52 protein-coding genes (2 of these 52 running past the window's edge) are annotated in these 57,671 nt (G+C 66.0%); 19 read left to right on the forward strand and 33 right to left on the reverse strand.

What is annotated here, in order from left to right:
• A protein-coding gene (locus tag ABIA65_RS30820; RefSeq protein WP_354525940.1) for a hypothetical protein crosses the window boundary here: on the forward strand, nt 1-355 show its 3' portion. 23 nt of this gene lie to the left of the window's left edge; 355 of the gene's 378 nt are visible here — the last part of the coding sequence; its start codon lies off the left edge, out of view; its stop codon occupies nt 353-355.
• On the forward strand, nt 352-732 hold the full coding sequence (locus ABIA65_RS30825) for a DUF3817 domain-containing protein (RefSeq protein WP_354525941.1): 381 nt from the start codon (nt 352-354) through the stop codon (nt 730-732). The genes ABIA65_RS30820 and ABIA65_RS30825 overlap by 4 nt, the downstream gene beginning before the upstream one ends.
• 43 nt (nt 733-775) lie before the next feature.
• Here the strand turns inward: ABIA65_RS30825 and ABIA65_RS30830 are convergent, their stop codons facing one another.
• The 11 genes from ABIA65_RS30830 to clpS form a co-directional block, all read right to left on the reverse strand.
• On the reverse strand, nt 776-2,707 hold the full coding sequence (locus ABIA65_RS30830) for an MFS transporter (RefSeq protein ID WP_354525942.1): 1,932 nt from the start codon (nt 2,705-2,707) through the stop codon (nt 776-778).
• 54 nt (nt 2,708-2,761) lie between these two features.
• On the reverse strand, nt 2,762-3,361 hold the full coding sequence (rdgB, locus tag ABIA65_RS30835; RefSeq protein ID WP_354525943.1) for an RdgB/HAM1 family non-canonical purine NTP pyrophosphatase: 600 nt from the start codon (nt 3,359-3,361) through the stop codon (nt 2,762-2,764).
• A 5-nt stretch (nt 3,362-3,366) separates the two neighbouring features.
• Complete coding sequence (rph, locus tag ABIA65_RS30840; protein WP_241404127.1) at nt 3,367-4,149, reverse strand: ribonuclease PH; 783 nt, start codon at nt 4,147-4,149, stop codon at nt 3,367-3,369.
• Between the two features lie 42 nt (nt 4,150-4,191).
• Nucleotides 4,192-4,965, reverse strand: a complete 774-nt coding sequence (locus ABIA65_RS30845; RefSeq protein ID WP_354525944.1) for a cyclic nucleotide-degrading phosphodiesterase — start codon at nt 4,963-4,965, stop codon at nt 4,192-4,194.
• 193 nt (nt 4,966-5,158) lie between these two features.
• Nucleotides 5,159-5,824 (reverse strand): rhomboid family intramembrane serine protease, encoded by a 666-nt coding sequence (locus ABIA65_RS30850; RefSeq protein ID WP_241404125.1) that lies wholly within the window; start codon nt 5,822-5,824, stop codon nt 5,159-5,161.
• 31 nt (nt 5,825-5,855) lie between these two features.
• Nucleotides 5,856-6,827: a PLP-dependent cysteine synthase family protein gene (locus tag ABIA65_RS30855; RefSeq protein ID WP_354525945.1), complete on the reverse strand. Its 972-nt coding sequence runs from the start codon at nt 6,825-6,827 to the stop codon at nt 5,856-5,858.
• A gap of 3 nt (nt 6,828-6,830) precedes the next feature.
• The gene (locus tag ABIA65_RS30860) at nt 6,831-7,112 is read right to left on the reverse strand and encodes a MoaD/ThiS family protein (RefSeq protein WP_241404123.1); all 282 of its coding nucleotides are present in this window, start codon (nt 7,110-7,112) and stop codon (nt 6,831-6,833) included.
• 34 nt (nt 7,113-7,146) lie between these two features.
• Complete coding sequence (locus ABIA65_RS30865; protein WP_354525946.1) at nt 7,147-7,557, reverse strand: M67 family metallopeptidase; 411 nt, start codon at nt 7,555-7,557, stop codon at nt 7,147-7,149.
• A 3-nt stretch (nt 7,558-7,560) separates the two neighbouring features.
• Nucleotides 7,561-8,601, reverse strand: a complete 1,041-nt coding sequence (locus ABIA65_RS30870) for a P1 family peptidase (protein ID WP_241404122.1) — start codon at nt 8,599-8,601, stop codon at nt 7,561-7,563.
• 28 nt (nt 8,602-8,629) lie between these two features.
• On the reverse strand, nt 8,630-9,217 hold the full coding sequence (gene aosR / locus ABIA65_RS30875; protein WP_354525947.1) for an oxidative stress transcriptional regulator AosR: 588 nt from the start codon (nt 9,215-9,217) through the stop codon (nt 8,630-8,632).
• Between the two features lie 8 nt (nt 9,218-9,225).
• Nucleotides 9,226-9,540 (reverse strand): ATP-dependent Clp protease adapter ClpS, encoded by a 315-nt coding sequence (gene clpS, locus ABIA65_RS30880; RefSeq protein ID WP_241404120.1) that lies wholly within the window; start codon nt 9,538-9,540, stop codon nt 9,226-9,228.
• A gap of 44 nt (nt 9,541-9,584) precedes the next feature.
• Here clpS and ABIA65_RS30885 point away from each other — a divergent pair, with 44 nt between their 5' ends.
• From ABIA65_RS30885 to ABIA65_RS30895, 3 genes are all read left to right on the forward strand, one after another.
• Nucleotides 9,585-10,883, forward strand: a complete 1,299-nt coding sequence (locus ABIA65_RS30885; RefSeq protein WP_354525948.1) for a nicotinate phosphoribosyltransferase — start codon at nt 9,585-9,587, stop codon at nt 10,881-10,883.
• Nucleotides 10,880-12,874 carry an ATP-dependent DNA helicase gene (locus ABIA65_RS30890; RefSeq protein ID WP_354525949.1) on the forward strand — a complete coding sequence of 665 codons (1,995 nt, stop codon included), beginning with the start codon at nt 10,880-10,882 and terminating at the stop codon, nt 12,872-12,874. The genes ABIA65_RS30885 and ABIA65_RS30890 overlap by 4 nt, the downstream gene beginning before the upstream one ends.
• 109 nt (nt 12,875-12,983) lie before the next feature.
• On the forward strand, nt 12,984-14,420 hold the full coding sequence (locus ABIA65_RS30895; RefSeq protein ID WP_241404117.1) for a neutral zinc metallopeptidase: 1,437 nt from the start codon (nt 12,984-12,986) through the stop codon (nt 14,418-14,420).
• 64 nt (nt 14,421-14,484) lie between these two features.
• Here ABIA65_RS30895 and ABIA65_RS30900 read toward each other — a convergent pair whose 3' ends face one another.
• The 3 genes from ABIA65_RS30900 to glgP all read right to left on the reverse strand — a co-directional run bounded on the left by ABIA65_RS30900 (nt 14,485) and on the right by glgP (nt 18,757).
• On the reverse strand, nt 14,485-15,165 hold the full coding sequence (locus ABIA65_RS30900) for an MspA family porin (RefSeq protein ID WP_371747086.1): 681 nt from the start codon (nt 15,163-15,165) through the stop codon (nt 14,485-14,487).
• 125 nt (nt 15,166-15,290) lie between these two features.
• A complete protein-coding gene (locus ABIA65_RS30905; RefSeq protein ID WP_354525950.1) occupies nt 15,291-16,139 on the reverse strand; it encodes a Vgb family protein in 849 nt (282 codons plus the stop codon).
• Complete coding sequence (gene glgP / locus ABIA65_RS30910) at nt 16,136-18,757, reverse strand: alpha-glucan family phosphorylase (RefSeq protein ID WP_354525951.1); 2,622 nt, start codon at nt 18,755-18,757, stop codon at nt 16,136-16,138. The genes ABIA65_RS30905 and glgP overlap by 4 nt, the downstream gene beginning before the upstream one ends.
• Nucleotides 18,758-18,928: 171 nt before the next feature.
• On the opposite strand from glgP, the gene ABIA65_RS30915 reads away from it, so the two are divergent.
• Entirely contained in the window at nt 18,929-21,019 is a 2,091-nt protein-coding gene (locus tag ABIA65_RS30915; protein WP_241405552.1) for an alpha-1,4-glucan--maltose-1-phosphate maltosyltransferase, read from the forward strand.
• A 3-nt stretch (nt 21,020-21,022) separates the two neighbouring features.
• Nucleotides 21,023-23,236, forward strand: coding sequence for a 1,4-alpha-glucan branching protein GlgB (gene glgB / locus ABIA65_RS30920; protein WP_354525952.1), 2,214 nt, complete (start codon nt 21,023-21,025; stop codon nt 23,234-23,236).
• Between the two features lie 89 nt (nt 23,237-23,325).
• Here the strand turns inward: glgB and ABIA65_RS30925 are convergent, their stop codons facing one another.
• The 3 genes from ABIA65_RS30925 to ABIA65_RS30935 all read right to left on the reverse strand — a co-directional run bounded on the left by ABIA65_RS30925 (nt 23,326) and on the right by ABIA65_RS30935 (nt 25,880).
• Complete coding sequence (locus ABIA65_RS30925; RefSeq protein WP_241404112.1) at nt 23,326-24,222, reverse strand: tetratricopeptide repeat protein; 897 nt, start codon at nt 24,220-24,222, stop codon at nt 23,326-23,328.
• A gap of 12 nt (nt 24,223-24,234) precedes the next feature.
• Complete coding sequence (locus ABIA65_RS30930) at nt 24,235-24,624, reverse strand: DUF3817 domain-containing protein (protein ID WP_354525953.1); 390 nt, start codon at nt 24,622-24,624, stop codon at nt 24,235-24,237.
• A 74-nt stretch (nt 24,625-24,698) separates the two neighbouring features.
• On the reverse strand, nt 24,699-25,880 hold the full coding sequence (locus tag ABIA65_RS30935) for an acetyl-CoA C-acetyltransferase (RefSeq protein WP_241404110.1): 1,182 nt from the start codon (nt 25,878-25,880) through the stop codon (nt 24,699-24,701).
• 82 nt (nt 25,881-25,962) lie between these two features.
• Between ABIA65_RS30935 and mce the strand changes: the two genes are divergently transcribed.
• Complete coding sequence (gene mce, locus ABIA65_RS30940; RefSeq protein ID WP_354525954.1) at nt 25,963-26,439, forward strand: methylmalonyl-CoA epimerase; 477 nt, start codon at nt 25,963-25,965, stop codon at nt 26,437-26,439.
• Nucleotides 26,440-26,443: 4 nt separating this feature from the next.
• Here mce and ABIA65_RS30945 read toward each other — a convergent pair whose 3' ends face one another.
• Nucleotides 26,444-26,740, reverse strand: coding sequence for an Rv1322 family protein (locus ABIA65_RS30945; RefSeq protein WP_354525955.1), 297 nt, complete (start codon nt 26,738-26,740; stop codon nt 26,444-26,446).
• 17 nt (nt 26,741-26,757) lie between these two features.
• Nucleotides 26,758-27,426: an endonuclease NucS gene (gene nucS, locus ABIA65_RS30950; protein ID WP_241404107.1), complete on the reverse strand. Its 669-nt coding sequence runs from the start codon at nt 27,424-27,426 to the stop codon at nt 26,758-26,760.
• A 47-nt stretch (nt 27,427-27,473) separates the two neighbouring features.
• On the opposite strand from nucS, the gene ABIA65_RS30955 reads away from it, so the two are divergent.
• Nucleotides 27,474-29,078, forward strand: coding sequence for an adenylate/guanylate cyclase domain-containing protein (locus ABIA65_RS30955; protein ID WP_354525956.1), 1,605 nt, complete (start codon nt 27,474-27,476; stop codon nt 29,076-29,078).
• A gap of 91 nt (nt 29,079-29,169) precedes the next feature.
• Nucleotides 29,170-29,460 (forward strand): hypothetical protein, encoded by a 291-nt coding sequence (locus tag ABIA65_RS30960; protein WP_241404105.1) that lies wholly within the window; start codon nt 29,170-29,172, stop codon nt 29,458-29,460.
• A gap of 6 nt (nt 29,461-29,466) precedes the next feature.
• Here the strand turns inward: ABIA65_RS30960 and glsA are convergent, their stop codons facing one another.
• The 7 genes from glsA to ABIA65_RS30995 all read right to left on the reverse strand — a co-directional run bounded on the left by glsA (nt 29,467) and on the right by ABIA65_RS30995 (nt 39,661).
• Nucleotides 29,467-30,744, reverse strand: a complete 1,278-nt coding sequence (gene glsA / locus ABIA65_RS30965) for a glutaminase A (protein ID WP_354525957.1) — start codon at nt 30,742-30,744, stop codon at nt 29,467-29,469.
• 16 nt (nt 30,745-30,760) lie between these two features.
• Nucleotides 30,761-32,959, reverse strand: a complete 2,199-nt coding sequence (locus tag ABIA65_RS30970) for a hypothetical protein (protein WP_354525958.1) — start codon at nt 32,957-32,959, stop codon at nt 30,761-30,763.
• 88 nt (nt 32,960-33,047) lie between these two features.
• A complete protein-coding gene (locus ABIA65_RS30975) occupies nt 33,048-33,800 on the reverse strand; it encodes a hypothetical protein (RefSeq protein WP_502919642.1) in 753 nt (250 codons plus the stop codon).
• Nucleotides 33,797-34,297, reverse strand: a complete 501-nt coding sequence (locus tag ABIA65_RS30980) for a hypothetical protein (RefSeq protein WP_241404102.1) — start codon at nt 34,295-34,297, stop codon at nt 33,797-33,799. The genes ABIA65_RS30975 and ABIA65_RS30980 overlap by 4 nt, the downstream gene beginning before the upstream one ends.
• A gap of 86 nt (nt 34,298-34,383) precedes the next feature.
• Nucleotides 34,384-35,772 (reverse strand): APC family permease, encoded by a 1,389-nt coding sequence (locus tag ABIA65_RS30985; protein WP_241404101.1) that lies wholly within the window; start codon nt 35,770-35,772, stop codon nt 34,384-34,386.
• 144 nt (nt 35,773-35,916) lie between these two features.
• Complete coding sequence (locus ABIA65_RS30990; RefSeq protein WP_354525960.1) at nt 35,917-37,875, reverse strand: primary-amine oxidase; 1,959 nt, start codon at nt 37,873-37,875, stop codon at nt 35,917-35,919.
• A gap of 466 nt (nt 37,876-38,341) precedes the next feature.
• A complete protein-coding gene (locus tag ABIA65_RS30995) occupies nt 38,342-39,661 on the reverse strand; it encodes a M20/M25/M40 family metallo-hydrolase (protein WP_354525961.1) in 1,320 nt (439 codons plus the stop codon).
• 193 nt (nt 39,662-39,854) lie between these two features.
• Here ABIA65_RS30995 and ABIA65_RS31000 point away from each other — a divergent pair, with 193 nt between their 5' ends.
• The 5 genes from ABIA65_RS31000 to ABIA65_RS31020 all read left to right on the forward strand — a co-directional run bounded on the left by ABIA65_RS31000 (nt 39,855) and on the right by ABIA65_RS31020 (nt 44,903).
• A complete protein-coding gene (locus ABIA65_RS31000) occupies nt 39,855-41,309 on the forward strand; it encodes an aldehyde dehydrogenase family protein (RefSeq protein ID WP_354525962.1) in 1,455 nt (484 codons plus the stop codon).
• Entirely contained in the window at nt 41,306-42,577 is a 1,272-nt protein-coding gene (locus tag ABIA65_RS31005; RefSeq protein ID WP_354525963.1) for a M20 family metallo-hydrolase, read from the forward strand. Before ABIA65_RS31000 ends, ABIA65_RS31005 begins: the two co-directional genes overlap by 4 nt.
• Nucleotides 42,578-42,649: 72 nt before the next feature.
• On the forward strand, nt 42,650-43,636 hold the full coding sequence (locus ABIA65_RS31010; RefSeq protein ID WP_354525964.1) for a LacI family DNA-binding transcriptional regulator: 987 nt from the start codon (nt 42,650-42,652) through the stop codon (nt 43,634-43,636).
• Between the two features lie 44 nt (nt 43,637-43,680).
• Complete coding sequence (locus ABIA65_RS31015) at nt 43,681-44,286, forward strand: trimeric intracellular cation channel family protein (RefSeq protein WP_241404095.1); 606 nt, start codon at nt 43,681-43,683, stop codon at nt 44,284-44,286.
• Between the two features lie 242 nt (nt 44,287-44,528).
• On the forward strand, nt 44,529-44,903 hold the full coding sequence (locus ABIA65_RS31020; RefSeq protein WP_354526025.1) for a hypothetical protein: 375 nt from the start codon (nt 44,529-44,531) through the stop codon (nt 44,901-44,903).
• Nucleotides 44,904-45,201: 298 nt separating this feature from the next.
• Here ABIA65_RS31020 and ABIA65_RS31030 read toward each other — a convergent pair whose 3' ends face one another.
• The 3 genes from ABIA65_RS31030 to ABIA65_RS31040 all read right to left on the reverse strand — a co-directional run bounded on the left by ABIA65_RS31030 (nt 45,202) and on the right by ABIA65_RS31040 (nt 49,304).
• Nucleotides 45,202-46,329: a GGDEF domain-containing protein gene (locus tag ABIA65_RS31030; RefSeq protein WP_354525965.1), complete on the reverse strand. Its 1,128-nt coding sequence runs from the start codon at nt 46,327-46,329 to the stop codon at nt 45,202-45,204.
• A gap of 105 nt (nt 46,330-46,434) precedes the next feature.
• Nucleotides 46,435-46,920 (reverse strand): hypothetical protein, encoded by a 486-nt coding sequence (locus tag ABIA65_RS31035; protein WP_354525966.1) that lies wholly within the window; start codon nt 46,918-46,920, stop codon nt 46,435-46,437.
• A complete protein-coding gene (locus ABIA65_RS31040) occupies nt 46,917-49,304 on the reverse strand; it encodes an MMPL family transporter (RefSeq protein WP_354525967.1) in 2,388 nt (795 codons plus the stop codon). Before ABIA65_RS31040 ends, ABIA65_RS31035 begins: the two co-directional genes overlap by 4 nt.
• A gap of 128 nt (nt 49,305-49,432) precedes the next feature.
• Here ABIA65_RS31040 and ABIA65_RS31045 point away from each other — a divergent pair, with 128 nt between their 5' ends.
• A complete protein-coding gene (locus ABIA65_RS31045) occupies nt 49,433-50,005 on the forward strand; it encodes a TetR/AcrR family transcriptional regulator (protein ID WP_241404091.1) in 573 nt (190 codons plus the stop codon).
• A 338-nt stretch (nt 50,006-50,343) separates the two neighbouring features.
• On the opposite strand, the gene ABIA65_RS31050 is transcribed toward ABIA65_RS31045, so the two are convergent.
• A complete protein-coding gene (locus ABIA65_RS31050) occupies nt 50,344-50,973 on the reverse strand; it encodes a histidine phosphatase family protein (RefSeq protein ID WP_241404090.1) in 630 nt (209 codons plus the stop codon).
• Between the two features lie 76 nt (nt 50,974-51,049).
• Nucleotides 51,050-51,547 (reverse strand): HAD domain-containing protein, encoded by a 498-nt coding sequence (locus tag ABIA65_RS31055; protein WP_354525968.1) that lies wholly within the window; start codon nt 51,545-51,547, stop codon nt 51,050-51,052.
• Between the two features lie 848 nt (nt 51,548-52,395).
• Here ABIA65_RS31055 and ABIA65_RS31060 point away from each other — a divergent pair.
• Both ABIA65_RS31060 and ABIA65_RS31065 read left to right on the forward strand, forming a co-directional pair.
• A complete protein-coding gene (locus ABIA65_RS31060; RefSeq protein ID WP_241404088.1) occupies nt 52,396-52,815 on the forward strand; it encodes a histone-like nucleoid-structuring protein Lsr2 in 420 nt (139 codons plus the stop codon).
• Nucleotides 52,816-52,951: 136 nt separating this feature from the next.
• On the forward strand, nt 52,952-53,584 hold the full coding sequence (locus ABIA65_RS31065) for a Mur ligase domain-containing protein (protein ID WP_354525969.1): 633 nt from the start codon (nt 52,952-52,954) through the stop codon (nt 53,582-53,584).
• 105 nt (nt 53,585-53,689) lie between these two features.
• On the opposite strand, the gene ABIA65_RS31070 is transcribed toward ABIA65_RS31065, so the two are convergent.
• Both ABIA65_RS31070 and ABIA65_RS31075 read right to left on the reverse strand, forming a co-directional pair.
• Nucleotides 53,690-54,235: a MarR family winged helix-turn-helix transcriptional regulator gene (locus ABIA65_RS31070; protein WP_241404086.1), complete on the reverse strand. Its 546-nt coding sequence runs from the start codon at nt 54,233-54,235 to the stop codon at nt 53,690-53,692.
• A 39-nt stretch (nt 54,236-54,274) separates the two neighbouring features.
• Nucleotides 54,275-56,110, reverse strand: a complete 1,836-nt coding sequence (locus ABIA65_RS31075) for a purine-cytosine permease family protein (RefSeq protein WP_354525970.1) — start codon at nt 56,108-56,110, stop codon at nt 54,275-54,277.
• Between the two features lie 515 nt (nt 56,111-56,625).
• Between ABIA65_RS31075 and ABIA65_RS31080 the strand changes: the two genes are divergently transcribed.
• Nucleotides 56,626-57,671: the 5' portion of an amidohydrolase gene (locus tag ABIA65_RS31080; protein ID WP_354525971.1), read on the forward strand. 583 nt of this gene lie beyond the right edge of the window; only the first 1,046 of its 1,629 coding nucleotides appear in the window; it begins with the start codon at nt 56,626-56,628; the stop codon falls past the right edge of the window.

Raw genomic sequence — 57,671 nt, forward strand, 5'->3', positions numbered from 1 at the left:
ACCGGCGCTCATCGCGCTGGTGTTCCTTGGCGCCGCGGGCTGCCTGGCGCTGGCCTGGTGGCAGTGGACCCGATACGAGTCCAACTCGGGCAGCTTCGTGAATCTCGGCTACGCACTGCAGTGGCCCATGTTCGCCGGCTTCTGCTTCTACGCGTACTACAAGTTCGTCCGCTATGAGGAGGCCCCGCCTCCTGCGGCGAGCCATGGCGAGCTGACCGAGATCCCGGACGGGCTGCTGCCCGAGCGCCCCAGCGCCGCCACACCCCGCGACGACGACGATCCCACCCTGCGTGAGTACAACGCCTACCTTGCCGAACTCGCGAAGTCCGAAACCGATGACAGGACCACACCATGAGCAGCCCTGACCCCGAGGCTCCAGCCGATCGCCCCGAGGCCGCCGACCCGGCACCCGCGACGCCGCCTGCCGACGCGATCCGCAAGCCGTTGCTCGGCTACCGCATCCTGGCGTGGGCGACGGGAATCTGGCTCATCGCGCTCTGCTACGAGATGGTGATGAAGTACGGCTTCAACGACGACTCGTTGAGCTGGATCGCCGTCGTCCACGGCTGGGTGTACTTCGTGTACCTGCTGTTCGCCGCGAACCTCGCGGTCAAGGTGCGCTGGCCCATCGGTAAGACCATCGGTGTGCTGCTCGCGGGCACCATTCCGCTGCTCGGCATCATCGTCGAGCACTTTCAGACCAAGCAGATCAAGGCGCAGTTCGGCCTTTAACGCGTCGGCCTTTAACGCGTCGGCCTTTAACGTCGACGGGACGTCAGTCGCGCTGCACCAGGAGCGGCGCGGTCACATCCGCGGCGGCGTCGTCAACGACGATGCTCAGCGCCAGCCGGTCGACGTACTCGGATAGCGCCTCGACGTGTGCCGAGGACCAGGCGTGCTCCGACGAGTACGACTCCCGAACGTCGCGCTGTCGGTACAGCCGCTCGCACCCCCGCGGTGTCAGGTAGAACACCGGTGACCGGCCGCTCTCGACGCGACCCGTGCCCGACGCCAGCCCGTCCCGCAGAAGCGCGGCGACGCGGCGGCTAGCGGTCGGTATGTCCCCTCCGATGGCGACTGCCAGGTCGGCCAGTGACATCGAGCCCGCCGCGTCGATGTGGCTCATCACCTGATGCGAATCGCGATCCATGCCCACCGACTCGTCGGCGTAAGGGCCCTTCTCCGAATGTCTGCTCAACAGCGACAGTGAGGACTCCAGCCGATGCGGCGGAACGGGGTCGGCGACGGGTTCACCGAGACCGTCGTCATCGACGAAGTCGGCGGGGGCCCCTGGCGGTTGCACCACCGGGATCAACAGCGCCAGCACCGCGGCCAACGCCGCTATGCACGCCGCCACGACCAGTGCCGTCCGGAAGCCGGCCATGGTCGGGACCTGGGTGCCAGCATGCGACACCACCATGCCCGCGAGAATCGCGCCGATCACCGCGCTGGACACCGCCGTGCCAAGGGAGCGGGCGAGTGCATTGATGCCGTTGGCCGCCGCCGTCTCCGACACCGGCACCGCCGCGTTGATGAGGGCGGGCATGGACGCGTACGCGAACCCCACGCCCACGGACACCGCGATGTTGAGCAGCATGATCTGCCACGGTGCCGCCAGCAGCACCAGCCCGGCGGAGTACGACACGGCGATGATCACCGCTCCGGTCACCAGGGTGAAACGCGGCCCACGCACCGCGGCGATTCGCGCCGCGATCGGCGATGTCACCATCATGGCCAGGCCACCGGGCGCCAACCAGAGGCCCGTCGCCAGCATCGACTGGCCCAGTCCGTAACCCGTCTCGGTCGACATCTCCAGAATCTGGGGCGCCACCAGCGTGAGCCCGAACATGCCGAATGCCACCGCGACCGAGGCCACGTTGGTCGCCAGCACCGGCCGCTTCACAGTGGTCCGCAGGTCGACCATCGGCGAGGACACCCGAAGCTGCCACCACCCGAACACCGCGAAGATCACCAGCGACGAGATGAACATCGCCAACGTCACACCGCTTGTCCAGCCCCAACTCTGGCCCTTCGAGATACCAAGGAGCAGCGTCACCAGGCCGCCCCCCAGGAGCAGCGCACCCAGCGGATCGAGCCGGTCGTCCGTGCGTGACGGGACGTGCGGGACAAGGAATGTGAACATCACCAGGGCCGCGACGCCGAGCCCGGTCGCGAACCAGAACAGCATGTGCCAGTCGAAGCGCTCCGCGATCACGGCCGACAGCGGCAGCCCGAGCGCGCCGCCCACACCCAACGATGCGCTCATCAAACCCATTGCGCTGCCGACACGCTCGGCGGGAACGCATGATCGCAGCACGCTGATCCCGAGCGGGATGATCGGAATCCCGAAACCCTGAAGGCCACGGCCGACGATCATCGGCAACAGCGACGTCGTCGAGGCCGCGAGCACCGACCCGCCGATCAACATCAGCGCGCACGTGATCAGCATCGGCTTGGGCCCGTACATGTCGCCGAGTCGGCCGAACACCGGTGTGGCGACGGCCGCGGTCAGCAGCGTCACGGTGATCACCCAGGACGCATCGGAGGGGCTGGTGTTCAACAGCCTCGGCAGCTCGGGGATCAACGGGATGATCAGCGTCTGCATCATGGACACGCTGATGCCCGCCGCCGACAGCACGGCGATGAGCACGCTCGGATGCCGCGGGGTCAGCGAGGATGAGGCCCCAGCGGCGGCACGACGTAACACCGCGCGAACACTACGCGTTTAGTAGCGCTACATAAAACTACTGATTCCCGGTGCTCAGACCAGCGCACGCAGGGCCGGAAGCAACAGAGCCAGCGCCCGTCCGCGATGCGACGCGGCGTCCTTCTCCTCGCGGGTCAGTTCGGCCGCCGACCGTGACTCCCCGATGGGCACGAACACCGGGTCGTAACCGAATCCGCCGGCCCCGCGTGGTTCGTGGGCCACCACGCCCGGCCACTCGCCGCGCACCACTGTCTCGCCCAATGGGGACACCAGCGCGCACGCCGACACGAAGGCCGCGCCGCGCCGCTCGTCGGGCACGTCCCGCAGCTGGCCCAGCAGGAGCGCGGTGTTGGCCGCGTCGTCACCGTGGGCACCCGACCACCGTGCGGACAGCACACCCGGCATGCCGTTCAGCGCGTCGACCGTGATCCCCGAGTCATCGGCGACCGAGGCCAAGCCGGTGGCGCGAAAGGCATCCCTGGCCTTGGTCAGGGCGTTCTCCTCGAACGTCGCACCCGTCTCCGGGGCCTCATCGAAGGGCGCCACGTCGTCCAGTGACAGCAGCGTCAGACCCGACACCCCGGCGGTGTCGAGCACACGATGCAGCTCGGCCAGCTTCTTGGGGTTGCGGGAGGCGACCAGGACGCGAGACAACCCGGTCAGCTTCCGAACGCCTTCTTCGGCGGACCGGACGGCTCGGGAAGCACACCGGGATAGGGCAACTCCAGCGCCGCGTTCTGGATCGCGAACAACTGCTCGCACGAGGCCATCGCAAGGTCGAGCATCTTGTCCAGCGTCGAACGCGGGAACGTCGCACCCTCACCCGTGCCCTGGATCTCGACCAGCGTGCCGGTGTCGGTCGCCACGACGTTCATGTCGACCTCGGCGCGCGAGTCCTCGGTGTAGGGCAGATCCACACGCACCCGGCCGTCGACCACGCCGACGGACACCGCGGCGATCGCACACGACAACGGGCGGGGGTCGGACAGCTTGTCCGCCGCGGCCAGATACGTCACCGCGTCGGCCAGCGCCACGTAGGCGCCGGTGATGGCCGCCGTCCGGGTACCGCCGTCGGCCTGCAGCACGTCGCAGTCCAACGCGATGGTGTTCTCCCCCAGCGCACCCAGGTCGATGCACGCGCGCAGCGACCGGCCGACGAGCCGGCTGATCTCCTGTGTGCGCCCGCCGACCTTGCCCTTCACCGACTCACGTTGCGAGCGGTCGTGGGTGGCCGCGGGCAGCATCGCGTACTCGGCCGTCAGCCAGCCCTGGCCCGACCCCTTGCGCCACCGGGGCACGCCCTCGGTGACGCTGGCCGTGCACATGACCCGGGTCTGGCCGAACTCGACCAGCACCGAACCGGCCGGATGTGAGGTGAAGCCTCGGGTGATGGTTACCGGTCGCAGCTCGTCATCGAGGCGGCCATCTTCTCGTCTGGACACGGGCCAACCCTATCGGCCCTGGGCAACTCTGGCGCGCGTGGTTCAGTGCGGCGTGACGTCGAACGTCTCGTCGCACACCACGGCGTGCACGGGACCGTCGAACTCGGCCTTGGCCTCGCTGATCACGTCCTCACGCGAGGTCCACGGCGGGATGTGGGTCAGCAGCAGCTCGCGCACACCGGCTCTCGCGGCGGCACGCCCCGCCTCGGTTCCCGACAGGTGAAGTTTCGGCGGACGGTCCGGCGCGTGGGTCCACGACGCCTCGCACAGGAAGACGTCGGCGCCGCGGGCCAGATCGACGAGCGCGTCGCAGTACCCGGTGTCACCGCTGTAGACGAAAACCGCCCCGGACGGGTCGGTGAACCGCATTCCGTAGGACTCGGTGGGATGGCACACCAGACGCGGCTCGACGGTGAGCGTGCCGATCTCAACCGGCTCGGCGTCGACCCAGTTGCGGACGTCGAAGATGTCGGTGAAGTCATCGATCTCGCGGCCCTCGGGAGAGGACGCGGCGCCAAGCCGGGCCCAGGTGGCCTGCGGGCCGTACATCAGGGCACGCCCCTTCGGCGGGGTCGGGTGATAGCGACGCCAGACGAACAGACCGGGAAGGTCCAGGCAGTGGTCGGCGTGAAGGTGCGACAGCAGAACACCAACGGTGCCGGGATCGGCATGACGTTGCAGTGCGCCCAGCACACCACCACCGAAGTCGATCACCAGCGGTGGCGTATCGGGTGCGGTCACCAAATATCCGGATGCTGGCGAATCAGGCCCCGTCACACTGCCGGAGCAACCCAGTACGGTGATTCGCACATTCACTAGCTTGCCATGCCCAATGGGCGTGTGACGAAAACATCAGCGCTTTGGGCGTCGCGTTTCATCAATTCGTCGCGATGTGCTGCCTCACCTGGTCAGACGCCGATTGAGACGCAGACCGCCCGTAGCCCAAAGTGTGGCGCAGGCCTCAATCAGCAAAGCGTGGCGCCCGGCCGCGACAAGACCGCCGATCGGCTCAGACGCCGAGCGCGGGCGCGGCGGGACCCTTGCGTCGCTCGCGCGCCTTGCGTTCCGGGCCGGCCAGCAGATAGGCGGCGATGACACCGGCGACCGCACCGCAGAAATGGCCCTGCCAGGACACCCCGAAAGTGCCGGGGAGCACGCCCAGCAGCACGCTGCCGTACACGATCAGCACGACGATGCCGACGACGATCTCCCACACCTTGCGGGTGAAGAAGCCGAACACGATGAGGAACGTCAGCCAGCCGAAGATGAGGCCCGAGGCGCCGATGTGGTTGGTCTCCACGCCCGGGGGCGCGCCCGCGTTTCCGATGAGCCACGTCCCGAAACCGCCGAGGATCCAGATCATCGCCGTCGCGTAGATGAAGCGTGACAACCCGGCCAGCGTCATGAGGAAACCCAGAACGAGCGCGGGACCGGTGTTAGCGATCAGGTGCTGCCAGTTCGAGTGCAGCAGCGGCGCGAACACGATGCCCCACAGCCCGTCGGTCTCCAGCGGCCGGATCCCGTTGGAGTCCAAGCGGTGTCCGGTGATGTTGTCCCAGATCTCGATGATGTAGAGCAGCGCGACGAAGCTGAGCACCGTGGCCCCGCCGATCATCCACGCCGGCCTCTTGCTGGGGCCTGGTGTGGTGGCGGGCGGATACCCCGGCATCGTCATGCCCGGTGCGCCCCTTGTCCGCGATCGACCGTCATGCCCATAGCTGCCCTTCCAATGCGTCCTCGGCATCGTCCAGGCTACCGGCGTAGGCGCCGGTCGACAGATACTTCCAACCCGCATCACACACCGTGAACGCGATGTCGGCACGCTCGCCTGCCTTGACCGCCTTGGCCGCCATACCGAGCGCGGCGTGCAGGATCGCCCCGGTCGAGATGCCGGCGAAGATGCCCTCCAACTGCACGATCTCGCGCGTGCGCCTGATGGCGTCGAACGCGCCCACGGAGAACCGAGTGGTCAGCACGTCCGGGTCGTAGAGCTCGGGCACGAAGCCCTCATCGATGTTGCGCAGCGCGTAGACACCCTCGCCGTAACGTGGTTCGGCGGCGACGATCTGGACCCCGGGGACGTTCTCGCGCAGGAATCGCCCGACGCCCATGAGCGTGCCCGTGGTGCCCAACCCGCCGACGAAGTGCGTGATCTCCGGCAGGTCGGCCAGGACCTCGGGTCCCGTGCCCTCGTAGTGCGCGGCGGCGTTCGCCGGGTTGCCGTACTGGTAGAGCATCACCCACTCGGGGTGCTCCTGCGCCAGTTCCTTGGCGGTCGCGACGGCGGTGTTCGACCCGCCCTCGGCGGGGCTGTAGATGATCTTGGCGCCATACAGCTCCAACAGCTGACGGCGTTCGATCGACGTGTTCTCGGGCATCACGCAGATCAGGTTGTAGCCCTTCAACAGCGCCGCCATCGCGAGGGAGATGCCGGTGTTGCCGCTAGTGGGTTCCAGGATCGTGGAACCCGGGTGGATCAGCCCGTCGCGCTCGGCCTGCTCGATCATGCGCAGCGCCGGGCGGTCCTTGATGGAGCCGGTGGGGTTGCGGTCCTCGAGCTTGGCCCACAGCCGCACGTGCGGGGTGCCGTCCTCACCCGCATGCCACCGGGGCGACAACCGCTGCAACCCGACGAGCGGCGTGTTGCCGAGCGCGGACAACAGCGAGTCGTATCTCACGCGTCAGCCACCTGCTACGGCGGGCAGGATCGTGACCGAGTCACCGTCGGAGATCACGGTGTCCAGCCCGCCCGAGAAGCGGACGTCCTCGTCGTTGACGTAGATGTTGACGAAGCGGTGCAGCTTGCCTGCGTTACCGGCGTCGATGAGGCGCTCGGAGATGCCCGAGTAGTTGGCCTCGAGGTCGCTGATCACGGCCTGCAACGTGTCACCGGACGCGCTGACGCGCTTCTCGCCTCCGGTGTGAGTGCGCAGGATGGTGGGGATGGAGACGGTGATGGTCATGGGGCTCGGCCTTTCGGGGGCTGTTTCTCGGGGTCTACTGCTCGACGACGTTGACGGGTTCCTCGGTGACGACGCCCTCGCGGATGCGGTAGCTCCGCAGCTCATGCTCGTCGGGGTCGCGGGTGGAGATCAAGACGTAGTGGGCGTCGGGCTCGGACGCCAGCGCGATGTCGGTGCGGCTCGGATACGCCTCGGTGCCGGTGTGCGAGTGATAGATGACCACGGGCACCTCGTCGGCGTCGTCCATCGCTCGCCACACCTTGAGCTGCTCTCCCGAGTCGAATCGGTAGAAGGTCGGCGACCGCTCGGCGTTCTCCATCGCGATGAAGCGCTCAGGCCTGTCGGAGCCCTCGGGGCCCGCGATGATGCCGCACGCCTCGTCGGGGTGGTCGGCGCGGGCGTGGGCGACCATGGCGTCAACCAGGTCCCTACGAATCACCAGCACGGGTCAGGCTCCATTTCGGTTCGCGAACGCTCCGGGCAACATGTCGCGGTAGGTGGGTATTCCGGCCACCGATTCGGCAGCCAGGATTCCGGCCATCACCGCCTGGGCGAGACAGTCAGCCGCCGCCGCGCCGATGGTGGTGGTCAGCTTGGTCTCGGGCGACATCGCGGCAGGAATGTCGCTGGCGGGCTCGACCTCGATCGCGCCCGTCGCGAGCACGAAAACGGAGTCGCCGTCGAGCGGGGTGTGCGCCGGCCGGATGGTCCGGGCCAGTCCGTCCTGTGCGGCGACCGCGACCCGGCGGCAGGCGGCGGGGCTCAGTAGGGCGTCGGTGGCGACGACAGCGATCGTGGTGTTGAGCGGTGAGAGTTCGGCGTCGAGCGCCGCGAAGGCCGATATCTGCTCGGCGGGCGGCGGGGTCAGGTCCAGTTCGGTGATGTACTCGGCCATCCACGGCAGCCCGGTGCGCGGATCGGCGATATTGCCCGCCGAGTTCACCGCGACGACGGCGCCGACCGTGACACCGATGGCCTCGAGCCGGATGGACGCCGTGCCGATGCCGCCCTTGAGGACGCCCGCGCGTGCTCCGACGCCCGCGCCCACGGTGCCGACGGCCACGTCGGTCCCCGCGGCGTTGGCTGCGGCGAAGCCGAATTCGGCGGTCGGGCGGCACTGCCACCCGCCGACGGGCAGGTCGAAGATCACCGCGGCGGGAACGATGGGCACCAGCCCGCCGTCCATCACCACCCCGCGGTCGTGCTGTTCGAGCCACGTCATGACGCCGTCCGCCGCGGCGAGCCCGTAGGCGCTTCCGCCGGTCAGCACGACTGCGTCGACGTAGCGCACGCTGTTGGCCGGATCGAGCAGGTCGGTCTCGCGGGTGCCCGGGGCACCGCCGCGCACGTCAACCGCGCCGACCGTGCCCGGTGGGGTGAGCACGACAGTGGTACCGCACGCCCAGCCCGCGCCCAGCGTCGCGTCGTCATCCAGACGCTGATGGTGCCCGACGAGAATTCCCGCGACGTCGGTGATGGAACCGCTCATCGCTGTCCTCGGCTCTTCGCGCAAGCGCTCATCGCTGTCCTCGGCTCATGAGACCCAGCACCAGATACTCCTGCAGCACGGTCAGCCATTGGTACACATCCAGGTGCCCGGCCATCGGATGCTCGGGCGGCAGTCGGTCGGGACCGTCGGGTCCGATCTCGAGCATGGTGCCCAGCGCCAGCCGAAGGTCGTTGACCGCCGCGGCCCAGCTGTGTGCTGCATCCTCGGTCAGTTCGAACTTCCCACCAGCGGCGGGCAGGGTGTCCAGCAGACATTGGCACGCTTGCCGTTTGGCATCGATGATGGCTGGCTCGTGCAGGCTGCGCAGCGCACTGTTCAGGCTCTCCGCGGTGCCCGAACCAGCCGGATGATCTCGGGCGGCACGGTAGAAGTCCGGCAGCAACCGGCGCATCGTCTCGTCCTCGGGCGGCCGCGAGTTGCCGGTACGCATACCGGTCAGCTCCTCGAGTTCGTCTGTCGGCGAGTCAGATTCGCGGTCGTTGAGCATCTCCAGCATCGAGTTGGCCAGACTCTGCAACAGTGCCGACTCGTGTGCTGCCATCGCCGACCGGTACCGCACGCCGTCTACGGTGTCGACCCTCTTCCACTTACGCACCCGTCGCCTCAACGGTCCTGTTGCATCGAGGCCCACAGCCCCGCGGCGTGCAGCTTGGACACATCGACCTCCATGGACTCCCGACTGCCCGCGGAGACCACGGCCTTGCCGTCTTCGTGCACCTGCATCATGAGCTTCGTCGCGTGCGGCTCGCTGTAGCCGAAGAGCTTCTGGAACACGTAGGTCACGTACGACATCAGGTTCACCGGATCGTCCCAGACGATGGTCACCCACGGGCTGTCAGTGGCCACCTCGTCTTGCGGAACACTCTCACTCGCGTGTTCCTCGCGGGTCCCCGGCCGGGTCCTCGCTGGCGTAACCATGTCGCCAAGGATAGCGAGTCGCTGCAACGGCTACGGTTGGGCGTGTGACCTCGGCGTTGCTCACTGACAAATACGAACTGACGATGCTCGCGGCAGCGCTCCACAACGGCACCGCGCACCGTCGCACGACGTTCGAGGTATTCGGTCGGCGGCTGCCCGAGGGCCGACGCTACGGGGTCGTCGCGGGCACCGCTCGGCTGGTGGAAGCATTGCCGGAGTTCACCTTCGACGACGCCGCGCTGACGCTGCTCGCCGAGTTCCTCGATCCGGCCACCCTGGCCTACCTCGCCGACTACCGGTTTCGCGGTGACATCGACGGCTACCCCGAGGGTGAGCTGTACTTTCCCGGCTCGCCCGTCCTGTCGGTACACGGCAGTTTCGGCGAGTGCGTGATCCTCGAGACGCTGGCGCTGTCGATCCTCAACCACGACTCGGCCATCGCGTCGGCCGCGGCCCGTATGGTCAGCGCCGCCGATGGCAGGCCGCTGCTCGAGATGGGTTCGCGGCGCACGCACGAGGAGGCGGCCGTCGCCTGCGCGCGCGCCGCCTACCTCGCCGGATTCGCCGCATCGTCCAACCTCGCCGCACAACAGCGCTACGGCGTACCCGCTCGCGGGACCAGCGCGCACGCCTTCACACTGCTGTACTCCACCGCCGACGGGCCCGACGAGAGGGCGGCATTCGCCGCGCAGGTCGACGCGCTCGGCGTGAACACCACACTTCTCGTCGACACCTACGACATCACCACCGGCGTGGCCAATGCGATCGCCGTCGCGGGGCCGGAGCTGGGCGCGGTGCGCATCGACTCCGGCGAACTCGGCGTGCTGGCGCGCCAGGTCCGCGCGCAGCTCGACGACCTCGGTGCCACGACCACCCGAATCGTGGTGTCGGGCGACCTCGACGAGTTCGCGATCGCGGCTCTGCGTGCCGAACCCGTCGACACCTACGGGGTCGGCACCTCGGTGGTCACCGGATCGGGCGCTCCCACCGCGGGCATGGTCTACAAACTCGTCGAGGTGGACGGCCTGCCCGTCGCGAAACGCAGCAGCCGCAAGGAATCCCACGGTGGCCGCAAGCAGGCGCAGCGACTGTCCAAGCGGTCGGGCACCATCGTCGAGGAGGTCGTGCACCCGGACGGACAGGCGCCCGAAGCACCAACCGGCCTGGTGGCACGCGACGTTGCGGTGCCCCTTGTCCGCAACGGTGAGGTGGTCGCCGACCTCTCGATCGCCGCCGCCCGTGAGCGCGTGGCCTCCGGATTGCACAGCCTGCCGTGGGACGGTCTCAAGCTCTCCCGCGGCGAACCGGCCATCGCGACGCGGATGGTGACCCACTCGTCATGACCACCGAACCCGACACCACCCGCGTGACTGGCCTGCTCGCCGCCGCCGTGAGCGCCCTCGGCGGCTCCGAACGCAGCGGTCAGGTCGACATGGCCCAGGCCGTCGAGCGCTCCTTCAGCACCGGTGAGCACCTCGCCGTGCAGGCCGGCACAGGTACCGGCAAGTCGCTGGCCTATCTGGTGCCGGCCATCGCCCACGCCGTCGAGACCAACCGACCGGTCGTCGTCTCGACCGCGACCATTGCCCTGCAGCGCCAACTCGTCGACCGCGACCTGCCGCGACTGGCCGATGCACTGGCCCCCGAGCTGCCACGTCGACCCGACTTCGCGCTCCTGAAGGGGCGTGGAAACTATCTGTGCCTCAACAAGATTCATGGTGGTGCCGCCGACGAATCGGCCGAGGACAGGCCGCAGGAGGAACTGTTCGACGCCGTCGCGTCGACGCAATTGGGCCGTGACGTCAAACGCCTCACCGAATGGTCCTCGGACACCGAGACCGGCGACCGCGACGAGCTGATGCCCGGCGTGCTCGACCGGTCATGGGGCCAGGTCAGCGTGTCGGCCCGCGAGTGCATCGGCGCCACCCGCTGCGAGTACGGCTCGGACTGCTTCGCCGAGAAGTCCAAGGCGCTGGCCGGGGAGGCCGACGTGGTTGTCACCAATCACGCGCTGCTGGCCATCGACGCCATCTCCGACGTCAACGTCCTGCCCGAGCACGAGCTGCTCGTGGTCGACGAGGCGCACGAACTCGTGGATCGGGTGACGAGCGTGGCCACCGGCGAGCTGTCTGCGACGTCGCTCGGCGTCGCCCACCGCCGTTCCGCGCGGCTCGTCGAACCCGAACTGGCGCAACGGTTCGAGGCGGCCATCGCCACATTCACCTCCGCCATCTTCGACGAGGAACCGGGGCGCAAGGACAACCTCGGCGACGAGTTGACGACCTACCTGACGGTGCTGCGCGACTCCGCCGACAAGGTTCGCGCCGGCATCGACATGGCTCCGGCCGATCCCAAGGCCGCGTCCGCGCGCAACGAGGCGGTGACATCATTGAACGACGTGCGGGACACCGCGACCCGGGTGCTGGACTCCTACGGCCCGGCGATCCCCGACCGCACCGATGTGGTGTGGCTCGACCACGACGAGAACCGCGGCAACAAACGAGCGATCCTGAGGGTGGCCCCGCTGTCGGTGGCCAGCCTGCTGCGCAACCGATTGTTCGATCAGTCGACCGTGATCCTCACGTCGGCCACCCTGACCGTCGGCGGGACATTCGACGCTATGGCGCGGTCGTGGGGCCTGCAGTTCGGTGCCGACGATAACGCCAAGTGGCGCGGTATCGACGTCGGATCGCCCTTCGCACACGCGAAGTCGGGCATCCTCTACGTCGCCAAGCACCTTCCCCCGCCGGGACGTGACGGCACGGGATCGTCGGAGCAACTCGATGAGATCGCCGAGTTGGTCACCGCCGCGGGAGGCCGCACGCTGGGTCTGTTCTCCTCGATGCGCGCCGCCAAGGCCACCGCCGAGGTGATGCGCGACCGCCTCGACACGCCGGTTCTGTGTCAGGGCGAGGACACCACGTCGGCGCTGATTCGCCGCTTCGCCGAGGACGACGAGACGTCATTGTTCGGCACGCTGTCGTTGTGGCAGGGCGTGGATGTGCCCGGCGCGTCACTGTCCCTGGTGCTCATCGACCGGATTCCGTTCCCCCGCCCCGACGATCCGCTGATCACCGCGCGCCAACGCGCGATCGCCGCGCACGGCGGTAATGGGTTCATGGCGGTGGCCGCGAGTCACGCCGCGCTGCTGCTCGCCCAGGGCGCGGGCCGGCTGTTGCGCCACGTCGATGACCGCGGTGTCGTCGCCGTACTGGACTCCCGGATGGCCACCGCCCGCTACGCCGGGTACCTGCGGGCCTCGTTGCCGCCGTTCTGGTCGACCACCGACGGGGCACGGGTCCGGGCGGCCCTGGAGCGCTTGCGGAGCGCCTGACCGCCCTGGCCTCGAGGTTTCTGCTCCGCCTCCACGTTCGTTCACTAAGCTGCTCTGTCAGTAGTGCGCGCCGCCACGGCCGCCCCGCGAAACCTGAAAGGCGGCGTCCATGGGTCGTCGGCACCTGGGGTCACTGGCCGTCGCCGCGTGTGCCGCAGTTCTTGTCACCTCGTGCGCCTCGACCGTGTCGGGCAGCGCCGTGTCGGTGTTCAACGATCCGTTCAGCGTCGCGGGCATGCCCGCCACCGACGGGCCAACGGGTCTGCGTGATGATGCCGCCGAGCCGTCACGTGACGTGGTGGGAACCGACGGCGGCGATATCGACGAACTCGCGCGTCAGTCCATCAGCGATATCGAGGAGTTCTGGGCGACCGCCTACGGCGAGACGTTCGACGGCGAGTTCACGCCCGCCTCCGAACTCCACTCATGGGACGCCGAGGAGTTCGACGGCGTGTTCTGCGGTATGGACACCGTCGGGTTGGTCAATGCCGGGTTCTGTTTCGATGACGAGAGCATCGGCTGGGACCGCGGCGAGCTGCTGCCATCGCTGCGCCGGGCCAACGGCGACATGGCGGTCACGATGGTGCTGGCACACGAGTACGGCCACTCGATCCAGCATCAGGCCGGGCTCGTCGACGATGACACACCCACGTTGATGAGCGAGCAACAGGCCGACTGCCTGGCGGGCTCCTACATGCGCTGGGTTGCCGAGGACAACTCCCCCCGGTTCACGATGAACACCGGCGAGGGGCTGAACAACCTGTTGGCCGCGATGATCGCCTTCCGCGACCCGCTGCTCACCGAGAGCGACCCCGAAGTCGGTACGGACGAGCACGGTTCGGCGTTCGAGAGGGTGTCGGCGTTCCAGTTCGGCTTCACCGACGGGGCGAGTTCCTGCAAGGGCATCGACATGCAGGAGATCGATCAGCGTCGGGGCGACTTGCCCGTGTTGCTACCCGACGATGAGACCGGCGAACTGCCCGTCACCGAGGACTCGGTGCGCTCCATCATCGACGCGCTGGGCATCCTCTTCGAACCCGCCAATCCGCCAGAGCTGGCGTTTGAGGCGCAGGACTGCCAGGACGCCCGGATGCGCCCACCCGTCTCCTACTGCCCGGCCTCCAACACGATCATCGTCGACGTCGACAAACTGGCGGCGGTCGGAGCCGCAGCCGGCGAGGAGGACGGCGGCGGACTGGTCACCGGCGACAACACCGCCTACTCAATCCTGGTGTCCCGTTATATGCAGGCGCTGCAGCATGAGCACGGCGACGTCGCACTGAACACCGCCGAGGCCGCGCTGCGCACCGCCTGCCTCACGGGCGTCGCGACGGCGAAGATGACTCAGCCGATCACCACCCCCGACGGCGACACCATCGCCCTCACCGCGGGCGACGTCGACGAGGCGGTGTCGGGCATCCTGCTCAACGGCATGGTCGCCAGCGACGTCAACGGTGACTCCGTGCCGTCGGGCTTCTCGCGCATCGACGCGTTCCGGGTGGGTGTCCTCGGTGACACCGACCGCTGCTTCAAGCGCTTCGACTAGCCCCACCGTGATTTCGGCGCGTTTCGGAGCGGTGGGCGCTCCTTATCGCGCCGAAGTCGCACTGTCAGACGACCTTCGTCTCGCCGTAGTAGGCCAGAATCGCGTCGGACATCCTCGTGGAGCGGGTCAGGAACGCGTACGAGCGGATGAATGACTCACCGACGCAGCCGTCGATCTTGACGTGGAAGTTGCTGATCATCACCCACGGTTCGGAGCCCTCGAACTCCTTCTTCGTGACGGGGACGGTATTGATGATGCCGGGCTTCAGACCGACGGTCACACCGCCGCCGATGTTGGCACCCACCCCGGGCAGAATGCCCTCCGGCAGGGGCGAGGCGACGTCGGTCCCGAGGATGCCGATCGACGAGTTGAGCCCCGCAGTCCCGGCGAGGGTGACGCCGTTCGACGTGCTCATGTCGATACCGCACCCGATCTGGTAGCCGACCTCGATGGTTCCCCCGGGGTCGCCGTCGGAACTGGGCCCGTCCAGTGAGCCGTTGAACGTGCCACCGACGACGTACTCCCGCGATGACAGCGCGGTCGTCAGTGGGGCGCTGGCGACCTGGGTCTCGTCCTTGGCCGCCAGGGTCAGCGTCCACCCGTCGGGTGTCGTCAAGGTCCGTGGTGGCGGCGAGACCACCGCACCGTCCGGCGGGGGTGGGACGCCCTCAAGTGGGGCCTCGGCGACGACGGGTTCGATGGCAACCACTTCGGGATCGGCTACCGCCGATGGTGCGGTCGCCATCGCGACCAGCACGCATCCGACCAGCACGGTGAGACGTTCCCTCGGCACAGTTGGACCCCCTTGTTTCGTTCTTCGGAACCTACCGCGCCAGAGGGTCCGTCGACCGCGGGGTTGGAGAACTGAACTCAGTTGGTCGGCAGCCGCAGAACGTAACCCACTTCCAGCGCCACCCAGAGGGCGCCGTCGCGGCCCACCGCCATCCCGTGCGGTTCGCTCCCGCCGGGCAGGTCGATGGTGTAAACCTCGCCGTCGGCACTGACCCGGGCGATCTGGTCGGCACCCCAGAGACTCACCCACACCCCGCCGGTGGGATCGGCGACCACCGCGTGCGGCTTGCCCGGCAGATCCATCTCCTGAATCGCATCGTCCATCGGGATCCGGCCGATCTTGTCGGCCAGGATCGCGGTGAACCAGACCGTGTCGTCGTGAGTCGCGGTGATGCCCACCGGCCCCGCACCGCGCGTCGGCAGCGCGCGCACCGTCAACTCACCTGCGAGGTCCAGCCTGCCGATCGCGTTGGCCTGGTTCATGGTGAACCACAGGGCGCCGTCGGGCCCACTCGTGATCATCGACGGTCTGCCCCCGACCGGCCATTCCTCGACGACACCGTCGGCGGAGACTCGACCGACCGTCCCGGTCTCCATCGCGGTGAACCACAGCGCACCGTCGGGTCCGATCGTCAGCCCGAACGGCGAACTCCCGTTGGACAATTCGACAGCACTCAGCTCGCCGTCGGTGGTGATCCGGCCGATGCGGTCATCACCGGAGCGGGCGAACCACAGCGCGCCGTCTCCCCCGGCCGTGATGGTCGTCGGCTTGGCGTCACCCGCGACGGGAAACTCACGCAGGTCCCCGTCTGCCGTCACACGGGCGATCGCGCCGCGGCGCGCCAGCGTGACCCACATCGCGCCGTCGGGCCCCAGCGCCAGGGCATAGGGCCCGCCGTCGATCGCAACCTCGAGAATTCCACTCACGCCAGCGTGACCAGACCCAGCTCGGTGGGTGCGGCCAACAAACGGTGGTGCGGGAGCACGCGCACCGTGTAGCCGACCGGACCCGCAACGGGCAGAGGGGTTCTCGTCGAGAACACCTCGTTGCCGTCGTTGGCCGTCCCGGTGTGCGCCATCCGTACAGTCTCCGGATGCACCAACGCGTCGGTCGCGTCCACCCGCCCGACCACGGCCTGCACCACCACCTCGTCCGGTTGCAGCCCGGCGAGGTGCACGGTCGCGGTCAACGTCAGCTCCGAGCCGAGCAGCGGTGTGTCGGGCAGGCCGTAGCTGTCCACGTCGGTGATCTGGATCTTGGGCCACGCGTCCTCGGCGCGCTGCCGATAGGCCGCCAGACCACGGGCGGCACCGAAGGGCACGCCGTCGAAGGGCTCGATCGTGCGATGCAGCGACTGCGCGGCGGGTACGTAGTACTTCTCGGTGTAGTCGCGCACCATCCGCGACGCGAGGACCTTGGGCCCGAGCGTCTGAAGCGTATGCCGCACCATCTCGACCCAGCGGTTCGGGATACCCCGCTCGTCGCGGTCGTAGAACTTGGTCGTCACCGAATCGGCCAGCAGGTCATACAGCGCGGCGGCCTCGAGATCGTCGCGGCGGGTCTCGTCGGCGAGGCCATCGGCGGTCGGGATCTCCCAACCGTTCTCGCCGTCGTACCACTCATCCCACCAGCCGTCGCGGATGGACAGGTTCAAACCCCCGTTGAGCGCACTCTTCATGCCCGACGTGCCGCAGGCCTCCAACGGCCGCAGCGGATTGTTCAGCCACACGTCACAGCCCCAGTACAGCAACCGCGCCATCGACATGTCGTAGTCGGGCAGGAAGGCGATGCGGTGTCGCACCTCGGGCCGGTCGGCGAAACGCACCACCTGCTGGATCAGCGCCTTGCCGCCCTCGTCGGCGGGGTGTGACTTGCCTGCGACGATCAACTGCACCGGCCGCTCCTCGTCGAGGAGCAGTTGCTCGAGTCGCTCGGGATCGCGCAGCATCAGCGTCAACCGCTTGTACGTCGGCACCCGGCGGGCGAACCCAACGGTCAGCACGTTCGGATCGAACGCACTTGCAATCCAACCCAACTCGGCTTCCGATGCGCCCCGCTCCTGCCATGACCTGCGCACCCGCGCCCGCACGTCGGCGATCAGTCGCTCACGCAGCTGAGAGCGAATCGACCACAGGCGAGCGGGGTCGACCTGCTGCAACCGCTCCCAGGTCGCGGGCTCCGACAACGAGTCACCAGCGGCGAGTTCACCCCCGAGTTCCAGCCACTGCGGAGCCGCCCAGGTGGGGGCGTGCACACCATTGGTGATCGACCCGATCGGCACCTCGCCCTCGTCGAATCCGGGCCACAGCTCGTTGAACATGCCGCGGCTGACTTGGCCGTGCAGCAGGGACACACCGTTGGCTCGCTGCGCCAGACGCAGGCCCATGTGGGCCATGTTGAACTTCGACGCGTCGTCCTCGGCACCGAACGCCAGGATGCGGTCGATCGGAACACCGGGCAGCAGAAGTGAATTCGCACCCGACGGGCTACCGGCGGGGCTGCCGAAGTAATGCCGCACCATCTCGACCGGAAACCTGTCGATACCCGCGGGCACGGGGGTGTGCGTGGTGAACACGGTGCTCGAACGGACCACCGCGAGCGCGGTGTCGAAGTCCAGGCCGCCATCGGTGACGAGTTCCCGGATACGTTCGGCTCCCAGGAACCCGGCGTGCCCCTCGTTCATGTGGAAGACCTGCGGTTCCGGCAGGCCCTCGACCGCGGTGAACGCGCGGATGGCACGCACGCCGCCGATCCCGGCCAGGATCTCCTGTTTGATTCGGTGCTCCTGGTCACCTCCGTACAGGCGGTCGGTCACACTGCGCAGATCGTGCTCGGTCTCTGGAATGTCGGAATCCAAGAGCAGCAACGGGATTCGGCCCACCTGTGCGATCCACACCCGGGCGTTCAGCTCGCCGGCGTCCGGCATGGCCAGCCGCACCAGGACCGGCGCTCCCGACTCGTCGGTCAACAGGCGCAGCGGCAGACCCTGCGGATCCAGGGGCGGATAGGTCTCGTGCTGCCAGCCGTCGGCGGTCAGCGACTGCCGGAAGTAGCCAGATCGGTAGTAGAGGCCAACCGCGATGAGCGGAAGCCCCAGGTCAGACGCGGACTTCAGGTGATCGCCGGCCAGGATGCCCAGACCTCCCGAGTAGTTCGGCAGCACCTCGGCCACGCCGAACTCCATCGAGAAGTACGCGATCCCCGTCGGCCAGGGCGATCCGCCGTCCTCCGCCTCTGCCTCCGCGGCGCGCTCCTGGTACCACATCGGGCGGCTCAGATAGTCGTCGAGATCGGCCGCGAGATCATCCAGGCGCGTCAGGAACGAGTCCTCCACCGCCAACTCATCGAGCCGCTTGGGGCTCACCGCGCCGAGCAGCGCCACCGGGTCCCTGCCCACCTGCTTCCACAAGTCGGGCTCGATGGTGGCAAACAGATCCTGCGTCGGTATGTGCCACGACCATCGCAAGTTCACCGAAAGCCGCTCCAGTGCGGCGAGACGCTGCGGAAGGTGGGCGCGGACCGTGAATCTGCGAAGGGCTTTCACGCGATCTCACCTTACCGACGAATTCATGCGTGGCACCGGTGTCGATGACAGCATCGGAGCACCTTTGGTTCGGCCGGACACTACGGTGGGTATAGAGCGACGGGGCTGTAACGGAACAGACGACACCGCGCGGCCGAGCAGGCCGCGTACAACGTGAGGAGTTGGGTGGTGGTGGTCGGTCGTATCGGTATCGATGACGTCGCGCCTGTGGTCTCGGGTGGCCGTTTTCCGGCAAAGGCGGTGGTCGGCGAGATCCTGCCCGTGCGGGCGACGGTGTGGCGCGAGGGCCACGATGCCGTAGCGGCAACGCTGGTCGTCCGATACCACGGCACCGCCTACCCGCGGCTGGCCGAGACGCCCACGGGCCTGCGGCCTGCCGAACTCGAACCCGTCCCGATCGAGACGGTGGTGGGCGCTTCCCAGCGGGTCAAACCGCAACGGCTGCCGATGCTGCCCGGGTCCGTCCCCGATGTGTTCCATGGCCAGTTCACGCCCGACGCCGTCGGGCTGTGGACGTTCCGGGTGGACGGCTGGGGTGACCCGCTGAGTACATGGCGGCACAACGTCACCGCCAAGCTCGAGGCGGGGCAGGGCGAATCAGAGCTGGACAACGACCTGCTGGTGGGTGCGCAGCTCCTCGAGCGGGCCGCTATGGGCGTGCCACGTCAGGACCGCTTCCCGCTGATCGATGCCGCGGACCGGCTGCGCGCACCCGGCGATCCGTTCACCAGGGCGGGTGCCGCGCTCGCCGTCGAGGTCACCGATCTACTCAAGCGCTATCCGCTGCGCGAACTGGTCACGCGCGGAGACCAATTCGGTGTCTGGGTGGATCGACCGCTGGCGCGATTCAGCGCGTGGTACGAGATGTTTCCGCGCTCGACAGGCGGCTGGGACGCCGCAGGCAACGCGGTACACGGCACGTTCGCGACGGCGGCCAAGGCGCTGCCTCGAGTGGCGAACATGGGCTACGACATCGTCTACCTACCGCCGATCCATCCGATCGGCAAGGTGCACCGCAAGGGACGCAACAACAGCGTCACAGCGGCACCGAACGACGTCGGATCCCCGTGGGCCATCGGCAGCGACGAGGGCGGCCATGACGCGGTGCATCCGGAACTGGGCACGATCGACGACTTCGACGACTTCGTCGCCGCCGCCCACGCCGAGGGCCTCGAGGTCGCGCTGGATCTGGCGCTGCAGTGCGCTCCGGACCACCCCTGGGCCACGTCCCACCCCGAGTGGTTCACCGTGTTGCCCGACGGCACCATCGCCTACGCCGAGAACCCTCCGAAGAAGTACCAGGACATCTACCCGATCAACTTCGACAACGACCCGGCCGGAATCTACGCCGAGGTGCTGCGGGTGGTTCGGTACTGGATCAGTCACGGCGTCAAGGTGTTCCGCGTCGACAATCCGCACACCAAGCCACCCAACTTCTGGGCGTGGCTGATCGGCGAGGTGAAGAACACCGATCCCGACGTGCTGTTTCTGGCCGAGGCGTTCACCAGGCCGGCACGGCTTTTCGGCCTGGCCAAGCTCGGCTTCACACAGTCCTACACCTACTTCACGTGGCGTACCGCGAAGTGGGAGCTGACCGAGTTCGGCGAGCAGCTCGCCACACACGCCGACTACGCCCGGCAGAGCCTGTGGACCAACACGCCCGACATCCTGCACGAGAGCCTGCAGTACGGCGGCCCGGGCATGTTCGCCATTCGCGCGACGATGGCCGCCACGATGAGTTCGACGTGGGGCGTGTACTCCGGCTACGAACTGTTCGAGCACGCGGCGGTCCGCGAGGGCAGCGAGGAGTACCTGGACTCCGAGAAGTACCAGTTGCGTCCCCGCGACTTCGAGGGTGCTCTGGCCAGGGGCGAGTCGCTGGAGCCGTTCCTCACTCGGCTCAATGAGATTCGCAAGCTGCACCCGGCACTCAGCGAGGTGCGCACCATCAAGTTCCATCACCTGGACAACGACGCCCTCCTGGCCTATAGCAAGTTCGACCCCGCCACCGGGGACTGCGTGCTGGTGGTCGTGACGCTCAACGCGTTCGGCGCCGAGGAGTCGACGCTGTGGTTGGACATGGCAGCCCTGGGTATGCAGGATCACGACCGATTCTGGGTGCGGGATGAGATCACCGGGGCTGAGTACCAGTGGGGACAGTCCAACTACGTTCGCCTCGACCCGAACCAGGCGGTCGCGCACGTGCTGAACATGCCGTCGATCCCATACGAGAAACGGCTCAATCTCTTGCGGAGGGAGTGACATATGACCCGCACCAACTCGCTCAACGGCGTGCACCTCCGACCCGATTCCGCGGACCTGCGCAGACTGCTCGCCGGCGAGCACCACGATCCGCACTCGATTCTGGGTGCGCACGAGTACGGCCACCACACGGTGATCCGGGCGCTACGCCCATGGGCCCGCGACGTCGTCGCCGTGATCGGCGAGCAGCGCTACCCGCTCAACCACGTCGAGGGCGGCCTCTTCGCAGTCGCGGTGCCGTTCACGAACCTGATCGACTATCGACTCGAGATCAGCTACCCCGGCGCCACGGAGGACGACGCGCCCGTGGTGTACAGAACCGCGGACGCCTACCGGTTCCTGCCCACACTCGGCGAGGTCGATCTGCACCTGTTCGCCGAGGGTCGGCACGAGCGGTTGTGGGAGGTCCTCGGCGCACACCCCCGAAGCTTCACCACGGCCGATGGCGTCGTCGACGGTGTCTCGTTCGCCGTGTGGGCGCCGAACGCCAAGGGCGTCAGCCTGATCGGCGAGTTCAATCACTGGGACGGTAATGAGGCGCCGCTGCGCGTCCTGGGGTCGACCGGCGTGTGGGAGCTGTTCTGGCCGGGCTTCCCCACCGACGGTCTGTACAAGTTCCGCGTGCACGGCGCCGACGGTGTGACCACCGAGCGCGCCGATCCGATGGCGTTCGCCGCCGAGGTCCCACCCGCGCGGGCATCACGTGTCACCGAGAGCGAGTACACGTGGGGTGACGCCGAATGGATGTCGCAGCGCGCGTTGCGCAATCCGGTCTTCGAACCGATGAGCACATACGAGGTGCACCTGCTGTCGTGGCGACCCGGCCTGAGCTACCGCGAACTCGCCACTGAGCTCACCGAGTATCTGGTCGAGCAGGGCTTCACACACGTCGAGATGCTGCCGGTTGCCGAGCATCCGTTCGGCGGTTCGTGGGGTTATCAGGTGACGTCGTACTACGCGCCGACATCACGGCTGGGAACCCCTGACGACTTCCGGTACCTGGTCGACCAACTGCACCGCGCGGGGATCGGCGTGATCGTCGACTGGGTTCCCGCTCACTTCCCGAAGGACGCCTGGGCGCTCGGCCGGTTCGACGGCACACCGCTGTACGAGCACTCGGACCCGCATCGTGGCGAGCAACTCGACTGGGGCACATACGTCTTCGACTTCGGCCGGGCCGAGGTGCGAAACTTCCTGGTCGCCAACGCCCTGTACTGGCTGCAGGAGTACCACATCGACGGCCTGCGCGTGGACGCCGTCGCCTCGATGCTCTATCTGGACTACTCACGGCCTGCGGACGGTTGGACACCCAACGTTCACGGTGGGCGCGAGAACCTGGAGGCCGTCCAGTTCCTGCAGGAGATGAACGCGACGGTCCACAAGGCCACGCCGGGCATCGTGACAATCGCCGAGGAGTCGACGTCGTGGCCGGGCGTGACCCGTCCGACAAACCTTGGCGGACTTGGCTTCTCGATGAAGTGGAATATGGGCTGGATGAACGACACGCTCGAGTTCATCAAGCGTGACCCGATTCACCGCAGCTTTCACCATCACGAGATCACGTTCTCGATGCTCTACGCGTTCAGCGAGAACTTCGTCCTGCCGATCAGTCACGACGAGGTGGTGCACGGCAAGGGCACACTGTGGACCCGGATGCCGGGCAACGACCACGCCAAGGCAGCCGGGCTGCGCGGACTGCTGGCCTACCAGTGGGCGCACCCGGGCAAGCAGCTCCTGTTCATGGGCCAGGAGTTCGGCCAGCGCGCCGAGTGGTCCGATGAGCGGGGCGTCGACTGGCATCAGTTGAGCGAGAACAGTTTCTCCAACGGTCTGGCCCGCTTCGTCCGCGATATGAACGGTATCTACCGGGACCGCCGCGCCCTGTGGTCGCGCGACACCAGCCAGGAGGGCTACTCGTGGATCGACGCCAACGACTCCGCGAACAACGTGCTGAGCTTCCTGCGCTTCGGTGATGACGGCTCCGTCATGGCGTGCGTGTTCAACTTCTCGGGAACAGAGCACGCGTCCTATCGCTTGGGCCTGCCGCACTCGGGGTCGTGGCGCGAGGTGCTCAACACCGACGCGACGACGTATAACGGCGCCGGCATCGGCAATCTCGGTGCGGTCGAGGCCACCGACGAGCCGTGGCACGGCAGGCCGGCGTCCGCCGTGATGGTGCTGCCACCGCTGGCGGCGCTGTGGTTCGAGCCGGCCTGACTGCTCCAGTTTCCCTCGCGAGCAGACGCAAAACTGCCCCTTTTCGCCGGAAAAGGGACAGTTTTGCGTCTGCTCGCGGGACTGCGGGACTAGTAGAGCGCGTTGGCGAGATTGCGCCGACCGGCGATGACGTCGGGGTCGGCGGGATCGAACAGTTCGAACAACTCGATGAGCCGTGTGCGCACCCTGGTGCGGTCGTCGCCCGCGGTGCGCTTGACCAACCCGATGAGGCGATCGAACGCGGCCGCGGGATTCTGCGTCACGGTCTCGACGTCAGCCGCGGCGAACGCGGCATCGATATCGTCGGGGCTGGCATCGGCGAGCGCGACGGCCTCCGGCGGCTGCGCCGTCGCCCGCTGCAGAAAGACAATCTGGCGGATGGCACCGGTGGCCTCGTCGTGATTGGGCTTGGCGTCGAGGATCGCCTGATACGCGGCGAGTGCGGCGTCGAAGTCGCCCTCGTCGAGGTGCGCACGTGCCGCCTCCAGCTCGGGGTCGACCGCCTCGGCCTCCCCGGGCCCGCCCGCCAGCTTGCCCGCGGTGGCGTCCAACAGCGAGTCAACCCAGCGGCGTAGCTGCTCTGGCGGCTGTGCGCCCTGGAAGCTGGACAGCGGCTGCCCTGCCGCCAGCGCGACGACGGTGGGCACGCCCTGGGCGCCGAAGGCCTGCGCGACCTGTGGCGCGACGTCGACGTTGACGGTGGCCAATGCCCACTTACCGCCGTCGGCATCGGCCAGCGCCCCCAGCATCTCAGCGAGTTGCACGCTGGACGCACTGCGCGGAGTCCACAGCAGCACCACGACGGGCACCTGGTTGGACCTGGCGAGAACCTCGGTTTCGAAGTTCGCCTCGGTGACCTCTACGCCGGGAACGGTCGGATCCGCTCCGCCCGCGCCCGTCGGCGGGGCCGTGGGTGGGTTCTTCAGCGCCGAGAGATCAACCGCTCCGGCCAATGCGGGGCCGATGGAAGGACGGGGACGTGTCACACCCTCAGTTTGTCACGCCGCTTCGGTGGCCGTCTGAGCGGAGGCCACAGAATCCTTCGCTGCCAGGCCTTTGTCTCCCAGGCGGCCGGTGCGATCTGCCCAGATGACGAAGATCACACTGGCCAACGGCACGACGCTGCCCAGCGCAGCGAGGATCCAGGTGAGCGCGCCCCACTTGAATGCGATCCCAGCCAGCACGGCGACCACGACGAACGCCATGAAGATCCCGCCATGCAGCGGGCCGAAGATCTTCACGCCGATCTCGGTCTGGGGCGAACCCGCGTACTTGAAGTACATCCCGACCAGCAGGCCTACCCAGCTGAAGGCCTCGGCCAAGGCCACCAACCGGAACCAACCTGCGACCTTTGCGCCAGCGCGTGGGCCACTCAAAATGCTCGTCATGGCCGCCATTGTGCCCGAAACCGAGGCGGACTACTACGTAGCGTCGTTGATCACGCTGAGGGCACACTCAGCGCTCAGGGCCTCCGCAGGACCAGTGCGTCGCCCTGTCCGCCGGCACCGCACAGCGCCGCCACGGCGTAGCCGGAGCCCCGTCGTGCTAGTTCAAGCGCGGCGTGCAGCGTGATCCGAGCACCCGACATGCCGATCGGGTGCCCGACCGCGATGGCACCACCGTTGATGTTCACCTTCTCGGCATCGACGCCCAGCTCCTTGGTCGAGGCCAACGAGACCGCGGCGAATGCCTCGTTGATCTCGATGACGTCGAGCTGCTCGACGGTGATGCCCTCCTTGGCGATCGCCTTCTTGATGGCGTTGGCGGGTTGGCTCTGCAGGGTTGAGTCGGGGCCCGCGACGACGCCGTGCGCACCGATCTCGGCCAACCAGCTGAGTCCGAGCGCCTCTGCCTTCGCCTTGCTCATCACGACCACCGCGCATGCACCGTCAGAGATCTGCGATGCCGAGCCCGCGGTGATGGTGCCGCCCTTGCGGAACGCGGGCTTGAGTCCGCCCAGCGACTCGGCGGTGGTGTTGGCGCGGATGCCCTCATCCTCGTTGAACTCGATTGGGTCGCCCTTGCGCTGCGGGATGGACACGGGAACGACCTCATCTGCGAAGACGCCGTCCTTCCACGCTGCGGCGGCCTTCCGATGGGACCCGGCGGCGAACTCATCCTGCTGCTCGCGGGTGAACTGGTCGACATCGTTGCGCTGCTCAGTGAGCGCGCCCATCGGCTGGTCGGTGAACACATCGTGCAGGCCGTCGTAGGCCAGATGGTCCACCAGCGTGGCGTTGCCGTACTTGAGGCCCTCGCGGCTCTTGGGCAGCAGGTGCGGGGCCTGGCTCATCGACTCCTGGCCGCCGGCGATCACCACCTCGAACTCCCCGGCCCGGATCAGCTGGTCGGCGAGCGCAATGGCATCGATACCCGACAGGCACATCTTGTTGATGGTCAGCGCGGGCACGTCCCAGCCGATACCCGCGGCGACGGCGGCCTGACGAGCCGGCATCTGACCCGCGCCCGCGGTCAGCACCTGCCCCATGATCACGTAATCGACCGCCGAGGCATCGACGCCCGCCTTCTCCAGCGCGCCCTTGATGGCGACGGCGCCCAGATCAGTGCCCGAGAAGTCCTTGAGCGAACCCATGAACTTGCCCATGGGAGTACGGGCTCCAGCAACGATCACCGACGTCGTCATTTCTACCTCCAAGAGTTGGGATCCGCGCCATGTGGCCGATCACACATTCCTCAAACATTCAGGTAAAGGTTACCGTTACGAGATGACCACCGAGCATCTAGATGCCCGTCCGGCGCTCGCAAGTGCGCTGGTGACGGCGATCGATCACGTCGGGATTGCAGTCCCCGATCTCGATGTCGCCATCAAGTGGTACCACGACCATCTGGGCATGATCGTGCTGCACGAAGAGGTCAACGAGGAGCAGGGCATTCGCGAGGCGATGCTGTCGGTTCGCGGCGCGGCCAAGGGCAGCGCGCAGGTGCAGTTGATGGCACCCCTCGACGAGACGTCGACCATCGCCAAGTTCCTCGACAAGCGCGGCCCCGGCCTGCAGCAGTTCGCCTATCGCGTCAGTGACATCGAAGCCCTCAGCGACCGCCTGCGCGAGCAGGGCATCCGCCTTCTCTACGACGTCCCGCGCAAGGGCACATCGAACTCGCGGATCAACTTCATCCACCCCAAGGACGCCGGCGGCGTGCTGGTGGAACTCGTCGAGCCCGCGGCCGACGCAGAGCACTGATCCGCTAGGACCACCTTCGGGTGGGATTCCGGGTCATCCGGTTGGCCCAGCACGCGGTGTGCCAGTGCCGGCGATCGTCGACGGCCGACTCCCCCGCATCGGCGGGCCACGCCACCACATGCGCGATACCCGGCCTGATCTCGTGGTCACAACCCGGGCATCGGTAGATCTTGGTGGCCCGCGAGCTCGCGACGGGCTTCACCTCGTAGTCGTAGCCGTCGGGTCCCTGCTCGACGCGACGCCCGTCCAGCAACGGCGGTAGCGTCCGCGGTTTGCGAGGCGGAGGTCGACGCTTGGGCATGCCTGAAGTGTAGGCGCTCAGAACAGCCGGAACTCGTTACTGTCCAAACCCCGCATCTGGTCGTAATCCAATGTCACGCAACGGATTCCACGGTCAGTGGCGAGCGTGCGCGCCTGCGGCTTGATCTGCTGCGCGGCGAACACGCCAGCGACGGGCGCGATCACGCTGTCCCTGTTGAGCAGGTCGAGGTACCGGGTGAGTTGTTCCACACCGTCGATCTCGCCCCGTCGCTTGATCTCCACGGCCACCGACTTACCCAGCTCGTCACGACACAGCAGGTCCACCGGCCCGATGGCCGTCATGTACTCGCGACGCACCAGCGTGTAGCCCACACCGAGAAGCTCGACATGCTCGGCGAGCAGCTCCTGCAGATGAGCCTCGACACCGTCCTTGACCAGACCGGGGTCGACGCCCAACTCGTGGCTCGAGTCGTGCTCGACGTCCTCGACCGTGATGCGCAGCTGCTCACCCGCCTTGTTCTCCACCACCCACACCAGCGCACCGTCGTTCTGCTCGGTGACCCAGCACGGCGGGCTCATCCAGTTGAGCGGCTTGTAGGCACGGTCGTCGGCGTGCACGCTGACCGAACCGTCGGCCTTGAACAGAAGGAGCCTCCGAGCCGATGGAAGATGGGCTGTGAGGCGACCGACGTAGTCGACGGTGCACGAAGCAATGACGAGGCGCACCGAACCACCATAGTTTGTGCCGCGACCATCACTAGGCTGGCGCCACGATGACGGACAGAAAGAGCAGCGCGCAGCGTCTTGGCCGGGTGCTCGAGAAGGTCACCAACCAGAGCGGTCGCGGGCCGGCGACTCCCGAGTACGGGTCGTGGATCCTGGGTCGGGTCTCGGAGAGTCAGAGCCGTCGCCGCGTCCGCATCCAGATCATCCTCACGACGTTCGTCCTCGGCGCCAACCTCGTCGGGATCGGTGTCGCCCTCCTCGTCGTCACGGTCACCTTTCCGGTGCCGAGCGTCTTCGACTCACGGGTCCTGTGGATCACGTTCGCGGCCGCGCCTGCCTACATCGCGCTGGCGTTCGTGGGCGGGGTCGTCTGGGCGACCAACCGAGTCATCAATAACGTCCGGTGGGCGCTCGAGGAACGCGAACCGACACCCGAGGACCAACGCAATACCTTCTTCGCACCGTGGCGCCTCACCCGCGTCCTGCTGGCGCTGTGGGGTGGCGGCACCGTCGTGCTCACCGTTCTCTACGGGCTGCAGGACACCAACTACATCCCGAAGGTCCTACTGGGCATCAGCTTTCCCGGCATCGTCGTGTCAGCCAGCTGTTACCTGTTCACCGAGTTCGCGCTCCGCCCCGTCGCCGCGCAGGCCCTCGAGGTGGGCCCCCCGCCTCGCCGTTTCGCACCCGGCATCATGGGTCGGACGCTGACCGTGTGGGCGTTCGGCTCCGGCGTGCCCGTGCTGGGCATCCTGCTGGCCGCCATCATCACGCTGTCACTGCACAACGTGTCGCCGACACAGTTCACAGTCGCGGTGATGATCCTGGCGTTGTTCGCACTGGTCTTCGGCTTCATCCTGATGTGGATCCTGGCGTGGCTCACCGTGACACCGGTCCGCGTCGTGGCCGCGGCCCTGAACCGCGTCGAACAGGGCGACCTGGACACCAACCTGGTGGTCTTCGACGGCACCGAACTCGGCCAACTACAGCGGGGTTTCAACTCGATGGTGGGCGGTCTGCGCGAGCGCGAACGAGTGCGCGACCTGTTCGGCAGGCACGTCGGCCGTGAGGTGGCCGCGCTGGCCGAGAGGGAACGGCCGCAGCTGGGCGGCGAGGAACGGCACGCCGCGGTGATATTCGTCGACATCACCGACTCGACGAAGCTGGTCACCAGCAGGCCCGCCGTCGAGGTGGTCGAACTTCTCAACCGGTTCTTCGCCGTCGTCGTCGACGAGGTCGACCGTCACCACGGCCTGGTTAACAAATTCGAGGGTGACGCGGTACTTGCCGTGTTCGGTGTGCCGGTGTCGCTCGACAACGCCGAGGCCGAGGCACTTTCGGCCGCCAGGGCGATGGCGGAGCGGTTACGCGCCGAGGTGCCCGAGTGCCAGGCGGGCATCGGTGTGGCCGCCGGCCAGGTGGTGGCAGGCAACGTCGGAGCCAAGGAACGGTTCGAGTACACCGTGATCGGCGAGCCCGTCCACGAGGCGGCTCGGCTGTGCGAGCTGTCGAAGACCGTGCCGGGCCACCTGGTCGCCGCGGCGGAGATGGTCGGCAACGCGGGTGACGCCGAAAGCGCCCGTTGGCGATTGGGCGACACAGTGACACTGCGAGGTCACGATGAGGCCACAAGACTCGCCACGCCGATCTAGAAGCCCTCACCACATTTGCGCGGGCATTACCGTCGGGACATTCTCACAGCCAAGACTCAGGGGTTCTGAGTCTCACCGAGAGGGCTCCGACATGTCCGCAATACGACACCTTGCACCGGCATTTGCCGTCCTTGCCTTCGCGATGACCGTCACGCACACCGCCACGGCGGACCCCGACATCGACACCGAGTCGGCCTCCGCCGTTATCGAGGAACTCCAGGAGCAGGGTTACGTCGTGGATGTGAATGGCGTGCCCAGCGGTAACACGGCGCTGCTCACCACGTGCACCGTGACCTCGATCCAGAACCCCGGCACTGCCACTTCGAATCAGACTGGGACGACGACGGTCTCCGTGGACGTCGCCTGCCCGATCCAGCGCTGACCGCGCTCAGCGCTGCGGCCTGGCTTCGGCTGCGGCAACCGCGTCTTCGACGCTGAGATAGCGCATCGCCTCGAACTCCGAATCGGCCCGGATCACAATGCGGTCCGGATCGACGATGTAGCCGACCCTGCCGTAGGCCCGAAGCGCGGCGCTCATGCCCGACAGCAATCCGCGTGCGGCGTCGTCGATGTCGTCGACCCGGGAGACGTCGAGGATCGCGACGTCGAACTCGCCCTTCTCCCGCTCGACCGTGCGAATCACCTGTTCCGCGCCGCAGAACAGTAGATCGCCGTGCGTCTCGTAGACGCGGATGCCTGCGCGCGGCTGGTACACCGCGCGCAGCGTTGACCGCGAGTCGCGGGACACGGTGAGGAAGTGCAGACCGAGTTGCTCGGACAGGCTGCGGCACAGCCGGACTCCGCGAACACTGTTTCCCCTGGCATCCAGCAGCGGTGAGTAGACACCGATGCCCAGTTGCCCGGGCAGGACCGCGACGATCCCGCCGCCGACGCCGCTCTTGGCGGGCATGCCGACGGCGCTGACCCAGTCCCCCGTGGCGTCGTACATGCCACACGTGACCATCACCGACAGCGTCCGCTTCACCACCGATGCGTTGGTGACACGGCGCCCTGTCATGGGGTTGACGCCACCGCGGGCGAGTGTGGCAGCCATCCGGGCCAAATCGGTCGACGTGACGCGCAGTGAGCACTGCCGGAAGTAGACGTCGAGTACGTCGTCGGGATCATCGTCGAGAACACCGAAACTCGCCAGCATGTAGGCGATCGCGCGGTTTCGATTGCCGGTTGCCTTCTCCGACGCGTAGACCTCGGCATCGAGTTCCAGGCGCCTGCCCGCGAACCCGGAGTAGAAGTCACGGATCGCCTCGAAGCGCTCATCGGGCGTGGCGGCGGGCACCAGCGAGACCGCGGCGATCGCACCGGCATTGATCATCGGGTTCTTCGGCGTCTTGGTGGTCTGGTCGACACTGATCTCGTTGAAGGCCTCGCCCGAGGGCTCGACACCGATCTTCGCATCCACCGCGGCGGTGCCGATACGGTCGAGCGCCAGCGCGTAGGTGAAGGGCTTCGAGATGGACTGAATGGTGAATTCCAATTCGGCGTCGCCGGATTCGTAGACGAAGCCATCACCCGAGGACAGCGACAGCGCGAACCGGTTTGGATCCACGCGGGCCAGTTCCGGAATGTAATCGGCCAGCGCGCCGTCGGTCACGTCGGCGTGCTCGGCACGGATACGGTCCAGGTACTGCTGCACCAGTTGGGCCACGAGCCCGAGTCTAGGTTCAGGGCTGCGGATACGGTGCGAAGCGGTTCTCGAAGCCCGCCTTGCGCTCCGCCAGCTGCGCCGCACGCTGTGCCGGTGTGTAGTAGACGGTGCCGTCGGGCAGGGCGCCGTCGAGCTCGCTGAGCTTGACGACGCGACTCGTCACGGTCGGCAGATCGTCAGGCGCGCTGGGATCGAGATCCTGGAATCTCATGGAGATCGTGCCCTGATTGAGGCCACCGGTGGACACCCAGTTCGCGACGCCGGGATCGGATTTCGAGATCACGACGGTGTAGGTGGTCAGGTCGTCGTTGACGAGTGCCTGCGCGTTGTTGAGGCTGGTCTGTTGATTCCAGTAGTCCTTCGAGATCGTCCAGTCGTTGGTCACCGGAACGACGAAGTAACCGGCGTTGCCCGGATCGATCGTGACGACGAGCGCCTCGTCGTCGGCCAGCTGGAAGTAGCCCGCGCTCTGCAACTGTGTGGCAAGGAATTCCGCATTGCGAGTGGGGTTCTTCAACACATTCGGTGGGATGCGCTCACCGGTCACCGGGTCGGTCGTGGCCACCGCCATGTAGGTGGCCTCCCGCTGAATTCCCAGCGCCATGATCACCGCGGTGAAGATGCCCCGCAGCAGCGGCGGCTCAAAGGGCAGCGGCGGGATCAACGACACCAGCGTGGTCAGCAGCGGATTCTCCACCACGAACTTCCCCAACCCGGGGATCGCGAACCCGCCGAGCTGACTGAACAGACTGTTGGGCGGACCGCCGACCCGCTTGATCTCCAGACTCATGGGCACTTCAGTGCCCCAGTCGGCCAACGTGTTCCGCGTCGCGATGATCGTCGAGTCGGATGTGAGTTGGAGGTGATTCACCCTGCCATTGGCGGGATTCCTGTCGGCGGTGATGGTGAACGTGCCGTCAGGGTTGATCACCAACTCGTCCTTGGTCAGGACCGAGGCGGTGTTTCCGGTCAATCCGGTCAGCACGCTGAACGTCGTGTCGGCGGGGACCTCCCCCTCGAAGCGGCCCCGGATGACGTACGACGACGCCCCGTTGACACCCATGAAGCGGTACACCGTGTCCGGGTTGTCGTAGAGGATGCGCGAACCGGGCACCCGCTGGCCGTACCAGGTGTGCCCGGGCGCCACCTGCATGACGACCGTCGGCGCATTCGAGTTGAGGAGCTGCTGCTGAAACGCCGCGGCCATGGCGTACTCGTCGATCGCGGCCCCCAATTGACCGAGGTTGGCTCGGTCGGGTCCGCCGACTTCGGAGAACTGCTGATTGGCCGCCGCCTGGAATCCGGCCAGCAGCACCACCTTCATCAGTGCGACCGGCAGCGTGTTGACGGTCCGCCACGCGATCCGTTCAGCGTCGAGTTGCTGTTGGGTGCCCAGCGGGCTCGTGGCGGTGATCGACACGGCGGGCTCGACCGGCGCCGCCGAGGTCGTCGAGGTCGAGGTGCCTGTCGTTGCCGCGACGGTGCCCGTCCCTGCCGGATTGGATGCCGGATTGGCCATGTGCCCGATCTCGCGGCGCGCCCAGGCCAGCGTCGCCCACAGCGCCGGCGCGGGCTCTGGCGCTGGCGCAGCGGGTGCGGCTTTCGCAGCGACGGCCTCGGCGGCGCCCGCGGTCCCTGTGGTGACGTCCTCCTCGGCGGCGGCCAGGGTGTGGACGACTGTGTCTTGTGAGTCAGGGTCTTGCGCGTCAGGGTCGTGCGCGTCAGGCGCGTCATCGCGCTTCGCGGGCTCGGATGATGGGTCCGCCGCGGTCTGTGCCACGCGGTCGGCGGTGGCCGTGGCCGCTGACGTCCGAAGTGTCGGCTTGGTCCGCTTGTTGGGCCTATTGGGCCCGATCCCCTCTGCGTCCGCATCAGCCGCCGCCTCGGAGGCGCGGTCGCCGGCGGTCTTGGTCTCATCGGCCTTCTGGTCTGGCTTGGTGTCCTTGGTCTTGGTCGTCCCGGTGGTCCCGGTGGTTTTGGTGGTCCTGGTTGTCCCGGTGGACGCGGCGTTGTCATTCGACCCACTCGATGAGGACTGCCCCGCCGAGGACGAGGACGATGACGACGAATCGGAACCACCCTCGTCGGCGAGCGCGACGGCGGGGTTGTTGGCGATGGCCACACCGATTCCGAGGGCCACTGCCAGCGCGCCGACCCGGCCCACGAATCGGGCGGCACCGCGCGATACGTTGGTCGTCGAAAGAGTCTCTGACATAGCGCAGACGCACCTTACTGTGACGTAGCTAATATCCGATTTCTCGTTATACCAGCGCGGTCAGCAAAGCGTGCTCGATCCAGCTACGTCACGCGGTCGCAGGCGAGGTGTGCTGAGCGATCCACGTCTGTCCCTCCTTGGCGGCCCGCAGGAGCGCGCCGTACTCACCGAGGTAGTCCGCGACCGCACCCACCCCGGGCAGCATGCCGAGATAACGGAAGACGGCCCGCGGACGATTCCGCTTGACCAGTTCATCGCTGGCTGCGCGGGCGACCCCGACGAGGTGCCACAGCCTGCCGACCACGGTGGTGTCCCTCGGCCTCGACTCGTCGGACTCCCCCGCATCGGCCCCGGCCTTCAGTGCGGTCAGGTCCCGATCGCACATCACCGAGGCGAGCAGTCGAACCTGCTCATCACGGTCCTTCATGCCATGCTCACGGGCCACCGCACACAACACGATCGACTGGTTGGAGAAGCCCAGCAGATCCTGAATGGGCAACCGGTCGGCGATCACGCCGAACACGCCAGGGAAGGCGACCAGCAGCGTGTCGAGTGCTCCGACCCGCCGTACCCACCAGTCGACACGCGCGTCGAGATCCATCTCGGCCCAGGACTTCGTGCCAGGCACGTCGGCCGTGTTGAGCGCCCAGGCCAAAACGTCCAGTGCTTTGTCGACCGCGTCATCGGAGGCGCCGAGGCGGTGCGTCCGCTTCTTCAAGCCCAGAAGGTCGATACCCGCCAGCGCGTCGAGTATCGGGTTGATCAGCCCTACCGAGCGCCCGAGGGCGCTGGCCACCTCGGCATCGTCGAGCGTCGCGGTGGGCAGCGTGAGCAGACTTATGTAGCGATCATGTCCGTCTCGCCTGCCGTGCGCTGCTGATCCGCGGCGTCGAGCTGATGCACCACCGCCAGCACGGGTCCGTTGGGCCGCGGGAAGAGGTGCTGAGCCCGTCGATGCGTCTGGACGATCATCACCACCGTGGCGATCGTCGCCTCCACGACGGACACGACGGTGGCGACGACCATCAACGTCGACGGAGTTACCTGTGTCGCTGCGGCAACGGAATTGTGTCCGCACCCGGGTATCGACCAATGGGCTGCGATCATGCCGAGGTTCATCACGGCGACCGCACACCACGTCCGCAGCGAGGCCTCACGCCAGAGGTCCCGCGCGCACATCAGGCAGACGGCAGCCATCAGCGCCACGGGCAGTGCGGCAAGGGCGAAGGCCGACTGGCTGAGCATCATCAGATGCACGCCCGCCGAGCCAGCGGCCATGATGGCGCACGTCCTGCGGCCCGCTGTCGCGAACCGTGCCGAGGGGTGTTGCAGAGTCATCGAGCCGGCCTCCCTGTCGGCAACCGGGACGGCGCACACCGTGATTCCCAGGGTTTGGATCGCCTGGGAATCACGGTGTGAACGTGTCAGCGGGTCCGTGGAATCGCGGCGGCGTCAGACGCCGGTTCAGGGTCGCTGCTGACCACCGCATCGGTGTGGAGTTCCGGTGGCGGCCTGCGGAACCCGCGGGTGAGAACCAGGAGGTAGACCAATCCCAGTCCCACCCAGATGCCGCCCAGCACCTTGGCGGTGCTGTCCAGTGACAACAACAGGAAGATGTCCACGGCTGCGCCGATCATGGGACACACGACATAGATCAACGGATTGAGCTTCTCGTGAGCGCGGTTTCGTAGGAAGTACGCCAGGACCGACACATTGACCATGGTGAAGCCGAGGAACGCCCCGAAGTTGATGAATGAGGTTGACACCGTCAGTGTCAACCAGATCGCGCCGAGGCCGATGACACCACAGACGAGGATGCCGTTGATCGGTGTGAGGTAGCGCTCCGACAGCTTGGCGAAGAACCGTCGCGGGAAGACCCCGTCGCGTCCCATGGCGTACATCAGTCGTGCCGAACTCGCTTGAGCGGCAATGCCCGCCGTGAACTGCTGGCACACCAGGGCCGCCAGGAAGATGGCAGCGAAGAGGTTTCCGCCGATGGTCTTGGCGATATCCGACCCGATGGAATCGGAGAGTTCACTGCCCGGCTCGATGATCGACAACAGATAGAGAGTGAAGATGAAGATTGCGCCGCCGATCAGCGCGATGAGCACGATGCCTCGGGGAATGTTCCGCTCGGCGTTCTTCGTCTCCTCGCTCAGGGTGCTCACCGCGTCGAATCCCAGGAACAAGTACGCCGCCACCGCGGCGCCCGCGGCGATGGGCCCCAGTTGCTCGACCACGCCGATGAACGGTTGCAGGGTGAACATCGCCCCCGCGCCGCCTCCGCCCCAGATGTGGGCCATCGAGAACACCAGGTAGAAGCCCAGGACCAGGACTTCGAACAGCACGAACAGGAAGTTGGCCCGGTCAGCCACCTTGATCCCGAAGTAGTTGATGAGGGTGGTCAACGCGACGAACGCGATGACCCATACCGCCTTGGGAACGCCGGGGAACTGCGCTGACAGGTATTCCGCACCGACCAGCCAGATGACCAGCGGGATGAACAGGTAGTCCAGCAGGATCGACCATCCGACCATGAATCCGACGCGCGGTCCGATTGTCTTGCGTGCGTACGTGTATGCGCTGCCGGACGCTGGGTGGCGGCGCGCCATGGTGCCATAACTGATGGCGGTGAACAGGATCGCGACGGTGGCCAGAACCATGGCGCCCGCGGCGGCGCCCTGGCTCTTGGTCGCGATGACCCCGAAGATGCCGATGCCGATGAGAGGGCCCATGTAGGCCAGGCCGAAGAAGACCACCGATCGCAGCCCGAGGGTGGGCTCCATATGCGGCGTGGATGCCGGTTGATTCATTACTGCTCCTGATCGCAGCGAAGAGAATGGGGCGCCGAGACGTCGGCGTAGTCGGCGGCGCAGCGAGTCTGCCGCGGCGTTGGAGTGAGGTGCGCGTGGTGTCCGGCCGATCGACGGTGCGACCGGCCGGACGGGCCGAGCAGGCTAGTGGCAGCTGTCGGCACCTCCGGAATTACAGTGGCCGCCATCCTGTTTGGGGATGTTGAGCACGGGACTGCGGTCGAAGAAGCCGTGCGGCTTGAGCGCGAACTTCACGTAGTCGACGGGCATGACAGGCCAGTCCTCGGGCCGCGGGAAGTGTGTGATGGCGAATGCGTGCCACAGGACGACGTCGGCCTGCTCGAGATTGCGGTCGTTGGCCATCCACTGCGGGAGGCCTGCGCCGCCAGGATGCTGGTTGACGAGATCGCCTGCGGGATAACGCTCCTCGGGGTCATAGGCGGTGACCCACAGGTGCTTCGTGGCGTAGTTCGCGCGGGCACTGATGCTGGAGTTCTCGTCGGCGAGCATGGTGGGGCTGTCATGCGGGTAGAGCGCATAGGCCGGATGCTGGTCGAGGCGATTGGTCTTGTCCTTGTTGATGACGTGCCATGTCCGACTTCGTGTCGAATCGGCCAACCGACCGCCCTCGGACTCCGATGCGATCGGGGTGACGGTGTTGGTGAATGCGTTGCCCCACGGGTTGTCTGGGCCCATCGGGACGCGCTTGGCATCGATCTCGACCACGCTGTTGTTCACGCCGTCGACCATCATGTCCAAGCGTGCGCAGAACATGTGCTGGTGATACGGCGCCCCGACACCGGGGCCGACTTCACTGGCATACGGGTAGTCAGTTCCGGGATACGACGACGGGAACAGCACCCCGGTGAGCTTCGCCTCGCATTCGATGGTGCCGTCGAGGTACAGGTACCAGTAGAACCCGTAGTCGTAGTTGCCCACGGTCGTGAAGGAGCTGATCACCAACCGTCGAGAGCGCCGCACGTCGGACGTCTTGGTGTAGTGGTCGGTGTGCTTCCACAGCGTGCCGAAGTCCTCTTCGTGCATGCAGATCGCATTCGTGATGGTCTGCGGGTTGCCGGACTCATCGGCGAGGGCGGCATCGAAGTAGTGGATGTCCCCAAGACAGTCGCAGCCCAGCTTCAACGAGTTGGTGAATCGGCCGAACAGGTACTCGCCGGTGTCGAAGTAGTTCTGCCAGTATCGCGTTGGGGAGGGATCCGCGTAGGGAACCACCATCTCGGCGATCGACGCGCGGTAGAGAACCGGCCTGTCCACCCCACCGTCGGTGAAGGTCAGCTGACGCAGGATCAGACCCTCGCGCGCGTCGAACGACACCCGGAACTTCCAGTTCGCCCATTCCACGCTGGCGCCGTCCACGGTGAACGACGGTCCCTCGGGCTGGGTGATCTCGATCGGCTTCAGCGTGTTCAGCGTCGGGCCGCAGTACTCGGCCTGGTGAAAGTTGGTGGTCTCCTCGGGAACCGGCAGATGGCGATCATCGACGACCTCGATGACCTCCTGGGCGACCGTGTCGACGTAGGCGCAGACACCGTCGACGGGACGTGCCCAGATCATGTCGTCCGGGCTCTCCCGATAGAAGCCGAGACAGCGGATGACGCGGCGTCCGTGCTCATTGGCGTGCCCGTAGTGTCCCGCCGAGAGCCCGCACGGCATCACCTTGTCGGGATCGAGTCCGCGCGCACTCATCGCCGCGCGCCAGGTCTCATCGGCCTGCAGGATCGGCACGATCATGTCGTTCTCTTCGATCAGCATCGGCACGTGGCCGTCGGCGCCGTCGACGACCGCCTCCGCCACCACCGCCTGCGCGGTGAGGTCGACCCGTAGATCCTGCGCCAACCCCGACCGCAGGTCGAGGAGCATGACGCGCGCGATCCGCGGCGGGCATGGCGCGGTGCCGGCCTCGTAGGCCAGAACTTCGTGCTTCGGCGGCTCGATCAACCCCACGTAGACGAAGCGCGTGTACGCGCCCATGCGCTCAGGCGTGGACACGATGGTGCGCACCGCGTCGATCTCCTCAGCGGTCAGGCTGGCCAGTACATCAGCCGTGGGAGCCGTTGCCCGTCGTTCATCGAGTGCAGTCACTGGCGTGTTCCTCCAGGGGTCGAGATGGATTTGGGAGTGTGAGGCAGGTCATGCCAAACGTTTGGTAAACGATAAGTCGGAAAGGTCGATCACACAACCCCGCCGTTGCAAATGCTTTGCGATCGGGTCCTCCGCATGCGCGGGTGGAGTCACGACTTGGCAGTTCGATCGCCCGCGCGACGTCGGCGCACACAGGTCGACTTCCGGTGGCGGGCACGGCAGGTGCCGTGAACGTGCCCTCGCTGACGGCGACCGTGTGGCGCAAGACCCGCTGCCCACATCGGCTCTGACCACCGGTTTGCAGGCAAGTGACGACGATCCCGTCTTTATAGCTGGCCAACCCGCCGACGGCAACGCCGTGGCGGGCGACGTTGTGCCCGTTGACGTCGTGGAATGCTGAGTTCAAGCACTCAAGCACTCAAGTGGCACAGGCGATATCGCCTCCGTGCCAGCACCCGCGCGGGGCTCAGCAGTGCATCACGAAGTCGAGGAGCACCTCGACGCCGAACTCCAGCGCCGAGATCGGCACCCGTTCATCGATTCCGTGGAACAGGGCAGCGAAGTCCAAATCCGCGGGCAGCCGCAGCGGAGCGAATCCGAAGCAGCGAATCCCCAACCGCGCGAACGCCTTCGCATCCGTACCCCCGGACAACATGTACGGTACCGGCCTCGCGTCGGGGTCGGCGCGCAACAGGGCCGCGGTCATCGCCTCGACCAGCTCACCGTCGAACGTGGTCTCATACGTCGGCAAGTCGGTGACCCACTCCCGAGTGACGTCTGGACCAAGAAGCTCGTCCACCGCCGCCTCGAAGGCTGCCCGACGACCGGGCAGGATGCGACAGTCGATGATCGCCTGGGCGCTGGCGGGAACCACATTCGCCTTGTAACCCGCCTGCAGCATCGTCGGGTTCGCGGTGTCGCGCAGCGTCGCTCCGATGATCCGCGATATCGACCCCAGCTTTGCGATGGCACCTTCGAGATCGTCGCCCTCGAATCCGTACCCGGTCTCCTCACTGATCGCGGCGAGCAGCTGCGTCACGGGCTCGGTCAGTACGACGGGGAACTCGTGCTCGCCCAGCCGCGCCACCGCCTTGGCCACCGTCGTCACCGCATTGTGGTCGTGGGTGAACGAGCCGTGGCCCGGTTGACCACGCGAGGTCAGGCGCATCCACGACATGCTCTTCTCCGCGGTCTCAATCAAGTACAACCTGCGGTCACCACCGTCGCGCCGTGGGATCGTCAACGAGAATCCGCCCACCTCACCGATCGCCTCCGTCACCCCGTCGAAGAGGTCTGGGCGATGATCGACAAGCCACTGCGCACCGTACTTGCTGCCCGCCTCCTCGTCGGCAACGAATGCAAAGACCAAATCCCTTGGCGGCACGATGTTCTCGCGCTTCAGATACCGCGCAACCGCGATCACCATACCCACCATGTTCTTCATGTCGACCGCGCCGCGGCCCCACACGTAACCGTCCTCCACCACGCCCGAGAACGGATGCACGCTCCAATCAGCCGCCTCGGCGGGCACAACGTCGAGGTGACCGTGAATCAGCAACGCGCCGCGGGTTGGGTCCGAGCCGGCCAGGCGGGTCACGAGATTGCCTCGCCCGGGCGCACCACCCTCGACGTACTCGGTGCGGTACCCCACCTCTTCGAGCTTCTCCGCCACCCAGTGTGCGCAGTCCCGTTCACCGTTCGTGGTCTCGGGATCGCCGGTGTTGGACGTGTCGAACTGGATCAGGGTGCTCACCAGATCGACGACCTCGTCGACGGCACTGACCATCCTGCCCACCTCCAATCTTCGACGGACCGGATGCCGCCGCTCGCACGCTCGAGCGCGCACGACGCACCCGTCGTCGAAGTACGGGCTCGACTCGACGTCGAACACACGGTAGATCGATGCCAAACGATTGGCAAGTGGCCGAATGCTTGCTACGTTTGTCCGTGTCACACCGCGCCGGATTCGAGGAGAAACGATGACCGCCAGTACCGCCGCCCCGACCGACCTGGTGACCGACTCGTGGATCGACCGCGAGTGGAGATCGGGTGACCGAGTCTTCGACACGATCAACCCCTCGACGGCCCATCCGCTTGCCGCAGTGAGCGCGGCGAGCATCGGCGACGTCGACATCGCCGTCAGCGCCGCGCAGCGGGCATACGGCAGGTACGCCCGCGAGACTGCCCACACCCGGGCGGGATGGGCCCGCTCAGCGGCCGCGGCCATCCGGTCGAACGCCGAGCGTCTGGCCACGGTCCTGTCCAGTGAACACGGTAAGCCGATCACCGAGGCACGCGGCGAGATCGCCTTCGCCGCCGCCGGTTTCGACAGCGCCGCCGACGCGGTGCTGTCCGCCTCCGGTGACGTGCCTCATGTTCAGGATCCACACAAGCGGGTGCTCGTGCGTCGCACCGGGATCGGTGTCTGGGCCGTCATCACTCCGTGGAACTTCCCGGTCAACATCCCGGTCGAGTACATCGGCCCCGGTTTGGTCAGCGGCAACGCGGTCGTGTGGAAACCGGCGCCCACCACCGCCGCGGTCGCCGCCGAACTGCGTAAAGTGCTGCTGGAGGCGGACTTTCCGCAGGAACTGTTGCAGTTGATTCTGACCGATGAGGTGGCGACCGCCAACCACCTGGTCACGCACCCAGGAGTCGTCGCCGTCGGTTTCACCGGCGGGAGCACCACCGGACATGCGATCGCCAAGGCCGCATGGGACAAGCGCCTGCTGCTCGAGTTGGGCGGTAACTCCCCCATCGTCGTGCTACCCGACGCCGACCTGGAGCGCACCGCCGAGGCAATCGGCGCGTCCGCGTTCTTCAACGCCGGGCAGGTCTGCAGCGCCGCAGGCAAGATTCTGACCACCGCCGGATTCGCCGACGATCTCGCTGCGGCACTGACTGAACAGGCTGTCCGCAGGGTCAGCGGATCACCGCTCGACGACTCGACCACCCTGGGACCGGTCCATCTGGCAGCCAGCATCGACCGATTCGACACCCTCATCGAGAACGCCGTCACCAACGGCGCCACGGTGCTCACCGGCGGTGCGGCGATCACCGGTGACGGTTACTACTACCCCGCCACGGTCCTGACCAATGTCACCAAAGACTCCCGGATCTTCACCGAGGAGACGTTCGGGCCGGTGGCCTCGATCTCCGTCCTCGGCGACGAGGATCAGCTTCTCGCCGCCGCGAACTCCGGGGACTTGGGCCTGGTCGGGGCCGTGTTCACCACCAACGTCTCCAAGGCGTTCGCGATGGCCGAGCAGATCGACTGCGGTCTGGTCGTCGTCAACGACACCACCAACTACTGGGAGTACAGCGTCCCGTTCGGTGGCGCGGCAGGTCGGCTGTCGGGCCGCGGCCGTCTCGGCAGCCGGTACGCCCTCGACGAGTTCACCCAGGTGAAGGCCATAGCGGTGGACATCCGGTGACCGTTCACGCTCCAGCCACCCTCGTCGAGCCGACCCGGATCGACGAGGACTTGGCTCAACTGGCCTCGTTGATCGATGACACGACGCCCGGCTACACCCGCCAGGCGCTGACCGACATCGACATCGCCGGCCGTCAATGGGTACTGCGCCGCTTCCGGGACGCCGGTCTCGATTCGAGGATCGATGCCGCAGGCAACGTCATCGGCATTCTGCCCGGCACCAACCCGGCCGCCGGCACGCTGATGACCGGTTCCCACACCGACACTGTCGAGGGCGGTGGACGCTTCGACGGCAACGTCGGCGTCGTGGCCGCACTCGAAGCCGTGCGCACGCTGCGCGAGACAGGCACGACGCTCACGCACGACCTGATGGTCGTCGACTTCTTCGCTGAGGAGCCCAACCGCTTCGGGCTCAGCTGTCTGGGTTCTCGCGCACTCATGGGGCACCTGAGCGCGGCAGACCTGAACCGCCGCGACGAGCACGGCACCCGACTGGGCGACGCACTGCCAGGCGCCGGCCTCAACGCCGTCGACATGCTCAGTGCCGCTGTGGAAACCGGCACCATCCGGGCCTTCCTCGAACTGCACATAGAGCAGGGCCCCTACCTGGAGGCCCACGGCAGCCAGATCGGTCTCGTCACCTCCATCACCGGAATCACCCGATTTCGCGGTCTGTTCAGTGGACGGCGCGATCACGCAGGCACGACACCGATGAGCCATCGCCGCGACGCGGGCTGCGCCGCAGCCGGAACCGTGCTGGCCATTGAGGCGATCGCGTCGTCGCACCCCGACGGGCGGGGCACCACAGGCGCGGTCACCTTCTCCCCCACCGCCGTCAACGTCATCACCGAGACCGCCACCCTCACGGGCGAATTCCGCAGCCCAGACCTGGACTGGCTCGCCGACGCCGCCTCCCAGCTCGACGTCGCCGCGCAGGCCCAGGCGAGCCAACGCGGTGTGGAACTACAGCTCGACTGGGTCCCCAGCGAGAGCCCGGCGCTCATGGACACCTCGCTGTTGGACATCTGCGCGGGCGCCACCGAAGACCTCGGCCTGCATCAGTCCCGCCTCTACAGCGGAGCCGAACACGATGCGGCCATCATCGCCAAACACATCCCCACCGCCATGATCTTCATCCCCTCCCAAGACGGTCGCAGCCACTGCCCCGAGGAGTTCACCCACGCAGCGGAGATCGTCGACGGAGCCACCGTGCTCCTCAACGCTCTGATACGCATCGACAAGGCCGCCACCGCGGGACGGGCACGTTAGGATCCACCAGCAACAACGACTCGAACGCACATGACGACACCACCCCGAGGACGCACCCTGCCTCAACTGAGCATGAAACAGCTCGCCGAACTCGCCGGCCTCGACGTCTCCACCGTGTCGCGGGCGCTTCGGGGTGACAACAAACGAGTCGCCGCGGCCACCATCGCCCGCGTTCAGCAGCTCGCCGAGCAGACCGGCTTCGTCGCCGACCCCAACGGTGCGAACCTGCGCAGCGGCCGCACCCACCTGCTCGGTGTCGTGGTCTCCCGGCTCACCGACATCGTGATGGGCATGGTCGTCACGGCGATCGACGAGGCCGCCCGCAGCCGCGGCTACCTCTCCACCGTCGTCGCCACCCACGACAACACCGACACCCGCACGACGGCGATATCGACCCTGCTCGGGCGTCGAGTCGATGGGCTCATCCTCTGCGATTCCCAGATCGGCAACGAGATCCCGCACCAACTCGCCAACCACGCGATGCCGTTCGTGTTCGCCATGCGCGGCTGCGACGATGAGCTGTCCTTCGCCGCCGATGACGTGTACGGCGGCCATCTGGTCGCTGCGCACTTCCTGGAGAACGGCCACCGCGACATCGCCGTCATCCCCGGACCTCCGCAAGCCCGCACCGCCGTCGACCGCGTCCAGGGATTCACCACCACGGTCAGGGCCGAATCGGGCGCCCGGCTGCGGATCGCACCACACGGCGGCTTCCAGGTGGAGGACGGATTCGACGCCGTCACAGCACTACTGGCCGACCGCGCCGCACCGCCGACCGCCATCTTCTGCACGAACGACCACACGGCGATCGGCGCCTCACGGGCACTCGTCAACGCCGGACTCAAGATCGGCCGTGACACCGCCGTCGCCGGCTACAACGACCTGCCCCAGTCGGCCTACCTCGAGACACCGCTGACAAGCGTCCGGACCGACATCACCCGCATGGGCCACGCCGCGGCAGAACAACTCATCGAACTCATCGAGAAGCGCACCGCGACCTCCCTCATCATCAAGCCCAAGCTGATCGTCCGCGATTCCACCAGCACTCCGCGTCGATGAGGGAGCAAAGCGTCAGCGGCGTCCCGAAACAGTCCACGTAGTCCGTGGTCCTCGAGATCCTGCAGTGGGTGGGCCTGGTCGCCTTTGCGGCCTCGGGCGCGCTGGTGGGTGTGTCCAAGCGACTCGACCTCTTCGGGGTCTGCGCCGTCGCAGCCTTCACGGGCGTCGGCGGCGGTGTGCTGCGCGATGTCCTGCTTGGCATCACCCCACCGACCTCGCTGAGCAGCTGGCCGGTCTTCGGCGCCGTCCTCGGCACAGCTCTCGCCGTCTTCGCACTCCCGCCGCTGTTCGGCCGCTTACGCCGCGAGGTCCTCATCCTCGATGCACTGGGGATGGGTCTGTTCGCGAGCACCGGGACCGCCGTCGCCCTCGCACACGGAGCACTTCCCCTGGCGGCGTGCCTGGTTGGAGCTACCACCGCCATCGGCGGAGGGGTGTTGCGCGACATTCTCGTCAATGAGATCCCACTGCTGCTCCACGCCGATCTGTATGCCGTGCCGGCCCTGGTGGGATCGGCCATGGTCGCCACCGCGCATGCGGCGTCGATGAGCGGAGGCGTGGCGCTCATCGTCGGAACCGTGGCCGCGACCGGACTGCGGCTTCTCGCACTGTGGCGCGGGTGGAGCCTTCCGAAACCACGGCAAACGTAGGTTCTCAAATTCAGTGTCATATGCGACAGGGCTTGAGCTGCAGCGATCGGCGGTGTCTCTCCGGATGTCATACGGAATCTGTCTCAGATTCGTGTCATCTCCGCGGCCGCACCGAGAAGCGGCTCTCACCCGCTGCGAACCGCAGCGGAACCAACCCACTTCCAATCCTCACGTGACGCCATCCAGCCCTACCCCAGGATGCAGGTCACGATCATTGCGGCAACTGACTTGCCGGCTCAGAATTGGCACGCCTCACGCGATTGTTTATCGCGCCGAGGTTCGCGAATCTCGCGAAGCCGCAGCGCCCATCCCGGGCGGCGCGCACCATCACTGATGACAACGCCTCGCCGCGACTGACTGTGGCGGTGGAGGCCTTCCAGCTGAGGCCGGCCGGTGGGGGGATCTCGGTCGGCCTCAGCGCTGCAGTCCCTCAACTGGACGAGCTGGCGGCATCAGCCGCCGAGTACTCGGTGGCGGCTGTGACTGATTCGATGCGCCGGAACTGCCGGGTGAGCGAGAACGCAGCCGGCCGCGTCGCCAGTAGTGGTTTGAACCAGCGCGCGAAATTCGGCTGCCGCCGCTTCGGTTTCACGCAGCATCGGGGTCTCGACAAGTGACATGTGCGCCGAGCCGACAGCGACGCCGCGGTGAGCCAATTCGATCCGCAGCGCGTTGGCGAACTGCTCGACTGCTCGGTACCCGCATTGGCTGCAGGTTCTCAGCTCCGACGACATATGGCATACCCGGGGGGCCTGCGCGATTGCGAACTGTTTCACGACGACTCCGCCGCCGCTGTCTAACGAACCCGTTCAATTCCTAGACCCCGTGTGCAACCTCGACCGGTGTTGTCTCGTTTACAAAGAGACGAGGTTGATCAGATCCTGTCTCAGATGGTCGCGGTGCGGCGGTTCAGCGTCAGGGCAAGGTGTCATGATGGTGGCATTGGTTTCCGCCGTTTCTTTTCGCGCGGTACATGGCCATGTCGGCGGCGGCGATCAGGCTATTCGTGGCTTCGCCGAGGTCCTGGTGAGTTAGCCGGTCCAGCTTCATCCACGAGGTACCTACGCTGACGGTCGCGGGTACCGGCAGTTTCTCAATCGTGGTGCAGAGGTGCTCGTAGTGGATGATGTCGCCCGATGATGACAAGAGATCAGCGACGAGGAATTCTTCGCCGCCGCTGCGCGCGACGATCGCTGTCGGGGAAACGGTGGCTCGTAGTGCGTCAGCGACGGTGACGAGCGCGTGGTCGCCGGCGGCATGTCCGTGCGTGTCGTTGAGCAGCTTGAAGTTGTCGATGTCGAGGAGGGCTATGCATAGGTATCTCCCCGGGCTGGCCTGTGAGACTTGAGCTGATAGTTGTCTGCGGAATGCGCGACGATTCAGCAGTCCGGTCAGCGGGTCGAGATCGGCGACAGCCAGGTCTCTTTTCACTGTCCGCAGCAAGGTATGAATAGCGACCGCTACGGCGATGTTTGCTTGCAGTACCAAGAATAGATCGACCGTTGACAGCGCAATGCGGCCTTGGCTGGCCAGTTGCACAGTCGGGGTAAGCGCCACTGCGGTGATAACAAGAAAAACGCCGAGGACCACTCTGGTGGAATGAAAGAACGCCGCGTAGCCGGCGATGGCGGTGAAGGCAACACATCCCAGCAGCGCAGCCAATGGATCTGGGTAGGCCAAGCACGCCAGTGAGATCGATCCGGTGGTCACTGCAACGAACACGATCGATTGGGTACGCGACGGCCAGCGCCACAGCCATAGCACCGCGCTCGCGACACCTCCACCGGCGGCGAGCCACATCATCGTTTGCGCTGGCTGGGTCCGCGGGCCGCCGGCCTCGATGATCAGAATGATCACCGCCATCGCCATCGCCATCGCCATCGCCGCGACGGAAAAGCGCACCGCGCGCAGCGCACCACGCGCTCGGAGGAAGGCACTGACCCACTCGTAGTGCTGAAGCCTTTGCTGCCGGCACATCGCTCGCCACTCCATGATCTGATAACTGCCCCGAAAGTAAAGGCTCCAGCGAACCGCTAATGACACACATTGGCAATTTAGGGAGGCACGTCACACCAGGCTTAAGATTTGTCAGCTGTCGGATCGCGGGTGTTTCAGATGGCGTGGTGGCCTTGTCCCAGGACTTCACCGTTATAGATCACACATGAGTGTCGGCTTGTGATCGTCGGTGTTGAGGAGTTGGGTGAGCTGGGCGGCCAGATTCAATGTTGCTGCGTCAAGGCCTGCGCAGATGTTCTGGTCGAGGTCCTTTTCAGAAGGGTTGGTGAACGCGCTGTTCCACACCGCAGGGACGACTGCGTCGGAGAGGTGCACGCGGGCGCAGTGTTCCACGATCGGCGTGATGCGGCGACAGCCGTGCCGGCGCAGGACTGCGTTGATCTCATCGCGCGCCCGCGAGTAGGCGTAACGGGCGTAGAAGTCGGCGAGTGCCTCGTCGTCCCGAAAATCCCTGAAATTCCAGCCCTCCAGGTCGCTTAGCGCTGTGGCGAGTCGGGTGGCGCTCGCGTAGCCGGCGCCGATAGCTACGGTGGATATCCAGGCGACGAGCTTGCGTTGCTCACCGGGGCCCATGCCGGTGAGGCCGGCGGCGGACGGTCCTTGCCGATGGGGGCTCATGAAGCGTGCCCTCCCCCCAGCGGCGCGCTCGTACCGAGATCGGCGATGTCGGTATCGGATCGGCGGTGTCGGGATTCGGTGGTCGCGTCAGTGAGGCGGCGTTGCAGGTTGTTGCCGTCGATGTCGAGGTCGGGTAGCAGACGATCGAGCCAGGCAGGCAGCCACCAGGCCTTATCACCCAGGGCCGCCATGACGGCGGGCACGAGTGTCATGCGGACCAAGAAGGCGTCAACCAGGATGCCAAAGGCCAGAGTGAAGCCGACCTGAGCGATCATGGGTTCGGGATTGAAGATGAACCCGGCAAACACGCTGGTCATGATGATCGCGGCCGCGGCGACCACTTTGCCGGCCATGCCGAATCCGCGTATCACGGCGCGCTGTCCGTGCTCACCGTGGGTGTGGGCTTCTTTCATCGACGAGACGAGGAACACCTCGTAGTCCATGGCCAGGCCGTAGAGCACGCCGGTGGCGATGATTGGCAGCAGGCATAGCACCGGGGTAGTGGCATGCATCCCGAACAGCGGCTGCAGCCAGCCCCATTGAAACAGTGCAGTGGTCGCGCCGAAGGCCGCACCGATGCTGAGCAGGAATCCCAGGGTGGCTTTCAGCGGTATCAGGATCGAGCGGAACACCACCAGCAGGATCACCAGGGACAGTCCCACCACGACGGCCAGATACACCGGCAGCACGTCGGCAAGTTTGTCGGACACATCGATTCCGAGTGCGGTGAAGCCGGTGACACCGATGTCGGCGCTGGTATGCGCGGCGATCGTCGCGGCATCGTCGCGCAGCGCGGTGACGATATCGGCGGTCTCGGGCGAGGTGGGCCCGGTCTCGGGAATGACGGAGTACAGCACCGTTCTTCCGTCCGCGGCGGCCCCGGCGACGGTCACCGCGGCAACCCCGTCGATACGGTGCAGATCCTTGGCGATCGCCGCGGTCGCGGCAGGGGGCAGCGGTGCGTCGTCGCGATGGGTGGCCACTACGACCAGTGGGCCGTTGAATCCGGGGCCGAACGCCTCGGCCACCACGTCGAAGCTCTGCCGTTGGGCAGTGTCGGGGTGATAGCTCGCACCCGAGGGCAGGCCCAGATTCATGTTCAGTGCCGGGATTGCGAGTAGGCCCGCTATACCCACGGATGCGGCGATGGCCAGCAGTCGGTGCTTGACGATGATGCGCGACCAGGTGTCGGCGAACCGATGCGCCGATCCGCGGGCAGCCGATGTCGCCGCTGCTCGCTGGCGTGCCGTCGGTGTGCAGGTCCGTTCCCCGACGCATCCGAGCAGTGCGGGCAGCAGCGTCAGCGAGGCCAGGACGGCGATCGCGACGGTGGCCGCGGCTGCTAGTGCCATCGTCGTCAACAACGGGATGCCGACGACGGTCAGTGCCAAAAGCGCGATGATGACCGTCGCGCCGGCGAAAACGACTGCGCTGCCTGTGGTTCCGATCGCGCGTGAGGCCGCGTGGTGTGCGTCGAGCTGATGATCGAGGATGAAGCGGCGCTGCCGGTTCACGACGAAAAGGGCGTAGTCGATACCGACGGCCAGACCGATCATCAGTCCCAGGACCACTGTCAGCGAATGCATCGCGACCAGATTCGACAATGCGAGTGTGCCGCCGACACCGACGACCACTCCAGCCAGCGCGCTGGCCAGGGGCAGCCCGGCGGCCACCAGCGAACCGAGGGTCAGCGTCAGGACCACCGCAGCGACGCCCACCCCAATGACCTCGGCGACGCCGATAATGTCGGGAATCTGGAACATCGCTGCCGAGGGCAGCGCCGCGATACCGTGGCCAGCCACCGCATTCTCGGTGGCGGCGATGACGTGGTCGACGGTTCCCTCCGGTAGCTCGAAGGTCTGCTGATCGAATGCGAACTGCAGTAGCGCGGTCCGCCCGTCGGCGGAGATGCTCACTCCGGGTACCGGTTGGCCATCCACGACCAACGGCTGCGCACTCGATCCTGGCTGCTGTTGCGTGTCACCGTGATTCGACACTGCTGCGGTGGCCTGCAACAGATGACTCTGCGGACCCTTGGCGATCTCGCCTGCCAGCGCCGACCGCGCATCCAGCACATGCGGGCTGGTGTACACGCCATCGACGGCCGACAACAGCGCCGTCAACCGGGCGCCTTCATCGATGCGGCCCCCGTCGGACTGCAGCGCGATGATGCCCTGGCCGCCCACCGACTCCGGCACCTTCACCGCGAGGTCATCAAGTACCTCCTGCGCCGGTGTTCCGTCGATCCGAATCTCGTTACTCAGGGTGGGTGGACTGGTCACCAAAACCGCGGCCACACCGCAGATCAGCACCAGCCACCCGGCCAGCACGACCCACCGATGCCGGTAACACCAACCGCCCACTCGATACAGAAGAAACGACACCAGCACTCCCTCATGGATCTGCGGGCCAGCAGCCTCGCGAACTAATTGATAGTTATCTATCAGCTAGTCTGAATAAGTGATATGCAGATATCAATTAAGGTGGTGGGGTCCACTTATTGGGAGGTTCTATGGCGAAGCGCACACTTCGAGCCGACGCTTTCGCGAGCATCACACGAATCCTCACCGCGGCCCGCACCGTGTTCGCCGCCGATGACGGCTCAGGCACCCTCAACCGCATCGCCGCCGAGGCTGGTGTCGGCATCGCCACCGTCTACCGGCACTTCCCCACCCGTGAGGCACTCGCTAAGGCCGTCTACGACGACCTCTTCACCACCGAAGTGGCTCCTCTCATCAGCGAGTTCGAACGCAGTGACGCGCCCCGAGAAGTCCTGTTGGACATGGCCGAAAACCTCCTCACGGCGCTCGGCCGGCAACGCGGTCTGGTGCTGTCACTGGGCAACATGGCGGATGTGACCGCCGAACTATTCACCCGCAACCTCGACACCATCGCCCCAGCAGTCATCCGCGCCCAACACGTCGGCAACCTCCGACCCGACCTGCACGCCACCGACATCCCCAACCTCCTGGCCATGGTGATCAGCGGACTACAAGGCACCAACCTCGACCGCCACACCCGCCGCCGCTACCTCAGCCTCTTACTAGACGGACTCAACCCCACCGGCGCCCAACAACTCCCCTGAACACCGCCACGTGCCGTCCTTCGCCGAATCAGGAAGGTTCGCACCACCGCGTGTCTCTTCAATCGGGCGAATCCGCCATCGCAACTCCGCCATTAGCCGTGAGATCCCGCCAAGTTGAGGAAGCACCCCACACCCACCCGAAGCGTTGGAGCGAGCGGGCGCGAATCCCATTGCCCTGTCATCTATGACATCCGCATGACATCGCGGATGAGAAAATAACATCGAAGCTCGCGCCCCGTCGGTGCGCACCATCACTGATGACAACGCCTCGCCGCGACTGACTGTGGCGGTGGAGGACTTCCAGCTGAGGCCGGCCGGTGGGGGGATCTCGGTCGGCCTCAGCGCTGCAGATGGGCGAGGTCACTCAACTGGACGAGCTGGCGGTTGTGAAAATGCTCGTCGTCGCGCAGCACGGTGATTCCCCCAGGACGGCTGCGGAAATTCACATAGCCGAGCACATCGATCGGCAGCCGCATGAAGGCACTCACCACGAACGTCAACGCGAAACCGTGGGTCACCACCACCAAATGTGACGCATCGTGGCCAAGTAGATCATCAACAGCTGCGTAGATCCGACCGGCAAACGCGGCCTTTGACTCCGCTCCGGGAATGCCTTCGTCATGGCGCATCCGATCGCCATCGGCTGGGGGCGGCACGAACCGGTCGTTCAGCCACGACTGTGGACGTCCATCAGCGGTGCCGTAAGACTTCTCCCGCAGTCGGGGATCGACGATCGCGGTCACACCCAGCTCGGCGCAGACCGGGTCCGCGGTCTGGATCGCACGCCGAAGATCGGAGGTGGCCACCACGACCTGCTCCCCCGCCGGAACATCGGCCGATACTGCGGCGGCGATCGCAAGTGCATCCCGCACACCGCGGTCGGTGAGACTCGAGTCGTGCCACCCACCCACCACACCGGTGACGTGATGAGTGGCCTCGGGGTGGACAACCACGTGCACTGTGCGCATCGACACCATCCTGCCGCGCACTCTGAAGCCGGCATTACCCAGGAGCCCCCGCGGAATCGCCGGATATGCAGATCCCTCATTCAGCGGACCCCAGCCAGTCACCGACCACGGTGAGGTCAGCTTCAGTCAGCCCCAACGTCGGATCGACCCGATGAAGCAACGCCGCCCCGTCGTGATGTGCCCCGACCCACGCGCGATCGATGTCGGAGATCTCGTCGTCGAGCCAGACGAAGCGACGCCCACCGGCAGCCGCAACCAGCGCCGCCGTTTTCCAATGCAGGGCATCGACGGGATCTTCCAGAGGCGCCTCGGGCAGATCAGCCACTGGTAACGGCGCAAGCCCGAGCAGCGGGGCGATCACCGCATTGGCGTCGTGCATCCACGCCGTAGCCCAGACCAGATCGCAGTCAAGTCTCAACAGACGGCCACCGTGCGCGCGGTCCACACGGGCCAGCCGCGGGTTGCGGTGGCTCTGCCATTCCTGCCAATCAACAAGCGTCGCATCGAGCACCTCCCCATCGCTGGGCAGCAGGGTGCCATCCACGTCCAGAAACAACAGCGCACGCGCGGCCACCCCGACAAACTATCCGGCCGGCCACCCGCCTGAGGTCATCGCCGGTCGTAAACAAGTACTGAGGGATGGGCGCGCAACGAACCCACGGTTTCCGGGTCAGCACAAAGTCCGGCCAACTCGTCGCGGGAGATGAGCGGACGAGCTTAGAACCAACCGTGGTCCACCACCGCAAGCTCTAGTCGCACTGAGAACAGTTCCTTAGTCGATCTACGCGGTGTCTCACTTTCATGTCACATATGAAATCGACATGACACGGCCGATGAGAATACGACGCCGGTTTGAGAACCTACGCCGTCGCCTGGTATGACTTCTCAAGTTTTATGTCCACACGCGAAGCGCTGAACTGCGTTAATGACGACGTTCTCTGTCGGTGTCCACGCCTCGAACTCTCACTTTCGTGTCCACTCGCGCAGGCGGCTGTTGTCTATGCGCTCGGGGAACCTGTTCACGGTGCAGTGGGAGAATGGGCTTCCAGCACCGTGATTCGCAATACCGCGCCTTGACTGCGTCGGCCGAACGGATCCGATCACAGCTGCGCCGCACCACAAACGCCGCCTCCTTGAAGCCTTTGGCACTGCGACTGCCGCAATTGAGGTTGGAGGTGACCCGCATGCACCCACCAGGATGAAGTCATCGTCCGTCACCGACCGTGAGTTCGATTCCACGTTCTGCCAGTGTGCGTCTGATCGCCAACCGTGCGTCTTCGCCGACGAGCCCGCCATTTGCGGATCCGCTCGAACCGCCAAAGACATCACAACCGATAGACGCAAGACGTAGCTGAACCGTTCGCCCGGCGCGCAGCGCGCTAGGCTTCACAAGACAATTGCGCGAACTGAGAAAGGACCTCCGTGGGCAAGATAGTGACAATCGAGTACGTCGACGACCTTGAAGGGACATCGATTGACGCAGAATCGGTTGACACCGTTGACTTTTCATATCGAGGGCAGGACTACACACTCGTCTTGACCAAGAAGAACGGCGCCCAGTTCGATAAGGACGTTTCTCGCTACATCACCGCCGCCAAGAAAGCCCAATCCCGCGACGCGCGGACGGCCCGCAAAACAGCCAAACCCGCACCGCGAAAAGCACGCACTCCGATACCGTCCACACGGCGCAAGACCTCTCCGAGAAAGCGCGCCGAGGCAGTCATCTCTGGCCCGGAGCGCACTCGCGCGATTCGCCAGTGGGCAGCAGACAACGGGCACACCGTTTCTACCCGCGGACGGATGTCGGCGGCAGTCCTCCAGGCCTACGACGCGGCACACTGACCGGACCCAGCACGCCAGACGGACGCGGTCGAGGTTTCCGTCGCGGTCACCGCGCACCACGCGAAACGGTCCACCTCGAACCAAACGGAACGGCCACCGGATTTGTGGGCGACGCCGCGTGGGAAACTTCCTGGACATGACTTCGTGGGTATGTGGCGGACGCGCGCACCTGGTCGGTATCGGTGGTGCGGGGATGACTGGCGTCGCGCGCCTGTTGCTGAGCAGCGGTGTTGCGGTGTCCGGCTCTGACACGATCGAGTCGGCGAACGTCCATCTGTTGCGCGAACTTGGTGCACAGGTGTTCGTAGGGCACCATTCCGCCAATCTGCCCGACGTCGAGGTTACGGTCGTCATCTCCACGGCCATTCGGCAGGAAAACCCAGAACTTGTGGCGGCGCGGCAGCGCCAGCTACCGGTCATGGTCCGAGCGGAGGCGCTTGCCGCGTTGATGGCCAATCATCGCGCCATATGCATCGCGGGCTCGGCGGGGAAAACATCCACCACCTCGATGCTCACCGTGGCTCTTCAACACACTGGCTTGGACCCAAGCTATGCCATCGGCGCCGAGCTGATCGGATCACGGACTAGTGCCCATCTCGGGACGGGAGACGTCTTCGTCGCCGAAGCCGACGAAAGTGATCGGACGTTCGTTGCGTTCGCCCCCGAGATCGCCGTGGTGACCAATGTGGGAGCCGATCACCTCGACTTCTACGGGACGAAAGAGGCATACGCGGCGGCCTTCGACGAGTTCGCGGCGGCGGCGAAGTAGGCGTTCAAGAGCGTGATGAATACCCGTCAACTCAGTGGTGGCGTTGGCCTCGTCCTGCAACTCGGTAGCTCCGAAACGGTAAACGTCATAGCCACATCTAGTGGTCTAGTCGAACGTCAAGGGCGTATGCAGTGCGTGCGCGGTTCTGGAGATCGACGATGACGCCTGATGAGGGTAAGGATCCAATTCGCGCATCCGGTTCAGATGAGCTTGTTGTAGTTCGTCTGTGCGGGTGAGGAACTCGACGATCAGGGCAATCTCCGCCGCGTTGTAATGGCTCGACAACATCTTGCCGCCCTGATCCAGCAGCGGGGAGACGAGTTCCGAGGTGCGGCGAGCGGCGAGATCTGTGGCCAACACGATTACTCGGCGCCGATCGGTCGGATGTAGCGATCGGCTGACGTAGCCCAGCTTCTCCAGGCGGTTGAGCACGATTGTGGTGCCAGCGGCAGTGAGGCCGAGCCGGTCGGCTAGAAGTCCCGGCGTCGTGTCCTTCTCGCCCGCAAGGAGTATGAGTTCCAGGGCACGTCGATCTGTCTGATTGACGCCGAGCACCCTCACCAATTCGCGCGCCAAGTCGTCGACGGATCCATGAAGAGATTCGAGTGTTCTCTTCAGGACTACGGCGATCCGAGCGAGTTCGGTTGCCATCGGACGAAATACCTCCCGCGCCTGGGCTCCGTTTGGTGGTTACGGGGTCAGGCGGCCTATGCCGACTGACCGAGTTGGCTCTCCATTGCGACGGGCCCTGATCATACCGACGGCCGAGTGGACTCCGCGGCGATTGTCGACGCTTTCGCCCGAACTGTCGACGGCAACGGGATCGGCGTACGGGACCGACTGGTGGGCAACCCAATCCGACCCCCGATCCCTACCCTGTAGTCCCAGCGCTAGGTTCAGTTGGCGACTCGAACAGCACCCCATCTCGACTGCCTGCACTGAGCCGACGGCTTGGCGGCCGGGTTGGGTGTTCTCAATCTCATTCGACGAGCTGTTCACGACCGCAACGGCGAGGTGGTGTTGGTAGTCAGTGGGCGTGGATAGTGCGGGGATGGCCGAGTCACCAATGCATGGGCTGGGCCAGAACTTCGAGTCTCGTTGGCGCCGCGGTACGTCCGACGCCGGTTGTGCACCGCGGTCGCGGACCTTCGATACCGCCAGGTATAGCATCGTGCCTGCCGCAAGGCCTACCGGGAGTGAGAGGTCGACGTTGTCGATCCGTTGGGCCAATACACCGACGAACTGCGACGTGACCATAAAGGGAACCATGATCGTCAACGTCGCCGCGTAGACGACGTTGCCCCGCCAGTTCCACCGGCCGTAGATGCCCCCACTCGGATCGATCAGGTCGCTCACCGCGTAATTTCCTCGACGAACGACGAAGTAGTCGGTCAGGTTGATGGCGGTCCAAGGGGTGAACGCGTAGGCGAGGTATATCAGTGCGTTGCTGTAGAACTCGTTGAATCGGGCTTCGCCGACCGTGTGGGCGATCGTCCACACCATCATTGCCATGATCACGATGGCGGCCGCTCGCTTCATGCGCGTGGACTCGATGGGTTTGATTGAATCTGCGATAGACAACAACGTCAGGCTACCGCCGTACTGGTTGATTGCCATCACGACGAGAAGCGTGACGAGGAGTCCGCAGACGACGACCCTTCCGGCGCCCGGGTATACGGCGTCGCCGGCGCCAATGAACGCCGCGACGGGTGTCTTGGAGTTAGTTCCGATTTGGGCGAGGGCCCCGATGACGAACACCCAGATCGCCGAACTCGCGCTGGGAATGTAGGTCCACCAGAACAGTTTCCGTGGTGACGTGGAAGCGGGCAGGTAGCGCGAGTAGTCCGATACGTACGGCGCCCAGCCAAGCTGGAACCCCGCGGTGACTACGAACGCTGTCATGAACGCGGCGACATCGAATGAGCCAGGGGTAAGGAGCGCCGGGGATATACCGTCGAGGGTGAGTACGCCAACGGTCATCACCCCCATTACGCACAGCGTGGGAAAGACGAGCAGGCGGCTCACCTTGTGGATCATGTCGTACCCGAACAAGGCGATGGAGGCAGCTATCACCACCGCTAACACATAGCCCAGGCTCACGGGAAGACCCGTAAGCGTGTTAACTGCATCGCTGACGAGCATCGCGTCCATCGTGTTGTACGCGAGGTAGTTGACGAATGCCAGCAAGAACACTGTGACCGCCGCCCCCACATACCCGAACTGTGCACGCGATTGGATCATCTGAGGCAGTCCAAGGTGAGCGCCTTGAGTCGAGTGCAAGGCCATGAAGATGGTGCCGACAGCTGAGCCGAGGATCATGGCGGCGAGGCTCCAAAACAGCGTTCCCCCAAGAGTAAGGACCACTATGCCGATCGCCATCGCCGTAGGATTAAGGTTAGAGACGAACCACACCGCCCCCAAGCTCGCGAGCCGCCCGTGCCGCTCGGCCAGTGGTACGACATCGACGGAGTGAGATTCGATCCTCGTCGCATGTTCGCTTCCGGGCGTCTGCGGTATTGGTGACATCGCGGCTTCCCCCTCGAAACTCGACTGATCAACCGCAGAGTGCGCCACCCTCGGCCATAGGTGCTTGAAGGCCGCCCCAGCACGTTGCCCCGAAGCGCAGCATAACCGAACAACTGACTGCGCGATCAGTTTTGCCACTCAAACTTCGAGCGCAACTCCTCGGCCCGCAGAGGTGGACTTTGTACTTCTATATCTTCGTCGCGACAAGCCAAGAGATAACCTTATTGTTTGTCGCTTTTGCGCAGGCATCGCAACAAGCAGCGGTCCAGCGAGCGGCCGATGGATGATCCTGACGATCCAACGCAAGATTCCCGAGCCCTTGACTCGAAGGGCTTCAAGAGCCAGGATCGTCCCTGATCACGCAGTCAGGAATCCAACGTGCCTCGACTGTTGATCACGACGCCACGAAAGTCGACGAACATCGCAGCCGGGCCGCTGGGGTCGCGCCGCAAAGTGGCGTTGCAGAGTCATCCTCGCTACGGAACCGACAGCCTGACTTGACCACCGGAGGCAAGATGACCACCACTGCAGACTTGGTGATCCGCAACGGATCGGTTTACACAGCTGATGCTGCAGGAAGCTGGTCCGACGCAATCGCGGTGAGGGACGGACAAATCGTGGCATTGGGCAGCCGCAATGTTGCTGCGGCGACAACGGTCGACACCAAGGTCATCGACATCCCTTGCGGTTTGGTCGTCCCGGGATTTCAGGACGCACATGTACACGCACCCTTCGCCGGGCTGAACCGTCTCCACGTCGATCTCGAAGCTCTCGGCGGGGTCGAGGACTATCTCAGCCGCATCGCCGCATTCGAACGAGCCCACCCACACATCGAGTGGATCATCGGCGGAGGATGGTCTCTCGAACACTTCCCGCGCGGCGTTGCCTCAAAGCGACTTTTAGACAAGGTGTGTCCAGACAGGCCGGTATTCCTGTTCAGCCGTGATGTCCACGCAGCCTGGGTGAACTCGGAGGCCCTTCGCCGGGCCGGAATCGATGACGACACACCGGACCCGCCCAATGGGCGCATCGAACGCGACCCAGACACCGGAGAGGCGATCGGGACGCTTCAAGAGGCAGCGGCGTTCGACTTCAACAAGATTCACGTGCCAATACCATCCCGGCAGACCTGGGAACACGCCATACTCGAAGCGCAGAACCATCTTTGGAGCCTAGGAATCACCGGGTGGCAAGATGCGTGGGTCACCCCCGCAACTGCGGATGCCTACCGCTCGTTAGCCGACCAGGGGCGTTTACCCACCCGGGTAGTCGGCGCTCAGTGGTGGGAGTGGGACCAGGGACTGGAACAGATCGACCGCTTTATCGAGGAACGTAACCAATGCACGCGGCCCTCCTTTGGGGCTGGCACCGTCAAGATCATGGTCGATGGCATCCTGGAGAACTACACGGGAGCGCTACTTGAGCCATACTGCCGTGGTTGCGGCGGCATTCAGCCTGACAGCGGCATGATGCACGTGGACGAGAGGATGCTCAAAGCTGCAGTTACCGCATTGGACGCGAGTGGCTTCCAGGTCCACATGCACGCCATCGGCGATCGTGC

It is taken from the genome of Mycolicibacterium sp. 624 (genome assembly GCF_040548615.1).
GTDB lineage: Bacteria > Actinomycetota > Actinomycetes > Mycobacteriales > Mycobacteriaceae > Mycobacterium.

What these genes read in the sequence shown, in the direction of transcription:
- ABIA65_RS30955 (WP_354525956.1), top strand. Translation starts at nt 27,474, where the DNA reads ATGACGGACAGAAAGAGCAGCGCGCAGCGTCTTGGCCGGGTGCTCGAG.
- ABIA65_RS31070 (WP_241404086.1), bottom strand. Translation starts at nt 54,235, where the DNA reads ATGGCAACCGAACTCGCTCGGATCGCCGTAGTCCTGAAGAGAACACTC.
- ABIA65_RS30960 (WP_241404105.1), top strand. Translation starts at nt 29,170, where the DNA reads ATGTCCGCAATACGACACCTTGCACCGGCATTTGCCGTCCTTGCCTTC.
- ABIA65_RS30985 (WP_241404101.1), bottom strand. Translation starts at nt 35,772, where the DNA reads ATGAATCAACCGGCATCCACGCCGCATATGGAGCCCACCCTCGGGCTG.
- ABIA65_RS30860 (WP_241404123.1), bottom strand. Translation starts at nt 7,112, where the DNA reads ATGACCATCACCGTCTCCATCCCCACCATCCTGCGCACTCACACCGGA.
- ABIA65_RS30900 (WP_371747086.1), bottom strand. Translation starts at nt 15,165, where the DNA reads ATGGCGACCGCACCATCGGCGGTAGCCGATCCCGAAGTGGTTGCCATC.
- mce (WP_354525954.1), top strand. Translation starts at nt 25,963, where the DNA reads ATGACCACCGAGCATCTAGATGCCCGTCCGGCGCTCGCAAGTGCGCTG.
- glgB (WP_354525952.1), top strand. Translation starts at nt 21,023, where the DNA reads ATGACCCGCACCAACTCGCTCAACGGCGTGCACCTCCGACCCGATTCC.
- ABIA65_RS30935 (WP_241404110.1), bottom strand. Translation starts at nt 25,880, where the DNA reads ATGACGACGTCGGTGATCGTTGCTGGAGCCCGTACTCCCATGGGCAAG.
- clpS (WP_241404120.1), bottom strand. Translation starts at nt 9,540, where the DNA reads ATGGTTACGCCAGCGAGGACCCGGCCGGGGACCCGCGAGGAACACGCG.
- ABIA65_RS30945 (WP_354525955.1), bottom strand. Translation starts at nt 26,740, where the DNA reads ATGCCCAAGCGTCGACCTCCGCCTCGCAAACCGCGGACGCTACCGCCG.
- ABIA65_RS30930 (WP_354525953.1), bottom strand. Translation starts at nt 24,624, where the DNA reads ATGACGAGCATTTTGAGTGGCCCACGCGCTGGCGCAAAGGTCGCAGGT.
- ABIA65_RS30850 (WP_241404125.1), bottom strand. Translation starts at nt 5,824, where the DNA reads ATGACGATGCCGGGGTATCCGCCCGCCACCACACCAGGCCCCAGCAAG.
- ABIA65_RS31050 (WP_241404090.1), bottom strand. Translation starts at nt 50,973, where the DNA reads ATGCGCACAGTGCACGTGGTTGTCCACCCCGAGGCCACTCATCACGTC.
- ABIA65_RS31035 (WP_354525966.1), bottom strand. Translation starts at nt 46,920, where the DNA reads ATGAGCCCCCATCGGCAAGGACCGTCCGCCGCCGGCCTCACCGGCATG.
- ABIA65_RS30890 (WP_354525949.1), top strand. Translation starts at nt 10,880, where the DNA reads ATGACCACCGAACCCGACACCACCCGCGTGACTGGCCTGCTCGCCGCC.
- ABIA65_RS30870 (WP_241404122.1), bottom strand. Translation starts at nt 8,601, where the DNA reads ATGAGCGGTTCCATCACCGACGTCGCGGGAATTCTCGTCGGGCACCAT.
- ABIA65_RS31075 (WP_354525970.1), bottom strand. Translation starts at nt 56,110, where the DNA reads ATGTCACCAATACCGCAGACGCCCGGAAGCGAACATGCGACGAGGATC.
- ABIA65_RS31010 (WP_354525964.1), top strand. Translation starts at nt 42,650, where the DNA reads ATGAAACAGCTCGCCGAACTCGCCGGCCTCGACGTCTCCACCGTGTCG.
- ABIA65_RS30895 (WP_241404117.1), top strand. Translation starts at nt 12,984, where the DNA reads ATGGGTCGTCGGCACCTGGGGTCACTGGCCGTCGCCGCGTGTGCCGCA.
- ABIA65_RS30825 (WP_354525941.1), top strand. Translation starts at nt 352, where the DNA reads ATGAGCAGCCCTGACCCCGAGGCTCCAGCCGATCGCCCCGAGGCCGCC.
- ABIA65_RS30980 (WP_241404102.1), bottom strand. Translation starts at nt 34,297, where the DNA reads ATGACTCTGCAACACCCCTCGGCACGGTTCGCGACAGCGGGCCGCAGG.
- ABIA65_RS31000 (WP_354525962.1), top strand. Translation starts at nt 39,855, where the DNA reads ATGACCGCCAGTACCGCCGCCCCGACCGACCTGGTGACCGACTCGTGG.
- ABIA65_RS31065 (WP_354525969.1), top strand. Translation starts at nt 52,952, where the DNA reads ATGACTTCGTGGGTATGTGGCGGACGCGCGCACCTGGTCGGTATCGGT.
- ABIA65_RS31045 (WP_241404091.1), top strand. Translation starts at nt 49,433, where the DNA reads ATGGCGAAGCGCACACTTCGAGCCGACGCTTTCGCGAGCATCACACGA.
- ABIA65_RS30995 (WP_354525961.1), bottom strand. Translation starts at nt 39,661, where the DNA reads ATGGTCAGTGCCGTCGACGAGGTCGTCGATCTGGTGAGCACCCTGATC.
- ABIA65_RS30970 (WP_354525958.1), bottom strand. Translation starts at nt 32,959, where the DNA reads ATGTCAGAGACTCTTTCGACGACCAACGTATCGCGCGGTGCCGCCCGA.